Annotated in this window: 50 protein-coding genes, 2 pseudogenes and 1 riboswitch (2 of these 53 only partly in view); of the genes and pseudogenes, 36 read left to right on the top strand and 16 right to left on the bottom strand. The window is 71.7% G+C overall.

Annotated elements, in window-relative coordinates; translation table 11 throughout:
- Positions 1-278, top strand: partial view of a hypothetical protein gene (locus NYZ95_RS10655; RefSeq protein WP_262851250.1) — the end only. It extends 442 nt beyond the left edge of the window; only the last 278 of its 720 coding nucleotides appear in the window; its start codon lies off the left edge, out of view; its stop codon occupies positions 276-278.
- Between the two features lie 46 nt (positions 279-324).
- Here NYZ95_RS10655 and NYZ95_RS10650 read toward each other — a convergent pair whose 3' ends face one another.
- On the bottom strand, positions 325-2,394 hold the full coding sequence (locus tag NYZ95_RS10650; RefSeq protein ID WP_262851249.1) for a PhoX family protein: 2,070 nt from the start codon (positions 2,392-2,394) through the stop codon (positions 325-327).
- A gap of 259 nt (positions 2,395-2,653) precedes the next feature.
- On the opposite strand from NYZ95_RS10650, the gene NYZ95_RS10645 reads away from it, so the two are divergent.
- Entirely contained in the window at positions 2,654-4,342 is a 1,689-nt protein-coding gene (locus NYZ95_RS10645; protein WP_262851248.1) for an NAD(P)/FAD-dependent oxidoreductase, read from the top strand.
- Entirely contained in the window at positions 4,339-5,778 is a 1,440-nt protein-coding gene (locus NYZ95_RS10640) for an ATP-binding protein (RefSeq protein WP_262851247.1), read from the top strand. Before NYZ95_RS10645 ends, NYZ95_RS10640 begins: the two co-directional genes overlap by 4 nt.
- Positions 5,779-5,793: 15 nt before the next feature.
- Here NYZ95_RS10640 and NYZ95_RS10635 read toward each other — a convergent pair whose 3' ends face one another.
- Positions 5,794-6,828, bottom strand: coding sequence for a LacI family DNA-binding transcriptional regulator (locus NYZ95_RS10635; RefSeq protein ID WP_262851246.1), 1,035 nt, complete (start codon positions 6,826-6,828; stop codon positions 5,794-5,796).
- Positions 6,829-7,023: 195 nt separating this feature from the next.
- Here NYZ95_RS10635 and NYZ95_RS10630 point away from each other — a divergent pair, with 195 nt between their 5' ends.
- From NYZ95_RS10630 to NYZ95_RS10585, 10 genes are all read left to right on the top strand, one after another.
- Positions 7,024-8,541: a sugar ABC transporter ATP-binding protein gene (locus tag NYZ95_RS10630; protein ID WP_262851245.1), complete on the top strand. Its 1,518-nt coding sequence runs from the start codon at positions 7,024-7,026 to the stop codon at positions 8,539-8,541.
- The gene (locus NYZ95_RS10625) at positions 8,538-9,572 is read left to right on the top strand and encodes an ABC transporter permease (protein WP_262851244.1); all 1,035 of its coding nucleotides are present in this window, start codon (positions 8,538-8,540) and stop codon (positions 9,570-9,572) included. The genes NYZ95_RS10630 and NYZ95_RS10625 overlap by 4 nt, the downstream gene beginning before the upstream one ends.
- Positions 9,569-10,711 carry an ABC transporter permease gene (locus NYZ95_RS10620; protein WP_262851243.1) on the top strand — a complete coding sequence of 381 codons (1,143 nt, stop codon included), beginning with the start codon at positions 9,569-9,571 and terminating at the stop codon, positions 10,709-10,711. Before NYZ95_RS10625 ends, NYZ95_RS10620 begins: the two co-directional genes overlap by 4 nt.
- Positions 10,708-11,757, top strand: coding sequence for a rhamnose ABC transporter substrate-binding protein (gene rhaS, locus NYZ95_RS10615; RefSeq protein WP_262851242.1), 1,050 nt, complete (start codon positions 10,708-10,710; stop codon positions 11,755-11,757). Before NYZ95_RS10620 ends, rhaS begins: the two co-directional genes overlap by 4 nt.
- 123 nt (positions 11,758-11,880) lie before the next feature.
- Positions 11,881-12,252: an L-rhamnose mutarotase gene (locus NYZ95_RS10610; RefSeq protein ID WP_262851241.1), complete on the top strand. Its 372-nt coding sequence runs from the start codon at positions 11,881-11,883 to the stop codon at positions 12,250-12,252.
- A 1-nt stretch (position 12,253) separates the two neighbouring features.
- A complete protein-coding gene (rhaI, locus tag NYZ95_RS10605) occupies positions 12,254-13,417 on the top strand; it encodes an L-rhamnose isomerase (RefSeq protein WP_262851240.1) in 1,164 nt (387 codons plus the stop codon).
- Positions 13,417-15,486: a bifunctional aldolase/short-chain dehydrogenase gene (locus tag NYZ95_RS10600; RefSeq protein ID WP_262851239.1), complete on the top strand. Its 2,070-nt coding sequence runs from the start codon at positions 13,417-13,419 to the stop codon at positions 15,484-15,486. Before rhaI ends, NYZ95_RS10600 begins: the two co-directional genes overlap by 1 nt.
- Before the next feature lie 9 nt (positions 15,487-15,495).
- A complete protein-coding gene (locus NYZ95_RS10595; RefSeq protein WP_262851238.1) occupies positions 15,496-16,947 on the top strand; it encodes a rhamnulokinase in 1,452 nt (483 codons plus the stop codon).
- Complete coding sequence (locus NYZ95_RS10590; protein ID WP_308212233.1) at positions 16,947-18,176, top strand: alpha-hydroxy acid oxidase; 1,230 nt, start codon at positions 16,947-16,949, stop codon at positions 18,174-18,176. Before NYZ95_RS10595 ends, NYZ95_RS10590 begins: the two co-directional genes overlap by 1 nt.
- Before the next feature lie 63 nt (positions 18,177-18,239).
- A complete protein-coding gene (locus NYZ95_RS10585) occupies positions 18,240-18,437 on the top strand; it encodes a LuxR C-terminal-related transcriptional regulator (protein ID WP_262851236.1) in 198 nt (65 codons plus the stop codon).
- A 197-nt stretch (positions 18,438-18,634) separates the two neighbouring features.
- Here NYZ95_RS10585 and NYZ95_RS10580 read toward each other — a convergent pair whose 3' ends face one another.
- A complete protein-coding gene (locus tag NYZ95_RS10580) occupies positions 18,635-23,293 on the bottom strand; it encodes a family 78 glycoside hydrolase catalytic domain (protein WP_262851235.1) in 4,659 nt (1,552 codons plus the stop codon).
- Between the two features lie 208 nt (positions 23,294-23,501).
- On the opposite strand from NYZ95_RS10580, the pseudogene NYZ95_RS10575 reads away from it, so the two are divergent.
- The 3 genes and pseudogenes from NYZ95_RS10575 to sigJ all read left to right on the top strand — a co-directional run.
- Positions 23,502-24,479: pseudogene (locus tag NYZ95_RS10575) on the top strand (sigma-70 family RNA polymerase sigma factor); the annotation flags it as partial.
- Between the two features lie 68 nt (positions 24,480-24,547).
- Positions 24,548-25,297, top strand: coding sequence for an SDR family oxidoreductase (locus NYZ95_RS10570; RefSeq protein ID WP_262851234.1), 750 nt, complete (start codon positions 24,548-24,550; stop codon positions 25,295-25,297).
- Positions 25,294-26,160, top strand: a complete 867-nt coding sequence (sigJ, locus tag NYZ95_RS10565; RefSeq protein ID WP_262851233.1) for an RNA polymerase sigma factor SigJ — start codon at positions 25,294-25,296, stop codon at positions 26,158-26,160. Before NYZ95_RS10570 ends, sigJ begins: the two co-directional genes overlap by 4 nt.
- Before the next feature lie 8 nt (positions 26,161-26,168).
- Here the strand turns inward: sigJ and NYZ95_RS10560 are convergent, their stop codons facing one another.
- A complete protein-coding gene (locus NYZ95_RS10560; protein WP_262851232.1) occupies positions 26,169-26,651 on the bottom strand; it encodes a hypothetical protein in 483 nt (160 codons plus the stop codon).
- Between the two features lie 98 nt (positions 26,652-26,749).
- Here NYZ95_RS10560 and NYZ95_RS10555 point away from each other — a divergent pair, with 98 nt between their 5' ends.
- Positions 26,750-27,352: a TetR/AcrR family transcriptional regulator gene (locus NYZ95_RS10555; protein WP_262851231.1), complete on the top strand. Its 603-nt coding sequence runs from the start codon at positions 26,750-26,752 to the stop codon at positions 27,350-27,352.
- A gap of 21 nt (positions 27,353-27,373) precedes the next feature.
- Here NYZ95_RS10555 and NYZ95_RS10550 read toward each other — a convergent pair whose 3' ends face one another.
- Positions 27,374-28,297, bottom strand: a complete 924-nt coding sequence (locus tag NYZ95_RS10550; protein ID WP_262851230.1) for a DMT family transporter — start codon at positions 28,295-28,297, stop codon at positions 27,374-27,376.
- 106 nt (positions 28,298-28,403) lie between these two features.
- Here NYZ95_RS10550 and nhaA point away from each other — a divergent pair, with 106 nt between their 5' ends.
- Positions 28,404-29,804 (top strand): Na+/H+ antiporter NhaA, encoded by a 1,401-nt coding sequence (gene nhaA / locus NYZ95_RS10545; RefSeq protein ID WP_262851229.1) that lies wholly within the window; start codon positions 28,404-28,406, stop codon positions 29,802-29,804.
- Here the strand turns inward: nhaA and NYZ95_RS10540 are convergent.
- Positions 29,772-30,395, bottom strand: coding sequence for a DsbA family protein (locus tag NYZ95_RS10540; protein WP_262851228.1), 624 nt, complete (start codon positions 30,393-30,395; stop codon positions 29,772-29,774). The two genes, nhaA and NYZ95_RS10540, sit on opposite strands and share 33 nt — an antisense overlap.
- Positions 30,396-30,480: 85 nt before the next feature.
- Between NYZ95_RS10540 and NYZ95_RS10535 the strand changes: the two genes are divergently transcribed.
- The 4 genes from NYZ95_RS10535 to NYZ95_RS10520 are packed head-to-tail and all read left to right on the top strand — an operon-like array spanning position 30,481 to position 33,689.
- Positions 30,481-30,831: a UBP-type zinc finger domain-containing protein gene (locus tag NYZ95_RS10535; protein WP_262851227.1), complete on the top strand. Its 351-nt coding sequence runs from the start codon at positions 30,481-30,483 to the stop codon at positions 30,829-30,831.
- A gap of 48 nt (positions 30,832-30,879) precedes the next feature.
- The gene (locus NYZ95_RS10530; protein ID WP_262851226.1) at positions 30,880-31,431 is read left to right on the top strand and encodes a TIGR03086 family metal-binding protein; all 552 of its coding nucleotides are present in this window, start codon (positions 30,880-30,882) and stop codon (positions 31,429-31,431) included.
- Between the two features lie 30 nt (positions 31,432-31,461).
- Positions 31,462-32,298 carry a PhzF family phenazine biosynthesis protein gene (locus NYZ95_RS10525; protein ID WP_262851225.1) on the top strand — a complete coding sequence of 279 codons (837 nt, stop codon included), beginning with the start codon at positions 31,462-31,464 and terminating at the stop codon, positions 32,296-32,298.
- Entirely contained in the window at positions 32,295-33,689 is a 1,395-nt protein-coding gene (locus NYZ95_RS10520; protein ID WP_262851224.1) for an NAD(P)/FAD-dependent oxidoreductase, read from the top strand. Before NYZ95_RS10525 ends, NYZ95_RS10520 begins: the two co-directional genes overlap by 4 nt.
- Here the strand turns inward: NYZ95_RS10520 and NYZ95_RS10515 are convergent.
- Both NYZ95_RS10515 and NYZ95_RS10510 read right to left on the bottom strand, forming a co-directional pair.
- Positions 33,602-34,123, bottom strand: coding sequence for a hypothetical protein (locus NYZ95_RS10515; RefSeq protein WP_262851223.1), 522 nt, complete (start codon positions 34,121-34,123; stop codon positions 33,602-33,604). The genes NYZ95_RS10520 and NYZ95_RS10515 overlap by 88 nt on opposite strands.
- A gap of 50 nt (positions 34,124-34,173) precedes the next feature.
- Positions 34,174-35,103, bottom strand: a complete 930-nt coding sequence (locus NYZ95_RS10510) for a DNA-3-methyladenine glycosylase family protein (protein ID WP_262851222.1) — start codon at positions 35,101-35,103, stop codon at positions 34,174-34,176.
- A gap of 108 nt (positions 35,104-35,211) precedes the next feature.
- On the opposite strand from NYZ95_RS10510, the gene NYZ95_RS10505 reads away from it, so the two are divergent.
- The 7 genes and pseudogenes from NYZ95_RS10505 to gad all read left to right on the top strand — a co-directional run bounded on the left by NYZ95_RS10505 (position 35,212) and on the right by gad (position 42,560).
- Positions 35,212-36,036, top strand: a complete 825-nt coding sequence (locus NYZ95_RS10505; RefSeq protein WP_262851221.1) for an ABC transporter substrate-binding protein — start codon at positions 35,212-35,214, stop codon at positions 36,034-36,036.
- On the top strand, positions 36,033-36,935 hold the full coding sequence (gene gluQRS / locus NYZ95_RS10500) for a tRNA glutamyl-Q(34) synthetase GluQRS (protein WP_262851220.1): 903 nt from the start codon (positions 36,033-36,035) through the stop codon (positions 36,933-36,935). The genes NYZ95_RS10505 and gluQRS overlap by 4 nt, the downstream gene beginning before the upstream one ends.
- A 49-nt stretch (positions 36,936-36,984) precedes the next feature.
- Positions 36,985-38,451, top strand: a complete 1,467-nt coding sequence (locus NYZ95_RS10495; RefSeq protein ID WP_262851219.1) for an NAD-dependent succinate-semialdehyde dehydrogenase — start codon at positions 36,985-36,987, stop codon at positions 38,449-38,451.
- Between the two features lie 109 nt (positions 38,452-38,560).
- On the top strand, positions 38,561-39,268 hold the full coding sequence (locus NYZ95_RS10490; RefSeq protein WP_262851218.1) for a DUF998 domain-containing protein: 708 nt from the start codon (positions 38,561-38,563) through the stop codon (positions 39,266-39,268).
- A 44-nt stretch (positions 39,269-39,312) separates the two neighbouring features.
- Complete coding sequence (locus NYZ95_RS10485; RefSeq protein WP_262851217.1) at positions 39,313-39,684, top strand: YciI family protein; 372 nt, start codon at positions 39,313-39,315, stop codon at positions 39,682-39,684.
- Positions 39,685-39,803: 119 nt separating this feature from the next.
- Complete coding sequence (locus tag NYZ95_RS10480; RefSeq protein WP_262851216.1) at positions 39,804-41,081, top strand: RNA polymerase sigma factor; 1,278 nt, start codon at positions 39,804-39,806, stop codon at positions 41,079-41,081.
- A gap of 267 nt (positions 41,082-41,348) precedes the next feature.
- Positions 41,349-42,560 (top strand): annotated as a pseudogene (gene gad / locus NYZ95_RS10475) (glutamate decarboxylase).
- A 13-nt stretch (positions 42,561-42,573) separates the two neighbouring features.
- Here gad and NYZ95_RS10470 read toward each other — a convergent pair.
- Together NYZ95_RS10470 and NYZ95_RS10465 are read right to left on the bottom strand one after the other, a co-directional pair.
- The gene (locus NYZ95_RS10470) at positions 42,574-43,011 is read right to left on the bottom strand and encodes an SRPBCC family protein (RefSeq protein WP_262851215.1); all 438 of its coding nucleotides are present in this window, start codon (positions 43,009-43,011) and stop codon (positions 42,574-42,576) included.
- Positions 43,008-44,615 (bottom strand): phytoene desaturase family protein, encoded by a 1,608-nt coding sequence (locus NYZ95_RS10465; protein WP_262851214.1) that lies wholly within the window; start codon positions 44,613-44,615, stop codon positions 43,008-43,010. The genes NYZ95_RS10470 and NYZ95_RS10465 overlap by 4 nt, the downstream gene beginning before the upstream one ends.
- A 118-nt stretch (positions 44,616-44,733) precedes the next feature.
- Here NYZ95_RS10465 and NYZ95_RS10460 point away from each other — a divergent pair, with 118 nt between their 5' ends.
- Together NYZ95_RS10460 and NYZ95_RS10455 are read left to right on the top strand one after the other, a co-directional pair.
- Positions 44,734-46,179, top strand: coding sequence for an FAD-dependent oxidoreductase (locus NYZ95_RS10460; protein WP_262851213.1), 1,446 nt, complete (start codon positions 44,734-44,736; stop codon positions 46,177-46,179).
- Between the two features lie 64 nt (positions 46,180-46,243).
- Positions 46,244-46,621 carry a VOC family protein gene (locus NYZ95_RS10455; protein ID WP_262851212.1) on the top strand — a complete coding sequence of 126 codons (378 nt, stop codon included), beginning with the start codon at positions 46,244-46,246 and terminating at the stop codon, positions 46,619-46,621.
- A gap of 70 nt (positions 46,622-46,691) precedes the next feature.
- Here NYZ95_RS10455 and NYZ95_RS10450 read toward each other — a convergent pair whose 3' ends face one another.
- A complete protein-coding gene (locus NYZ95_RS10450; protein WP_262851211.1) occupies positions 46,692-48,677 on the bottom strand; it encodes an ABC transporter ATP-binding protein in 1,986 nt (661 codons plus the stop codon).
- A 102-nt stretch (positions 48,678-48,779) separates the two neighbouring features.
- Here NYZ95_RS10450 and NYZ95_RS10445 point away from each other — a divergent pair, with 102 nt between their 5' ends.
- Both NYZ95_RS10445 and NYZ95_RS10440 read left to right on the top strand, forming a co-directional pair.
- Positions 48,780-49,343, top strand: a complete 564-nt coding sequence (locus NYZ95_RS10445) for a type 1 glutamine amidotransferase domain-containing protein (RefSeq protein ID WP_262851210.1) — start codon at positions 48,780-48,782, stop codon at positions 49,341-49,343.
- A gap of 98 nt (positions 49,344-49,441) precedes the next feature.
- Positions 49,442-50,536, top strand: coding sequence for a dipeptidase (locus tag NYZ95_RS10440; protein ID WP_262851209.1), 1,095 nt, complete (start codon positions 49,442-49,444; stop codon positions 50,534-50,536).
- On the opposite strand, the gene NYZ95_RS10435 is transcribed toward NYZ95_RS10440, so the two are convergent.
- Positions 50,520-51,359 carry an SDR family oxidoreductase gene (locus tag NYZ95_RS10435; protein ID WP_262851208.1) on the bottom strand — a complete coding sequence of 280 codons (840 nt, stop codon included), beginning with the start codon at positions 51,357-51,359 and terminating at the stop codon, positions 50,520-50,522. The genes NYZ95_RS10440 and NYZ95_RS10435 overlap by 17 nt on opposite strands.
- Before the next feature lie 22 nt (positions 51,360-51,381).
- Positions 51,382-51,513, bottom strand: coding sequence for a hypothetical protein (locus NYZ95_RS10430; protein WP_262851207.1), 132 nt, complete (start codon positions 51,511-51,513; stop codon positions 51,382-51,384).
- Positions 51,514-51,599: 86 nt separating this feature from the next.
- Between NYZ95_RS10430 and NYZ95_RS10425 the strand changes: the two genes are divergently transcribed.
- Positions 51,600-52,565 carry a helix-turn-helix domain-containing protein gene (locus NYZ95_RS10425; RefSeq protein ID WP_262851206.1) on the top strand — a complete coding sequence of 322 codons (966 nt, stop codon included), beginning with the start codon at positions 51,600-51,602 and terminating at the stop codon, positions 52,563-52,565.
- Between the two features lie 50 nt (positions 52,566-52,615).
- On the opposite strand, the gene NYZ95_RS10420 is transcribed toward NYZ95_RS10425, so the two are convergent.
- The 3 genes from NYZ95_RS10420 to NYZ95_RS10410 all read right to left on the bottom strand — a co-directional run bounded on the left by NYZ95_RS10420 (position 52,616) and on the right by NYZ95_RS10410 (position 55,411).
- Positions 52,616-54,832 (bottom strand): heavy metal translocating P-type ATPase, encoded by a 2,217-nt coding sequence (locus NYZ95_RS10420; protein WP_443677477.1) that lies wholly within the window; start codon positions 54,830-54,832, stop codon positions 52,616-52,618.
- A complete protein-coding gene (locus NYZ95_RS10415; protein WP_262851205.1) occupies positions 54,829-55,044 on the bottom strand; it encodes a heavy-metal-associated domain-containing protein in 216 nt (71 codons plus the stop codon). Before NYZ95_RS10415 ends, NYZ95_RS10420 begins: the two co-directional genes overlap by 4 nt.
- Positions 55,045-55,120: 76 nt before the next feature.
- Entirely contained in the window at positions 55,121-55,411 is a 291-nt protein-coding gene (locus tag NYZ95_RS10410) for a metal-sensitive transcriptional regulator (RefSeq protein WP_262851204.1), read from the bottom strand.
- A gap of 61 nt (positions 55,412-55,472) precedes the next feature.
- On the opposite strand from NYZ95_RS10410, the gene NYZ95_RS10405 reads away from it, so the two are divergent.
- Both NYZ95_RS10405 and serA read left to right on the top strand, forming a co-directional pair.
- Positions 55,473-55,904: a PaaI family thioesterase gene (locus NYZ95_RS10405; protein ID WP_262851203.1), complete on the top strand. Its 432-nt coding sequence runs from the start codon at positions 55,473-55,475 to the stop codon at positions 55,902-55,904.
- A 61-nt stretch (positions 55,905-55,965) separates the two neighbouring features.
- A riboswitch (ZMP/ZTP riboswitch) is annotated at positions 55,966-56,056 on the top strand.
- 71 nt (positions 56,057-56,127) lie between these two features.
- Positions 56,128-56,640 carry the 5' portion of a phosphoglycerate dehydrogenase gene (gene serA, locus NYZ95_RS10400; protein WP_262851545.1) on the top strand. Its footprint extends 732 nt past the window's final position, so only the first 513 of its 1,245 coding nucleotides appear in the window; the start codon lies at positions 56,128-56,130; its stop codon lies off the right edge, out of view.

Genomic DNA, 56,640 nt, shown 5'->3' with positions numbered 1-56,640 from the left:
CGGTGCTGCGCGAGGAGGGCGTACGCCGGCGGCGGGTGATGCAGACCTGGACCGCGCTCATCGGGTACGGCGCGCTGGTGGCCGTGGTGGCTCACCTGATCGTGTCGTCGACGGCCGGCAACCTCGTCGCGGTCTTCCTGTCGCTGGCCGCCGGTGTCGTCCTCTCCGACATCGTCGCGCACCTCGTCCCGACCTCCTACGCGCGGCTGGGCGTGCTGTGCGCGCTGCCGGTGGTCGCCGGGTTCGCGTGGAGCGTCGCGCTCGTCGGGGTCGGCTGACCGAACCGCCGGTCAACCGACCCCGCCTCCGCAAACGGGAGGGTGCTCAGCGCCGCCTCGGCCAGACGGCCACGACGCCGGGGCGCGGCACCGAGCCGGGGCCGTCGGGCCACTGCGAGGCCGGCGCGTCGACGCTCGCGCCGTCCTTCTCACCCGGGTGCTGGACGCACACCATCACGCGGTCGGAGTCGATCCACGGCCCGCACGTCTCGGCGCCCGTCGGGACGGTGAGGAACTGCTTGACCTGGCCGCGGTTCCTGCCCTCCAGCGGCACTGCGAACAGGCCGTCGTGCGAGCCCAGCGCGTTGCCGTCGGTCGAGATCCACAGGTTGCCGTGCGGGTCGAACGCGACGTTGTCGGGGCACGAGATCGGCGAGACGCGCCGCGGGTCGAAGCCGCCCCAGTAGGTGTTCGGGTCCTTCGGGTCCCCGCAGACGAGGAGCAGGTTCCACGTGAACGCCGTCGACGCCCCGTCGTCGTCGAGCTCGGTCAGCTCCAGGACGTGCCCGTGCTTGTTGGCGTTGCGCGGGTTCGTCTCGTCGGCGGGGGTCTGCCCGGCCGCCCCGCGGTTGGAGTTGTTCGTCAGCGCGACGTAGACCTTGCCCGTCTGGGGGCTCGGCTCGACGTCCTCGGGACGGTCCATCTTGGTCGCGCCCACGATGTCGGCCGCCTGGCGGGTGAACAGCAGCACCTCCTCGGCGGTCATGCCCTTCACGTACGAGGTGGTGCCGCTGACGAGGGGCACCCACACGCCGGCGCCGTCGAACGCACCGTCGCTCGGCAACGCGCCCGTACCGTCGATCTCGGCCACCGAGGAGTTGCCGAGGAAGCGGGCGACGTACAGCGTGCCGCTGTCGAGCACGTCGCGGTTGCGGCGTCGCGCGGCGTCGTCCGCCCCGCGTGCCACCTTGCCGTCGGAGACGAACTTGTAGAGGTAGTCGAAGCGCTCGTCGTCGCCCATGTACATCGCGACGCGGCCGTCCTTGGTGAGCTGTGGCTCCGCGGCCTCGTGCTTGAAGCGACCGAGCGCGGTGCGCTTCTTCGGCGTCGACGTCGGGTCGTACGGGTCGACCTCGACGATCCATCCGAAGCGGTTGATCTCGTTCGGCTCCTTGGTGAGGTCGAAGCGGTCGTCGAAGCGTTCCCACTTGCGCTCGGTCGCGGAGCCGGCCGCGCCGTACCGCTTGAGCCGGGCGAGCACGGTGGCGTCGGTGACCGACGAGCCGTTGGCGAAGTACTGGTTGAAGTTCTCCTCCGCCGTCAGCCACGTGCCCCACGGGGTGAGCCCGCCGCCGCAGTTGTTGAGCGTGCCGAGCACGGTGCGGCCCCGCGGGTCGGCCTTCGTGCGCACGAGCGCGTGCCCGGCGACCGGGCCCGTCAGCTCGAAGGTGCTCTGGGTGTGCAGGCGTCGGTTCAGCCGGTGGCCGACGACGGGCTTGAGCGCGCCGGTTCCGCGCTCCTCCTCCACGACGACCACGCTCAGACCGTGCGCGGCCCAGCCGATCTCGACCTGTTCGCGCGTCGGGTGCGCGGCGTCGTACCCGCGGTGCATCAGCTGCTCGCTGGTGTACTCGTGGTTGACGACCATGAGGTACTGCCCGCGCCCCAGCGGCAGCAGGCCGAGGAAGTCGTTGTTGTAGCCGAACTGCTTCTTCTGCGCGGCCGCGCTCTGGCGGTCCACGTCGAACGCCGGCGTGCCGCGGAAGAGCGGGTCTCCCCACGCCATCACGACGGCCTGGGCGTACCCCGGCGGGACGGTGACCTGGTCCCGGGTGTTCGGCGCGACGGGGACGAAGTCGAGACCCTTGCCGGTCCCGGCGCCCGGGCCGCCCGGCCGGCCCTTCGCGGGTACGGCAGGGGCAGCCGCAGCAGGGGCGGCCGTCGCGAGCGCGAGGCCGGCAGCCGCGGCGCCGGCACCGACCACCGCTCCGGTGCGCAGCAGGCCGCGGCGCGACATCGCGGTGGCGACGTCACCGAAGTACGCGTTGTCGGAGGTGTTGGGCGCGTCGTGGGCGCAGGCGTCGCCGCAGCGCATGCGGCAGGTCAGGGCCGCGCGCCCGGACGCGCACGGCGATCCGGAGCGGCCGGGGCTGAGGAACGGAAGCAGTGAAGGCACGTGTGCTCCTGGCGTCGTCGATGTCGGACGGTGGCACGCTAGGAATCCGGAGCGACAGCGCCCCGACGGTGACACGAACACGCGGTGAACGCTCGATGGCCTCACCGGGGACCACCGTCGGCGCGCCGGAAGGGGGCCGCGCGCGACCCGGGCCCGACGCATCGGTACGTGGGTGGTCACCGAGCGGCTCGCCGTGACCACCCATGCACCAACGCCTGAACCCGCGCGCGCGTGACCAGCGGCGGCGTACTGTCGTCGCATGGTGCAGTCTCCGGCCGCGCGAGACCAGTCCGCCCGCGCCGCACTCCTGACCGTCGACGACGACCCTGCCGTCTCCCGTGCGCTCGCCCGCGACCTGCGGCGAAGGTACGGCGACGACTACCGCATCGTGCGTGCGGAGTCGGGTCCGGCCGCGCTCGACGCGCTCAAAGAGCTCCGGCTGCGCGGTGAGGAGGTCGCCGTGATCCTCGCCGACCACCGCATGCCCCTGATGACCGGCATCGAGTTCCTGGAGCAGGCGATAGACCTGTTCCCGGTCGCGCGGCGCGTGCTCGTCACCGCGTACGCCGACACCGACGCGGCCATCGACGCGATCAACCTCGTCGACCTCGACCACTACCTCCTCAAGCCGTGGGACCCGCCCGAGGAGAAGCTCTACCCGGTGATCGACGACCAGCTCGACGCCTGGTCGAGGGTCGAGCGCCACCCGGTCGCCGAGACCAAGCTGATCGGCCACCGCTGGTCCGCGCGCTCGTCGGCGGTGCGGGAGTTCCTGGCGCGCAACCAGGTGGCGTACCGGTGGTTCTCCACCGACTCGTCGGAGGCCCGGGCGCTGCTCAAGGCTGCCGAGCTCGACGAGCCGGAGCTGCCCGTCGTCGTCACCCCGGCCGGAGACGTCCTCGTCGCGCCGACCGACGCGGTCCTCGGCGAGCGGGTGGGACTCGTGACCCGGCCCAGCGAGGACTTCTACGACGTCGTCGTCGTGGGCGGGGGACCGGCGGGTCTCAGCGCCGCTCTGTACGGGGCGTCCGAGGGCCTGCGGACGGTGCTCGTCGAGCGGACGGCGACAGGCGGCCAGGCGGGCCAGAGCTCACGCATCGAGAACTACCTCGGGTTCCCCGACGGCGTCTCGGGCGCGCAGCTGACCGAGCGTGCGCGGCGCCAGGCGCTGAAGTTCGGCGCCGAGCTCGTCACCACGCGTGACGCGGTCGGACTGGAGGTCAACGGCGCGGCCCGCTCCGTACGCTTCGCCGACGGCAGCAGCATCGACGCGCAGACGGTGATCCTCGCCGGCGGGGTGTCGTACCGGCGCCTCGAAGGGCCGCGGCTCGACGCGATGTCGGGACGTGGCCTCTACTACGGGTCGGCGCTCACGAACGCCGCAGCGTGCGCGGACCAGGACGTGTACGTCGTGGGAGGCGCCAACTCTGCAGGTCAGGCCGCGCTCGCGCTCGCGCGCGAGGCGCGCAGCGTGACGATCCTCGTCCGGGGGACGTCGCTGACGCAGTCGATGTCGGCGTACCTCGTCGAGCAGGTCGAGGCGCACCCGCGGATCAGCGTGAGGACGTCGACCGTCGTCGCCGAGGCCTGCGGGGAGGGTCACCTCGAGGGCATCGTGCTGCGCGACGTCGCGACCGACGAGACCACCACCGTCCCCTGCGGCTGGCTGTTCGTCTTCATCGGCGCGGTACCGCGCACCGAGTGGCTCGACGGCGTCGTCGTCCGTGACCCGTACGGGTTCGTGACCACCGGTCCCGACCTGCTGCGCGACGGTGCGCCGCCGCCGGGCTGGCCGCTCGACCGCCCGCCGTACCACCTGGAGAGCAGCGTCCCCGGGATCTTCGCCGCCGGCGACGTCCGTGCCGAGTCGGCCAAGCGGGTGGCGTCCGCGGTCGGCGAGGGCGCGATGGCCGTGATGCTCGTGCACCGCTACCTGGAGCAGCTGTGAGCGCCCCCGAACGCCTCCCGTGCGAGGTGGCCGAGCTGCGCACGATGTTTCTCTTCGAGCACCTCGAGGACTGGCAGCTCGCCTGGCTGTGCGAGCACGGGTACGTCGAGCACGCCGAGCCCGGCTGGCTGACCCGCGAGGGCGACCCGGCTACGTGCTTCTACGTGATGCTGGAGGGTGAGATCGCCCTCTTCCGGACCGTCGGTGGCGACGACGTCGAGATCTCGCGGACCTCGCAGCCCGGCGTCTACACCGGCGCGTGGTCGGCGTACCTCGGCGACCGTGCCCCCGAGGGGTACGGCGGCTCGACGCGGGTCCTGCAGCCGTCGCGGTTCTTCGTGCTCGATGCGGCAGACTTCGCCAAGCTCATGAACGAGTGGTTCCCGATGGCGGTCCACCTTCTCGAGGGCCTCTTCTTCGGGCAGCGCAACACCCAGGCCGCGATCGGCCAGCGGGAGCGGCTCCAGGCCCTCGGCCAGCTCTCGGCCGGCCTCACCCACGAGCTCAACAACCCCGCGTCGGCCGCGGTGCGTGCGACGGCGACCCTGCGCGAGCGGGTCGCGGCCATGCGCCACAAGCTCGCCCTGATCGCCGAGGGGCCGTACGACCGCGCGACGATCGCGACCTTGATGCAGCTCCAGGAAGACGCACTGACCCGGCGGGGGCAGGCGGTCGCTGCCGACGCGCTGGGCGCGCTCGAGTCGTCCGACCTCGAGGACCGGATCACCGACTGGCTCGACGACCACGACGTCGAGCGGGGGTGGGAGGTCGCGGCGGTCCTCGTCTCCGCCGGGATCGACGAGACCTGGCTGGACCACGCCGCGTCCCAGGTCGATGCTGAGGTGCTTCCCGGCGCGGTGCGCTGGCTCGCGTACGCGCTCGAGACCGAGGAGCTGATGGCCGAGATCGAGGACGCGACGACCCGGGTGTCGACCCTGGTCGACGCTGCCAAGCAGTACTCGCAGCTCGACCGGGCGCCGTTCGTGCGCACCGACGTGCACGAGCTGATCGACGCGACCTTGGTGATGCTCCAGAAGAAGCTGGGTGGGATCGAGGTCGTCAAGCGCTACGACCGGACGATCGCCCCGGTGCCGATGTACGCCGCGGAGATGAACCAGGTCTGGACCAACCTGATCGTCAACGCGGTCCAGGCGATGAAAGGCTCGGGCACGCTCACGATCAGCACGCGCCGGGTCGAGGACTGGTGCGAGGTCGAGGTCGCCGACACCGGACCCGGCATCCCCGCCGACGTACGGGGGCGCATCTTCGAGCCGTTCTTCACCACGAAGCCGGTCGGCGAGGGGACCGGCCTGGGCCTCGACATCTCCTGGCGCATCGTCGTGAAGAAGCACCACGGCGACCTGCGTGTGGAGTCCGAGCCCGGTGACACCCGGTTCACCGTCCGCATCCCGTACGAGGTGCCGGCGCCGGCGTGATGCTCGGCCGGAGCGTCAGCCCAGCGTCGAGGCGCGGGCGACCAGCTCGGGCTCGAACACGATGTGCTGGTGCTCGGCGTTCCTGCTGCCGGCCTCGATCTCGGTCAGCAGCAGCTCGGCGGCGCGACGGCCCATCTCGCGCGAAGGCTGACGGATCGACGACAGCGGGATGGCCGCCGACGCCGCGTAGTCGATGTCGTCGTAGCCGATCAGAGCGACGTCGTCGGGGACGCGCAGCCCGCCCAGCGTGAACGCCTGGAGCATGCCCATGGCGATCAGGTCGTTGGCGGCGAACACGGCGTCCGGGCGCTCCCCAGGCGGCAGCGCGACGATGCGCTCGCCCTCAGCGAGTGCGGGGGCGACGTTCATCCCGGCGATCTCGCGGTGCTCGAGGGTGGCGTCGGGAACCTCGGCCACCGCTGCCTTCGCGCCGGCCAGCCGGTCACGCACCTGCTCGATGTCGGTCGATGCCCCGACGAAGGTGATCCGACGGCGCCCGAGGGAGAGCAGGTGCTCCGTGGCGATCCGCCCACCGCGCACGTCGTCGACGGACACCGAGCTGTACGACTCCGTCGACGCGAGCCGGTCGACGAGGATCACGGCCATGCCACGTGCGCGCAGCCGGTCGAGGCGCTCGAGCACGTCGCCGACGGGCGAGATCAGCAGGCCGTCGACCCGCTGCTCCTCGAAGAGGTCGAGGTACGCGCTCTCACGGGCGGCGTCCTCGGCGCAGTTGGCGAGGAGCACGCTGCGCGACCGCGCGGTGACCTCGTCCTCGACGCCTTGGGCGACGTCGGTGAAGAACGGGTTGCGGATGTCGAGGACGATCAGGCCGACCGAGCGGCTGTGGCCCTGGCGGAGCTGGCGGGCCGCCTCGTTTCGGACGAATCCGAGCTGCTGGATGGCGGCGAAGACACGCTCGGCGGTCTGCGCCGACACCTTGGTGGGATGATTGAGGACGTTTGAGACAGTTCCGACAGAGACCCCAGCGAGCGCCGCCACGTCACGAAGGCTGGACGCGGGCGTGGGCGCGGACGGGGTCTCGACCACGGCGGCTCCTCGGTCTCGCTGGGATGTGTGCGAGGCAGTCTGACGCACAGGGTGTGCAGTCTGCCACTGAATCGTTTCAAACTACCCCTTGACCGGGTCAAGGGCCTCCTATACCTTGTGAACGCCACGTTAATTGAAACGATTCAAACATGCACACCTGGTTAACGGCGTGTACGGAAGTCGGTGAGGAAGTCGATGGCCACAGCCGCCCCCGGGACGGTTGCGCTCGAACTGCGCGACGTCTCGAAGACCTTCGGGCAGGTGGTCGCCCTGCGCTCGGGCAGCCTGACCGTCACCACCGGGTCGATCCACGCGCTCGTCGGTGAGAACGGCGCCGGCAAGTCGACGATGGTCAAGATCATCGCGGGGCTGTACCGCGCGGACTCGGGCTCGTACGAGCTCTTCGGGGAGCCGGTCGACTTCCGCAGCACGGCCGAGGCGAAGGACGCCGGCATCGCCGTCATCTACCAGGAGCCGACGCTCTTCCCGGATCTCAGCGTCACCGAGAACCTCTTCATGGGCCGCCAGCCGCGCAACCGTTTCGGCCGGATCGACCGCAAGGCCATGGACACCGAGGCCCGCGCCCTCTTCGACCGGCTCGGCGTCGCCATCGACCCCGAGCGCCCCGCTGACGGCCTCTCGATCGCCGACCAGCAGATCATCGAGATCGCCAAGGCCATCTCCCTCGACGCCCGCGTCCTCATCATGGACGAGCCGACGGCCGCGCTGTCCGGCGTCGAGGTCGAGCGCCTGATGACGATCGCCCGTGCGCTGCGCGACGAAGGTCGCGCCCTCGTCTTCATCTCCCACCGCTTCGACGAGGTCTTCGCCCTCTGCGACACCATCACGGTGATGCGCGACGGCGCGTACATCTCGACCGACCGCATCGCGGACGTCACGGTCGACGACGTCGTGCGACGGCTCGTCGGCCGCGAGGTCGGTGAGCTCTACCCGAAGCAGCCTGCCGCGATCGGCGAGGTCGTCCTCGAGATCGAGGGGCTGAACCGCGCCGGCGTGTTCCACGACGTCGACCTCCAGGTCCGTCGCGGGGAGATCGTCGGCCTCGCCGGTCTCGTCGGCGCCGGGCGCAGCGAGATCATGCAGGCCGCCTTCGGCGTCGACCCGTACGACTCCGGCACCGTCAAGGTCTCGGGCAAGGTCGTGCCGCCGAACGACCCGGCCGCTGCGATCCGGCTCGGCATGGCCCTCGTCCCCGAGGACCGCCGCAAGCACGGGCTCGTCCTCGAGTCGACCATCACGCGCAACATCACCATGGCGATCCGTGGCCGCCTGAGCCGCGCGGGCCTGCTCTCGGCGCGCGCCGAGAACGCCACCGCCCGTGACTGGGCCTCGCGCCTGGAGGTCAAGACGAGCACGCTCGACACGCTCGCGGGCACCCTGAGCGGCGGCAACCAGCAGAAGGTCGTCCTCGCCAAGTGGCTCAGCACCAAGCCTGACGTCCTGATCGTCGACGAGCCCACCCGCGGCATCGACGTCGGCACGAAGGCCGAGGTCCACCGCCTGCTGTCCGCCCTCGCCGGCGAAGGCATGGCCGTCGTCATGATCTCGTCGGAGCTCCCCGAGGTCCTCGGGATGGCCGACCGGGTCGTCGTCGTCCACGAGGGTCGCATCACCGCCGAGCTCAGCCGCGACGAGGCCACCCCCGAGGCGGTCATGTTTGCGGCCACGAACACCCAGGGAGCGTCCGCATGAGCACCGCAGCCCCCGCCGCCCACGCGGCGCCGAAGCCGTCGACCGGCGACCGGCTCCGCAAGATCGTGCAGGCCCGCGAGACCGGCATCATCCTCGCGTTCCTGGTGGTCCTCGCGGTCACGACCGCCATCAACCCGTCGTTCCTCTTCAGCAAGGACGGGTGGCGCGACCTCTTCCTGACGCCGTCGATCCTGGTGGTCCTCGCGGTCGGCCAGGCGATCGTCATCATCACCCGCAACGTCGATCTCTCCGTAGGCTCGATCCTCGGGCTCGTGGCGTACGCGACCGGGCGTCTCTTCGTCGACACCGGCCTCCCGGTCCCGGTCGTGCTCCTGCTGGCGGTCCTGCTCGGCGTCGTCCTGGGCCTGGTCAACGGCGTGCTCGTCGCGTTCGCGAAGGTCCCGGCGCTCGTCATCACGCTCGGCACGCTCTACATCTACCGCGGCATCATGATGTCGTGGGCCGGCTCGGACCGGATCAACGCTTCCGACATCCCGCGCGACCTGCTCTCCTTCGGCACGTCGTCGATCCTCGGGATCCCGTCGCTGGCCTGGATCTCCTTCCTCGTCCTCGGCATCGGCGCGTACGTCATGGGACGCACGCGCGGGGGCCGCGAGATGTACGCGATCGGGTCCGACCCAGACGCGGCGACCCTCTACGGCCTGAAGAAGACCAAGCGCACCCTGCTGGCGTTCGCCGCCTCCGGTGGCCTCGCCGGTCTCGCAGGCGTCCTGTACGTCGCGCGCTACGGCACCATCAGCTCCGGCGCCGGGCTCGGCATCGAGTTCGAGGCGGTCGGTGCGGCGGTCATCGGCGGCGTCGCGATCTTCGGCGGCAGCGGCACCCTCTTCGGTGCCGCAGTCGGCGCCTACCTCCTCATGACGATCAACCGCGGCCTCCCGATCCTCGGCATCCAGGACTTCTGGCAGCGCGCCGTGGTCGGCATCCTCATCATCGCCGCGATCGTCCTCGACAAGGTGCTGCGCGAGCGTCAGCACAAGAAGCTGCTGGCAGAGAGGGACGCCGCATGACCAGCCTCATCCACCCCTCCGACAGCGAGACGAAGCAGGTCGCTCGCACCTACCGCGACCACCAGCGGCCGCTGTGGCAGCGGATCCTCTTCAGCCGTGACGTCGCGGTCTGGGCAGCGCTGGTCGTCGTCTACCTGTACGCGTCGGCGACGGTGCCGTTCTTCGACCGGCCGATCACGATCACGTACCTGCTCCTCGACGTCGCGCCGATCCTCCTGATCGCGCTGCCGATGACGCTGGTGATCATCACCGGTGAGATCGACCTGTCGGTCGCGAGCACGGTCGCGCTCGCGAGCGTCTCGTTCGGTGTCCTGTACGACAAGGGCACCCCGATCCTCGTCGCGGCCCTGGCCGCGCTGCTGGTCGGCGTCGTGTGCGGCGCGTTCAACGGGTTCCTCGTGACGACGGTCGGCCTCCCGTCGCTCGCCGTCACGATCGGCACGCTCGCCCTCTACCGCGGCATCGCCGTGGGTCTGCTCGGGACCACGGCCGTCACGGACTTCCCGGACACGTGGACCGACTGGGCGCGCGGGCGCATCGGCGAGTCGGACATTCCGTCGATCATGATCCCGTTCGCGGTGCTCGCGATCCTCTTCATCGTCCTGCTCCACTTCACCGCGTTCGGTCGAGGCGTGTACGCGATCGGCCTCAACGAGGGCGCCGCGCGCTTCTCCGGCATCCGCGTGGAGCGGACCAAGCTGCTCCTGTTCGTGCTCACGGGCGTGGTCTCCGCGCTCGCAGGCATCTACTACACGCTGCGGTACGGAAGTGCCCGCGGCGACAACGCCAACGGGATGGAGCTGCAGGTCATCGCCGCAGTCCTCCTCGGCGGCGTCTCGATCTTCGGCGGACGAGGGGCACTTCCCGGCGTGATCGCCGGTGTGCTCCTCATCGGGGCGATCGGCAGCGCGTTGCGCCTTGCCGACCAGACCGCCGACGTCATCAACATCGTCACCGGCCTTCTGCTGGTCGTCTCCGTCGTGGGCTCGAGCGTCCTCGGCTGGGTCAGCAGCAAGCGACGACGGCGAGGCGGCCCCGGAGCGCAGTCAAGCGCTACATCGCCAGGCACCTCCGCGCCCGGCGTACCCCAGTCCGACACGGACACCCCGGTCGGCGAGCGAGAGAGAGAAGACCGATGACCACAGCAACGACGAGGCGTCGCGGCCTTGGCCGGTTCGTCCCGGCCGTCGCCGCTGCGCTCGGCCTGAGCCTGGTGCTCACCGCCTGCGGCGGAAGCGATGACGAGGGCGGTTCCGGCGACGGCGGCAGCGGCGACCTGTCGGTGACGTTCCTCCCGAAGAACCTCGGCAACCCGTACTTCGACGCCTCCTCGACCGGCGGCAAGGCGGCCGTCGAGGAGTTCGGTGGCACCTTCAAGGAGGTCGGCCCGTCCGAGGCGACGCCCGACTCGCAGGTCAGCTACATCAACACGCTGACCCAGCAGGGCACCGGCGCGATCGCCATCTCGGCGAACGACCCGAAGGCCATCGGCGACGCCCTCCAGGAGGCGCGTGACGCCGGCACCAAGGTCGTGACCTTCGACTCCGACACCGATCCGGAGTACCGCGACCTCTTCGTGAGCCAGGCCGACGCCAAGGGCATCGCCTCCAAGCAGGTCGAGCTCATCGCCAAGGCCATCGGCGACCAGGGCAAGATCGCCATCCTCTCGGCGTCGGCGAACGCGACGAACCAGAACGAGTGGATCAAGCTCATGGAGGAGGAGCTCAAGGCGAACCACCCGAACATCGAGCTCGTCGAGACGGTCTACGGCGACGACGACGACCAGACGTCGTTCGACAAGACCGCCGCGCTCCTGCAGAAGCACTCCGACCTCAAGGGCATCGTCTCTCCGACCACCGTCGGCATCGCCGCGGCGGCCCGCTACCTGTCGGACTCGCAGTACAAGGGCAAGGTCGCGCTGACCGGTCTGGGCACCCCGGACCAGATGCGTGAGTACGTCAAGAACGGCACCGTCGGCTCGTTCGCGCTGTGGAGCCCCGAGGACCTCGGCTACCTGACCGCCTTCGCCGCGAAGGCGCTCATCGAGGGCGAGATCGAGGGCAAGGAAGGCGACAAGTTCGAGGCCGGCAAGCTCGGTGAGTACACCGTCGGCGAGAACGGCGTCGTGGTCCTCGGCGAGCCGCTGGAGTTCAACAAGGACAACATCGACGACTTCAACTTCTGATCTCACGGTCGAAGTGAAGTCCGCCAGGTCGTTCGCGCCTGGCACCTGAGACGTGGTTCCCGGCCTCCCCGGCGGCCTGGGGAGGCCGGGACCCACCACCCACCATCGAATCTCGGAGGAACGATGCGTCGCGTCTGCTTCCAGCTGCAGGTCCGGCCCGACCGGATCGACGAGTACAAGCGTCGCCACGCCGCGGTCTGGCCCGAGATGCTCGAGGCCCTGCACGCCGCCGGCTGGCACAACTACTCGCTGTTCCTCCGGCCCGACGGGCTCCTGATCGGCTACCTCGAGACCGAGTCGCTCGAGGAAGCCCGACGACAGATGGCTGCCACCGACGTGAACCGTCGCTGGCAGTCCGAGATGGCCGAGCTCTTCGAGGACCTCGACGGAGCACCGGACGAAGGCTTCCTCGAGCTCGAGGAGATCTTCCACCTCGAAGACCAGCTGGCACAGACGAGCGCGTACGAGACCCGTGCGCATGGAGAGAGCAACTGACATGACGACTTTCGCTGACATCGCGTCGCGACTCGCGGAGCAGGAGATCGAGGTCCCCTCGTGGGCCTACGGCAACTCCGGTACGCGGTTCAAGGTCTTCGGCTCGCCCGGCACGCCTCGGACGGTCGAGGAGAAGATCGCCGACGCCGCTGCCGTGCACCGCTTCACCGGGCTCGCGCCGCGCGTCGCGCTGCACATCCCGTGGGACGAGGTCGACGACTACGCGGCGCTGCGCCGCTTCGCCGAGGACCAGGGCATCGGCCTCGGGACGATCAACAGCAACACGTTCCAGGACGACGACTACAAGCTCGGCGCCCTGACGCACACCGACCCCAAGATCCGCCAGAAGGCGATCGACCACCACTTCGCGTGCATCGACGTGATGAACGCGACCGGGTCGCGCGACCTCAAGATCTGGCTCGCCGAGGGAAGCAACTACCCCGGCCAGAACGACATGCACGGCCGCCAGGACCGGCTCGCCGAGTCGCTGGCCACGATCTACGAGCGGCTGTCGGCTGACCAGCGTCTCGTGCTCGAGTACAAGTTCTTCGAGCCGTCCTTCTACCACACCGACGTCCCCGACTGGGGTACGGCGTACACGCACGTCGCCGCGCTCGGTGACAACGCCGTCGTCTGCCTCGACACCGGCCACCACGCGCCCGGCACCAACATCGAGTTCATCGTCGCGCAGCTGCTGCGGCTCGGGAAGCTCGGCTCGTTCGACTTCAACTCGCGCTTCTACGCCGACGACGACCTGATCGTGGGTGCGGCCGACCCGTACCAGCTGTTCCGGATCCTCTACGAGGTCGTCCGCGGTGGCGGGTACGGCAAGGACGGCGACACCGCGTTCATGCTCGACCAGTGCCACAACATCGAGAAGAAGATCCCGGGCCAGATCCGCTCGGTGCTCAACGTCCAGGAGATGACGGCGCGCGCGCTGCTCGTGGACACCGACGCCCTGACGGCGGCACAGGAGGACGGCGACGTCCTGCGGGCGAACGAGATCTTCATGGACGCCTTCTACACCGACGTGCGCGCGGACCTCGCCGCGTGGCGTGAGACGCAGGGCCTCCCGGCGAACCCGATGGAGGCCTACCTCGCCAGCGGCTACCAGGAACAGATCGAGGCCGAGCGGGTCGGCGGGACCCAGGCTGGATGGAGCTGATGACCACGATGTCCGACACCACTTCCGCGAACGGCACGAACCCCACGGCCAAGGCGCTGATCGAGCGCTCGAACCGCCTGGGTGCCGATCCGCGCAACACCAACTACGCCGGCGGCAACACCTCCGCGAAGGGCACCGAGACCGACCCGGTGACCGGCGAGGACGTCGAGCTCCTGTGGGTCAAGGGCTCCGGCGGAGACCTCGGCACGCTCAAGGAGTCGGGTCTGGCCGTCCTGCGACTGGACCGCATGCGCGCGCTCGTCGACGTCTACCCGGGCGTCGAGCGTGAGGACGAGATGGTCGCCGCGTTCGACTACTGCCTCCACGGCAAGGGCGGTGCGGCGCCGTCGATCGACACGGCGATGCACGGTCTCGTGGACGCCGCCCACGTCGACCACCTCCACCCCGACTCCGGCATCGCGATCGCGACCGCCGCCGACGGCGAGAAGCTGACCGAGACGATCTTCGGCGACAAGGTCGTGTGGGTCCCGTGGCGTCGTCCCGGCTTCCAGCTCGGCCTCGACATCGCCGACATCAAGGCGAAGAACCCGCAGGCGGTCGGCTGCATCCTCGGTGGTCATGGCATCACCGCGTGGGGTGACACGTCCGAAGAGGCCGAGCTGAACTCGCTGTGGATCATTCGCACGGCCGCGGCGTACATCGAGGAGCACAGCAAGGCCGAGCCGTTCGGGCCGGCGCTCGACGGTTACGCCGCGCTGCCGGAGGCCGAGCGTCGCGCCAAGGCGGCCGCGCTGGCCCCGACGATCCGTGGCATCGCCTCGCAGGACCGGCCGATGGTCGGCCACTTCACGGACTCCGACGTCGTGCTGGACTTCCTCGCGCACGCCGAGCACCCGCGGCTCGCCGAGCTCGGCACGTCCTGCCCTGACCACTTCCTCCGTACGAAGGTCAAGCCGCTGGTGCTCGACCTCCCCGCGGACGCGTCGGTCGAGGACTCGATCGCCCGGCTCAAGGAGCTCGCGGTGTCCTACCGCGAGGACTACCAGGCCTACTACGACCGGCACGCGACCGCGGACAGCCCCGCCATCCGTGGTGCCGACCCGCTGATCGTGCTCGTGCCCGGCGTCGGCATGTTCAGCTTCGGCAAGGACAAGCAGACCGCCCGTGTCGCCGGCGAGTTCTACGTCAACGCGATCAACGTCATGCGCGGCGCCGAGGGCCTGTCCACGTACGCCCCGATCGACGAGTCGGAGAAGTTCCGGATCGAGTACTGGGCGCTGGAGGAGGCCAAGCTCCAGCGGATGCCCAAGCCCAAGCCGCTGGCCACCCGCGTCGCGCTCGTGACCGGTGCCGCCTCCGGCATCGGCAAGGCGACCGCGCAGAAGCTCGCGGCCGAGGGCGCCTGCGTCGTCATCGCCGACCTCTCGCTGGAGAAGGCCCAGGAGGCCGCGGCCGAGATCGGCAGCACCGACGTCGCCGTCGGCGTCCAGGTCGACGTCTCCAGCGCCGAGGCCGTCCAGGCGGCCGTCGACGCGGCGGTGCTCGCCTTCGGTGGCGTGGACCTCGTCGTCAACAACGCCGGGCTCTCGCTGTCGCGCTCGCTGCTGGAGACCACCGAGAAGGACTGGGACCTCCAGCACGACGTCATGGCCAAGGGCTCGTTCCTCGTCTCGCAGGCGACGGCGAAGGTGATGATCGAGCAGGGGATGGGCGGCGACATCGTCTACATCTCCTCGAAGAACTCGATCTTCGCCGGCCCGAACAACGTCGCGTACGGCGCGGCGAAGGCCGACCAGGCCCACCAGGTGCGGCTGCTGGCCGCCGAGCTCGGCGAGCACGGCATCAAGGTCAACGGCGTGAACCCCGACGGTGTCGTCCAGGGCTCGGGCATCTTCGCCAGCGGCTGGGGCGCCAACCGTGCCGCGGTCTACGGCGTGGAGGAGAAGGACCTCGGCAAGTTCTACGCGCAGCGCACGATCCTCAAGCGCGAGGTGCTGCCGTCGCACATCGCCAACGCGGTCTTCGTCCTGTGCAGCGACGAGCTCAGCCACACGACCGGGCTCCACATCCCCGTCGACGCGGGCGTCGCCGCCGCGTTCCTGCGCTGAGGGCGGGGCATGGCTGAACCCGTGCACGTCGCAGCGGTCGACCTCGGTGCCACCAGCGGACGCGTGGTGGTGGCCGAGGTCGGCCCCGCCGGCGTGCGGCTCGACGTCGTGCACCGGTTCGCCAACACCCCGGTGCGGTTGCCCGACGGGCTCCACTGGGACGTGGTCGGTCTGTTCCGAGAGATCGTCACCGGACTGCGTACGGCCGTCCGTGCGACGCCCGCGCTGGCGGGGCTCGCCGTCGACAGCTGGGCGGTCGACTACGCGTTGATGCGCGACGGCCGGATGGTCTCGACGCCGTTCCACTACCGCGACGCCCGCAACGTGGCGGCGGTGGAGCAGGTCCACGCGGCCGTCGACCCGGCCGCGCTCTACGCCCGCAACGGCCTGCAGCACCTGCCGTTCAACACGGTCTTCCAGCTGGCCGCCGACGGGGCGCACCTCGAGCACGCCGACTCGCTGCTGCTCGTCCCCGATCTGATCAGCCACTGGCTGAACGGCGCGGTCGGCGCCGAGGTCACCAACGCGTCGACGACCGGCCTGCTCGACGTGTCCACCGGCGTGTGGGACGCCGAGCTCGCGTCCACCCTCGGCATCCCGGCGGGGATCCTGCCGACGCTCACGCCACCCGGCACCGTGCTCGGCGGTCTCCTCCCGCACGTGCGCGAGGAGCTCGGCGGTCACGACCTCACGGTGACGACGGTCGGGTCGCACGACACCGCGTCGGCCGTCGCCGGCACGGTCCTCGGCCCGGACGACGCGTACGTCTCCTGCGGGACGTGGGGTCTGGCCGGCCTCGAGCTCGAGACGCCCGTCCTCACCGAGGACGCGCGCCTGGCCGGCTTCACCAACGAGGGCGGCGTCGACGGGCGCATCCGGTTCCTGCACAACGTCATGGGTCTGTGGCTGCTGAGCGAGTCGATCCGCACGTGGGAGCGCGAGGACGGTCACGCCCTCGACCTCACGACGCTGCTGGCGGCCGCCGCCGACGCCGAGGCGCCGCTGCTCTTCGACGTCGACGACCCGCGGTTCCTTGCGCCCGGCGACATCCCGGCACGGATCCATGCGTACGCCGCCGAGCACGGCCTGCCTGCGCCCGAGGGACGCGCGCAGATCACGCGCACCATCCTCGAGAGCCTGGCCGAGGCGTTCGCGACGACGCTCCACCGCGCAGCCGACCTCGCGGGCCGGCACATCCGCCGCATCCAGATCGTCGGAGGCGGCGCGCTCAACACGCTGCTGTGCCAGCTCACCGCAGACCGCTCCGGTCTCGAGGTGCTGGCCGGCCCGGTCGAGGCGACGGCGCTCGGCAACGCCCTCGTCCAGGCACGCACGCTCGGGGCCGTGACAGGCGACCTCGAGGTGCTGCGGGCGCTCGTCGGCGCGACGCTCGACCAGCAGCACTACACCCCCCGCCCACTCCGGAGCACCGCTCCGCTCGCTCCGCGAAAGGTCTCATGATGGAACGTCGCGCACCTCGCCCTCGCGATCTTCGGCCGCTGCTGAAGTTCAAGAAGCCGACTCTCTCGCCGAAGGAGCGCCGTCTCGCCGCGGCGCTGACCATCGAGGACCTGCGGGCGATCGCGAAGCGTCGTACGCCGAAGGCCGCCTTCGACTACACCGACGGCGCCGCCGAGCAGGAGCTGTCGCTCGCCCGCGCCCGGCAGGCGTTCCGGGACGTGACGTTCCACCCCCGCATCCTGCGTGACGTCTCCGCGGTCGACACCTCTCGTACGGTGCTGGGCGCGACGTCGGCGCTGCCCTTCGGCATCGCGCCGACCGGGTTCACACGCATGATGCAGACCGAGGGCGAGTACGCCGGGGCGTCGGCGGCAGGTGCGGCGGGCATCCCGTACACCCTCTCGACGATGGGCACCGCCTCGATCGAGGACGTCCGCGACGTCAACCCGAACGGGCGCAACTGGTTCCAGCTGTACATGTGGAAGGACCGCGACCGGTCGATGGCGCTCGTCGACCGCGCGGCGGCCGCGGGCTACGAGGCGCTCGTCGTGACCGTCGACGTGCCGGTGGCGGGCGCGCGGCTGCGCGACACCCGCAACGGCATGACGATCCCGCCCACCCTGACGCCGCGCACGGTCGTCAACGCGATCCCGCGCCCGGCGTGGTGGATCAACTTCCTCACGACGGAGCCGCTGGCCTTCGCCTCGCTCGACCGCTGGTCCGGCACCGTTGCCGAGCTGCTCGACACGATGTTCGACCCGACGGTCGACTACGCCGACCTCGCCTGGATCAAGGACCAGTGGAAGGGGAAGCTCGTCGTCAAGGGCGTCCAGAGCGTCGAGGACGCCTCGCGGCTCGCCGAGCTCGGCGTCGACGCCATCGTCTTGTCGAACCACGGCGGCCGCCAGCTCGACCGTGCGCCGATCCCGTTCCACCTGCTGCCCGAGGTGGTCCGCGAGGTCGGTGACTCCACCGAGGTCCACCTGGACACCGGCATCATGTCTGGCGCCGACATCGTCGCCGCCGTCGCGCAGGGCGCGCGCTTCACGCTGATCGGCCGCGCGTACCTGTACGGCCTCATGGCCGGCGGTCGCGAAGGCGTCGACAAGGCGATCGACATCCTGCGGACCGAGATCGAGCGCACCATGCGGCTGCTGGGCGTCAGCACCCTCGACGAGCTGCACCCGGAGCACGTCACCCAGCTCGAGCGGCTGGTGCCCAGGAGGTAGGACGCACACATGAGGGGGATGGGGGGAACGATGACGCGCGGCATCCAACGGCGAAGGTCGGACGTGTCAGGACCGCTGGAGCAGGACGACCTCGCGCTCCTCGCGCTCGTCGCGCAAGGTCTGACCGTGGAGGCGGTCGGCCGGCGGATGCTCCTCTCGGAACGGACGGTGCGGCGGCGGCTCCGTACCGTCTGCTCCGCCCTCGAGGTCTCCACGCCCATCGAGGCCGTCGTCTGGGCCGTCCGCCGCGACCTCATCTAGCCCGCGAGTCACCCCGCGCGCGCCCGCGAGACACCCCGGTTGGCGCGGCCGGCTCACACGGTGAAGGGGGCTGTCCGCATCCGGCCACCGCGCGAGGGTTTGCCACGCTGGCGCGGCAAACCCTGGTTGGCGCGGCAAGTACGCCGCGCCAACCAGAGGCGCCCACGCTGGCGTGGCAAACCCAAGCCGCCCGGCGGTCAGGACACGGGCAGCGACCAGACGTCGGCGATCGACGGGTCGTAGTCGGCGCCGGTGTCCTGGAACCGCACGCGGACGACACCGTCGGCGGTTAGGTCGGGCCGGTCGACGAGCACCTGGTACGTCTGCGTGCCCGCGCCGCCCTCCGTACGCCGCGCGTCGTGGGAGTGCACGACCTCGCCGTCGACGACGATGTCGTACGTCTTGCGACGCGCGCCGTCGTACGTCTCGATCGCCCGGAGCACGAACGCCTCCCCGGCCGGGACGGCGATGTCCATCTCGAACCAGCCGCCCGGGTACGACGAGTGCGTGTAGCGCCGCGTGAGCCCCGCCTCGACGTTCGTGCCGGAGTGCTGCGACGCCGTCAGCCGGTGCGCCTGCTCCGACGAGCCGAGCCCGACGTCGACGTGGTCGACGGCACCCTGCGGCGGCGTCGCGAGCGTGACGGCGAGCGTCGTCGACGCCTTCTCCGCCTCAGTCGCGCCCGTCGACGCCGTGAGCGCGAACGGCCCCGCGACGACGGTGGTCGGCACGACGACGCTCACCGGCACTTCAGCGGTGCCACCGGCAGGCACCGAGTACGCCACCGGCGCGGACGCCGGCAACCCCGGGCCGGAGACCGTCAGCGCACCCGACGCCGTCCGCGTGCTGTGGTTGCGCACCACCGCCGTGACCGTCACCTCGTCACCCGCCGTCGCCGACCCCGGCGCCACGGCGGCCGAGTCGAGCGTGAGCGTCGGCGAGACGACCACGTCCGCCGCGACCGGCAGCGTCGCGGTGCCCCAGCTCTGGCGGTACGAGACCGTGCCGCTGAGCGTCTCGGTCCCGACCGGGGTGCCGTCCGGGACCGTCACGTCGTACAGGTGCGTGACCGTCTTGCCCGCGCCGACCGAGCCGGGCCGTGCGCCGACCGACTTCACCGACCAGCCCGACGCCGACGTGAGCGTGCTGCGCACGTCCGGCAAGGTCTTGGAGCCGCTGTTCTCCAGCGTCACCGCGACCCGTACGGACTCGCCGGCGAGATGGACGGTGCCCTGCGGCTCGGCCTTCGCGACGGCGCCGACGATGACGCCCGACGCCACCGACAGGTGACGGTCGATCTTCGCCAGCGTCGCCTTCAGCGCCTCGGCCGTCGGCTTGTCGACGAGTCGCAGCACGCGCTGGAGGTCCACCCACCGCTCGAGCGCGGACACCGTCGCCAGCGCCTGGTGCGTACGGGCGGCGGCGCCGTCACGGTCACCGGCGGCCCGCGCCGCCCGCGCCTGCTCCACCTGACGGTCCAGCGTGGCGACCTCGTTCTGCAGGTGGCGCTTGAGCAGCGTCGTCAGGATGCCCTTCGTGGCCAGCGCGTCGATCTGACCGGCGAGGACGTCGACGTCCGCAGCGGCCTCGCCCAGCTCGCCGAGCGCACGGTCGATGCCGAAGGCGTAGTCGCCCGACCCGACCTCGTACACGGCGACGCCGTCCTTGTACGACACGAACCGCACGCCGTCGGCCGCCTCGGCGGCAGCATCGCCCTCGGTGACCGCCCACCGGCTGGGCGCCGGGACGCGGACCTCGGCGGTGGCGTTCGCCGGGACGGACACCTCGAGGTCGAGGCCGCCCGAGACCTTCTTCCACGCGCTGCGGACCTTGCCGTAGCGCGTCTCCACCCCGAACGTGACGTGGTCGATCCCGTCACCAGGCTCCGGCGCGACGAGCACCTTGCGGTAGCCCGGCTCGAGCGCGGAGACGCCGGCCATCGTGCGGTACATCCACTCGCCCACCGCGCCGTACGCGTAGTGGTTGAACGAGTTCATGCCGACGTCGTTGAAGGACCCGTCGGGGTTGATCGAGTTCCACCGCTCCCAGATGGTGGTGGCGCCCCAGCCGATCTCGTACCCCCAGGACGGATAGTCCTCGCTCTGGAGCAGGCGGTACGCGATGTCGGAGCGGCCGGCCTTCGTGAGCGCGGGCAGCAGCCCGTCGACACCGAGGAACCCGGTGGAGAGGTGGTAGTCACGGCGTTCGAGCGTCTCCACGAACTGGTCCACGACCTTGTCGCGCAGCGCCGCGGGCGCGAGGTCGTTGGTGAGCGTGAGGATGTACGAGGTCTGGCTGTCTCCCTTCACCGAGCCGTCTGCGCCGATGAACGCGTCCTCGTACGCGGCGCGGATCGCCTCGTACCGCTCCTGCAGCTCCGCGGCGTCGGCGTCCTTGCCGATCGCCGCGGCCATCTGCGCCAGCTCGCGGGTGCTCTTGGCGACGAACGCCGTGTCCAGCACGTCGGCCGGGGTCGGGTCGTCGAGGTTGAGCCAGTCGAGGTAGCCGCCGGCGGAGCGGATGTGGTTCGTCGAGTCCGCCGCGAGGAAGTCGACGTACTTGCGCATCATCGTCCAGTTCTCGCGGATGACGTCGGTGTCCCCGTACGCCTGCCAGAGGGTCCACGGCACGTGCACGCCGGCGTCCATCCAGCCTGCGGACTCGTACCCGCCGTCGAAGCGGCCGGGCACGACCGGCGCGATCCCCGGCAGGGCGCCGTTCGGACGCTGCGTGTCGCGCAGGTCCTGGAGCCACTTGTCGAGGAACGTCTGCGCGTCCATGTCGTAGACGGCGGTGCGGGCGAACACGTTGATGTCGCCGGTCCATCCGAGCCGCTCGTCACGGGCCGGGGTGTCCGTCGGCACCGACAGGAAGTTGCCCCGCATGCCCCACACGATGTTGCTGTGGAGCTGGTCCACGAGGTCGGACGACGTGTCGAGCTCGGAGGTGAGCTCGCCGTCGGTGCCCACGACGACTCCCACGAGATCCTCGGCGTCGGGTGCCTCCTCGACGCCGCTGATCTCGACGTAGCGGAACCCGTGGAACGTGAAGGCCGGCTCGTACGTCTCGGGCTCGTCCGAGCCGAGGGTGTAGTAGTCGGTGGCCTTCGCACTGCGGAGGTTCGCGGTGTAGAGCGTGCCGTCGGGGTTGAGGACCTCGCCGTGGCGGATCTTGACCGTGTCGCCCTTGTCCCCGTCGAGCGTCACACGGACGTGGCCGACCATGTTCTGTCCGAGGTCGTACAGGTAGACACCTTCGGTCGGCGAGTCGATCTGCTTCGCGTCGGTGAGCTCTTGGGTGACGCGGACCGGGACGGTCGTCTGCGGCTCGAGCGTGGTCTTCGGCTCGTTGCGCACGACCACCGGGTCCCAGCCGTCGGCCTCGTACGAGGCCTTCTGCCAGTCGCCGACCGCGTTCGCGCGGCGCTGGTCGTACGTCTCGCCGTGCAGCAGGTCGGCCTCGCGGACGGGGCCGTCGGTGGTGCGCCACGTGCCGTCCGTGCCGATCACCTCGGAGGTGCCGTCGGTGTAGTCGACCCGCAGCTGGGCGATCAGGGAGGTCTCGGTGCCGTACGTGTCGGGTCCGAACATCGCGATGCTGCCGGTGTACCAGCCGTTGGCGAGCTCGGCACCGAAGGCGTTGGCGCCGCCGCTGCGAACGAGGTCGGTGACGTCGTACGTCTGCGCGTCGATGCGCTTGTCGTACGCGGTCCAGCCGGGCGCGAGCTCGTCGTCGCCGACGCGCTCGCCGTTGAGGTGGAGCCGGTAGATGCCTCGCGCGGAGGAGTAGACGCGGGCGCGCTCCACCTCCTTGTCGGCGAGGTCGAACTCCTTGCGCAGGAGCGGGACCGGGTCGTCGCGGCGCAGCCACGCCTCGGGTCCGGCGGCGTCGACGGTGAGTGCGCCTCCGGCGACGGTGCCCGCGGCGAACGTACGGTCGCCGGTCGGGAACGTGGTGTCGACCAGCGTCTCGCCGCCCTTGGAGGTCACGACGACGTCGTGGACGCGGCCGGTCTCGGGGCCGCTGGTGCGAAATCCCATCAGGCCGGGCCCGGCGAACGTCGCGTCGGTCCGCTCGTCGAGCAGCGTGCCGTCGACCGAGGTGCGGATCGTGGTGCCGTCGACCTCGATCCGGTAGCGGTGCTCGGCGGCGAAGTCGAACCCGGCGGGGAACGCCTTCGCCGGGAGGACGCGGTACCCGCCGTCCTTGACGTGGGGGCGCAGGGACCGCTCTGCCTGGCTGAGCTGCCACATGTAGGCGTGCTCGGTGTCGCGCCCGCGGAAGTACACGCCGAGCGCGCCGGAGATCCGCGACGCGGTGAACTCGATCGCGTAGTCGGTCCACTCCGCCCCGAGCCGCTCGACCGGGGCGCCGACCCAGTCGGCCGCCCACTCGTCGGAGTCGAGCACGCCGGTCTCGAAGGTGGCTGGCTCGCTCCATCCCGAGGCGGCGCCGGTGTCGTCCCAGACGCGCACCGACCACACGTAGCGAGTCTGCGAGGTCAGGGCCGGCCCGCCGTACGCGACCTCCACGGAGTCGCGCGAGGTGACCTTGCCGCTGTCCCAGACGTCGGGGTCGTCGAGGCGCGACTCGCTGCTCGCGACGCGGACCTGGTAGGCGGACTGGGTGACCCCCCGGCGGTCGGCGGCGATCTGCCAGCCGAGGCGCGGAGCGTCACCGTCGATGCCGAGCGGGTTCTCGGTGCTGTTGACCCGCAGCTTCGCGACCGTCGGCGGATCGGAGGCGGCGGTGGAGACGGTGGCGGGGACGGGCGCGGCGACGGCGGCGGGGGCTTGGAGGCCGACCACCATCGCCGCGGCGGCGATGAGGACGAGGGGGCGAGAGCGAACGGGCACGACGGCTCCTTCGGCACAGGCAGGCGTTTGGAACGTTTCAAACCCGACGGTAGAGTGATGCGCATCACACCGCTACGCCCGTGACCGCTTTCGGTCACGCCGCGCGGGAGGGGAGAGCGCACGTGAAGTCCGTTGTCGAGAGAACTGTCGGATGCGTACGGTTTCCTGAGGGTCTGCAGCGAGATCCGCTGCTGCCACGTGCCGAGGGGGCGCCATGACGGCCGTCGCGACGACCGAGCTCGATCTCGAAGGACACCGACGCGAGCTCACGGGCTACTGCTACCGGATGCTCGGATCCGCGTTCGACGCCGAGGACGCGGTGCAGGAGACGATGGTCCGCGCGTGGCGCAGCCTCGACAAGTTCGAGGGGCGCTCCTCCTTGCGGTCGTGGCTCTACCGGATCGCCACGAACGTCTGCATGGACGCGCTGGGCGCGGGGCAGCGTCGGGCACGCCCGATGGATCTCTCCGCGACCGCGTGGCAGCCGGTCGTCGACTCCCTCGCCGCGCAGCGCGCCAACGAGGCGTGGATGGAGCCGATGACCGACGAGCGCATCCTCCCCGACACCGCCGACCCTGCCGAGATCGCCGCCGGACGGGAGTCGATCCGCCTCGCCTTCGTCGCCGCGCTCCAGCACCTGCCCCCGCGCCAGCGCGCCGTGCTGGTGCTCCGCGAGGTGCTCCGCTGGCGCGCCGCTGAGGTCGCCGAGCTCCTCGACACCACCGTCGCCTCGGTCAACAGCGCCCTGCAGCGTGCCCGTGCGACCCTCTCTGAGACGCAGGGCGAGTCCGGCGAGCTGTACGACCCGCTGGACGCCGGCCAGCAAGAGCTCCTCGACAAGTACGTCGAGGCGTTCGAGGCGTACGACATCGACACGCTCGTCACGCTGCTGCGCGAGGACGCGACCCAGAGCATGCCCCCGTACGAGATGTGGATCCAGGGACGCGACGACATCCGGTCCTGGATGCTCGGCCCCGGCTCGGAGTGCCGGGGTTCTCGGCTCGTGCCCCTCACGATCAACGGGTCGCCGGGCTTCGCTCAGTGGCGGCCGACCCCCGAGGGCGGCTTCGTCCCGTGGGCGCTCTTCGCGCTGGACATCAAGAACCACCAGGTCACCAACATCTCGGTCTTCCTCGACACCGCGCTCTTCACGCTGCTCGGACTGCCTGACGCACCTCCGCAGTGAGCCGATGTCACGTTTGCGTGGCCTGCGTCGTCCGGGGGGAGACGACGTAGACCACGGAAGGACCTGTCATGAGAGTCGCTGTCATCGGAGGGACCGGGATGCTGGGTGTCCCGCTGTGCGAGGTGCTCGCGGCGCGGGGGCACGAGGTGCGGGCGCTCAGCCGCTCGAGCACCACCTTCCCGGTCGACCTGAGCACGGGGGCGGGTCTCCGCGACGCCCTCGCAGGGTGCGACGCGGTCGTGGACGCGAGCAACGGCCGAGGCCGGGCCGCGCAGACCGTGCTGGTCGACGGCTCGCGCCGGCTGGTGGAGGCGGAGGCCGCTGAAGGCATCCGCCACCACGTCGTGGTCTCGATCGTCGGCTGCGACCAGGTGCCGTCCTTCAGCTACTACCGCGCCAAGGTGGCGCAGGAAGGGACCGTCCGTACGGGGGAGGTCCCGTGGACGGTCGTGCGGGCGACGCAGTTCCACGGGTTCGTCGACATGGTGTTCGGTGCGGTGGCCAAGGCCGGCCTCCGTCTCTCGTCCGGCGTCGCGTTGGCACCGGTCGACGTGCGCGAGGTCTGCGACGCCCTCGCCGAGGTGACGGAGGGCCCTGGCGAGGGGCGGACCCTCGACATCGCCGGGCCGGACGCGGTGCCGATCCGCGACCTGGCGCGCGCGTGGCACCGCGCGACGGGTCGGGGGCGGGTGCCGCTGCGAGTCCCCACCTGGGGCCCGACGGGACGGGCGCTGCGTGAAGGGGCCCTGGTCTCGGCGGCGCCGTACGCCCGGGGCAAGGTGGACTTCGGCTCCTGGCTCGAGCGGACCTACGCGTGAGGCTCGACGCGCTCGCCGAGGAGTTCGAGGAGCACCGCGCGCACCTCCAGCACGTGGCGTACGCGGTGACCGGCTCGTGGGCCGCGGCGGAGGACTGCGTGCAGGAGGCGTGGCTGCGGCTCCAGCGCGCGGACGCCGACGCGGTCCTCGACCTCCGCGCGTGGGCGACGACCGCCGTGGCCCACCTGGCTCTGGACCACCTCGGCAGCGCGCGCGTACGCCGCGAGCGGTACGTGGGGACCTGGCTGCCCGAGCCGGTGGTGCAGCCGCTCGGCACGGACCCGGCAGACCGGGTGACGCTCGACGAGTCGCTGAGCATGGCGCTGCTCGTCGTCCTCGAACGCCTCTCGCCGGCGCAGCGGGTCGCCTACCTGCTGCACGACGTGTTCGGCATGCCCTTCGAGGAGGTGGCCGAGGTCGTAGGGCGGACACCTGTCGCCGTACGCCAGCTCGCCGCGCGTGCCCGCAAGGACGTACGCGCGCACGCGCCGCGCTCGACACCGTCTCTCGCGCAGCAGCGCGAGGTGGTCGAAGCGTTCGTGGCCGCGTGCGCGGGCGGCGACCTCGCAGCGCTGGTCGCGCTGCTCGACCCGGAGGTGGTGATGCGTTCGGACGGGGGAGGCAAGGTCCCGGCGGTGCGGGACGTCCAGGTCGGCGCGGAGCAGGTCGCGCGCATCCTGCTGGGGTTCCTGCGAAGGCCGCCCCTGGAGGTGCGGCCCGCACTCGTCAACGGGTCCTACGGCATCGTGATGCGCGACGCGTTGGGCGCGTGGTCGGTGACGTCGTTCGTCGTCGACGGCTCAGGCCGGATCGCGGCCGTCGACATCGTCCGCAACCCCGACAAGCTGCGCGACGTCACCTGAGCCTCGGGTCAGTGGGGCAGCAGGGCCAGCGCGCGCCGGCGCCACCGGCCCGGCTCGTTCGTGCGGTGGCGCGGCAGGGACACGGTCGTCCACCGCGACGGGAGCTCGGTCGCCATCGAGTGGCGGGTGCGCTGCGCGTGCTGGGCGTGAGCCAGCACCAGCGCTGGGTGGTCGGCGTACGCGTCGAGCAGGCGTGCTGTGCCCGGCAGCGCCTGCGACGTCTCCGTCCACAGGGCGTCGACGGCCTCCTGATCGCCGTACGCACCGTTCTCCATGAGGGCGTCGAGGCGGGCGTCGAAGGTTCGCACCCACTGCGCGTGCGCCTCGCGCAGGAGCATGTCGAGCGTGCCGAAGGTCTCGGTGCGGGCGCGGCGGACGGCCTCGTGCAGCGAGGTCGGGTCCTGCTCGACGGCCGAGGTCAGGTCGCGCAGCGCGCGTTGGGTCCGGGTGGTCCGCTCCCAGGCGGAGCGGGTGGTCGTGGAGCTCGTCATCTGGGTCTCCTCCCGTGAAAGCTCGGGTCCGACCGACGCAGTGCTTGTGACGTGCGCCATGTCGGTCACATACACAGTGTATGTCTTATGCTGGAAGTATGTCACGCCCCCGCAGCAGACGCGAGCAGTACTCCGAGGAGACCCGTGAGGCCTTGCTCACAACCGCTGCCGCGATGTTCGCCGAGCGTGGTTACGCCAAGACGGCCCTCTCGGAGGTGGCGTCCGCCGCGCAGCTGACGCGCGGTGCGGTCTACCACCACTTCAAGGACAAGCAGGACCTTTTCCGTGCCGTCCTGGAGCGCACCGAGACCGAGTCGATGGCGGCGATCCAGGAGGCCTACCTCGTGCACGAGGACCCGGTCGCGGGCGCGCTCGCGGCCATGAACGCCTACCTCGACCGTGTGGTCGACTCCCACTACGCGGAGATCGTGCTACGCCAGGGGCCCATCGCGCTCGGATGGGAGGACTGGAAGGCGTGCGAGGAGCAGTTCGCGGCCGGCCTGATCGAGCAGATCATCACCGCGCTGGTCTCGGCCGGACGGCTGCCTCCGCTCCCGATCGCGACGACCGCCAGCATCACGTTCTCGATGCTCGGGGGCTGCGGGATGGCGATCGCCGCCGCCTCGCCGCAGGACCGCGCCCGCGTCAGGGACGAGTCCTCCGAGGTGCTCGTCCGGCTGATCGGCGGGCTGCTGGTCTGACGCCCCGTCAGCGCGGTGCCGTCAGCGCGGTGCCCGCCGCCGCATGCGCGTGAGCGCGACGCCGACGAGGCAGAGCACGCCTCCGACGAGACCGAGGGCGGTCGGGACCTCCGCGAGGAGGATCCACGAGAGGACGATCGCGATCGCGGGGACCAGGTAGGTCGTGGCGCTCGCAGGCCCGGCGCCGACGCGGCGCAACGCGTACGCCCAGGTCGTGAACGCCAGCGCGGTCGGGAAGACACCGAGGTAGACGACGCCCAGGATCGCGCCGGCGGAGGCGTCGCGGACCTCGCTCACGAGCTGGCCGGCGAACGGCAGGCAGGCCACCACGCCGATCACGCAGCCGAGCCAGGTCACTTGCAGCGGGGAGACCGACCCCATCACGGGCTTCTGGAGCAGCACCCCGGCGGCGTACAGGACGGCGGCGAGGACGCACAGCAGCACGCCCTTGAGGTCGTTGTCGGAGCCGTCCCCGCCGAGCGCGATGAGCGTGACGCCTGTGAAGGCCACGGCGAGGCCGGCGACGAGCGTCGCCGGGAACCCCTCGCCGAGGAACAGCCCGGCGATCACCGCGATGAGGATCGGGCCGAGCTGCACGAGCATCGCGGCGGTGCCGGCGTCGACGTGGAGCTCGCCGGCGTTCAGCGCGACGTTGTAGGCGCCGAACCACAGCACGCCGTACGCGAGGATCAGCGCGGCCGTCCTCCCGCGGGGCAGCGGCTCGCGTCGCGCGCCGAGCTGGCGCGGGACGTACAGGAGCGACAGCGCGAGAGCCGCGACCAGCAGACGTCCGAGCGAGAGCGCGCCTGGGGAGAACGTCTCGCCGACCGCGCGGATCCCGACGAACGCGGACGCCCACAGCAGGACCGTCACCCCGAGTGCGGCGAGCGAGAGGTCGCGGACGACGGGGGTCTGGGTCGACGTCTGGTCGGTCGAGGTGGTCACGGGATGACGTTACGGAGCGCATCTGACACTTCGCCACGCGATAACGGCCACTCACGGACAGAGATCGCGCCACCCGTCGACCCGTCCGCTCTGCCACGCTTGTCACGTGACCGATCCGATCCCCACCGGAGTCCCCACCAGGCCAGGACCCAAGCCTCGCGTCGTCGTCCCGTACCCCCGTCTGTCGGCCGGTCTGCGGCGCTACCTCTCGACGGAGTCTGGCGGCGCGACGCTGCTGCTCCTGATGTCTGCGACGGCTCTCGTCTGGGCGAACCTCGCCGGCCACTCGTACGAGGAGTTCTGGTCGACCCCGGCCAGCATCGCGGTCGGCGACGGCAGCATCGACCTCACGCTCCACCACTGGATCAACGACGCCGCGATGGCGATCTTCTTCCTCGTCGTCGGCCTCGAGGTGAACCGCGAGCTCACCGTCGGCGAGCTGCGCAGCTTCCGGGCGGCGTCCGTGCCGCTGTTCGGCGCGATCGGCGGGCTTGCGGTCCCGATCGGCCTGTACCTCCTCGTCAACCCGTCCGGTCCGGACCTCGACGGCTGGGGAGTGCCGATGTCGACCGACACGGCGTTCGTCGTCGGCGTGCTGGCGCTGGTCGGGCCGCGGTGCCCCGACCAGCTGCGCGTCTTCCTGCTGACGCTCGCGATCTTCGACGACATCGGCGCCATCGCGCTGCTCGGCCTCTTCTACTCCGAGGACGTGTCGTTCACGGCGTTAGCGACCAGTGGCGCGCTGATCGCCGTGCTCGTCGCGATGCGGTGGGTGGGTATCTGGCAGGTCGCTCCGTACCTCTTCGTCGGCGTCGCGCTGTGGGTCTCGGTCCTCGAGTCGGGACTGCATCCGACGCTGGCCGGGGTCGCGGTGGGCCTGTGCGTCCCCGTACGCCACACGTCACGCACCGAGGAGGTGCGGCTGCGGCTGCTGTTCTACGGGCGCGCACTCATCGAGGACCGCGACGCGACGCGTTCGCGGCTCGCGGTCAGTGCCGTCCGGTCGGCGGTGCCGACCGCCGACCGGCTCCAGGACGCGCTGCACCCGATCAGCTCCAAACACGTCGTCCCGGCGGTAGGGCTCGCCCACGCCGGCGGCGTGCTCAGCGGTGAGGCGCTCGGCGACGCCCTCGGGAGCCCGGTGACGCTCGGTGTGGTGCTCGGCCTGCTCGTGGGCAAGGCGCTGGGCGTGGTCGCGGGCGCGGCGCTCGCCCTGCAGACGGGGCTGGGCACCCTGCCGGGCCGCGTCAGGTACGGGCACCTGCTCGGAGGGGCGTTCCTGTGCGGCATCGGCTTCACGATCGCGCTCTTCGTCAGCGAGCTCGCCTTCGCCGACGAGGCCCTGCGCAACGAGGCCAAGATCGGGATCCTCGTCGGTTCGCTCACGTCCGCCCTCGTGGGTGCGCTGATCCTGCGGTTCTTCGGCGAGCGGATGTCCTTGTGCTCGCCGGACGAGGAGGAGGGCCCGCCGCCGCTACCGGAAGGTCCGTGGCGTGCCCCGGCGTGACAGGCCGAGGGCCTTGCGCAGGTCGGGGACGCTGACCCCGTCCAGGTACGGCTCGCCGTCGACGAAGAGCGTCGGCGTGCCGTGCACCCCCATCGCGATGCCGTCGGCGTAGTCCCGCCGGACCGCGTCGGCGAACTGCTGGGCGGGTTCACCGACCAGCGTGCTGGTGTCGAGGTCGAGCGCGTCTCCGTACGCGATGATCGAGGCGTCGTCGAGCCGGTCCTGGTGCTTGAACAGCTGCCCCGCCATCGGCCAGAACGCCCCCTGCTGGCCGGCCGCCTCGGCGGCCAGCGCCGCCGTGAGCGCGAACGGGTGCACGGTGTAGAGCGGGAAGTGGCGCCACACCAGGCGTACCTGGCCGTCCGACGACGAGACGAGCTCGTGGAGGACGGGCTTGGCCGCCCCGCAGTACGGGCACTCGAAGTCACCGAACTCCACGATCGTGTGCGGGGCCTCCGGGTTGCCGTACGACCAGCGCTCGGCGAACTCCTCGCTCGCCGTGCCGTCGGCCTCGGTCCCCAGCGGGTGGCCGTCCTCAGGCTGCTCGTGGACGTGCGGCTCGTGGGCGTCGCGCGGCTGCTCCGGTGCCATGCTCTCCATGGTGGCACGGCTTCGGCGGGCCCGGCAGCGTCGACCGGCGTAGCCTGGCGAGACCGCTGCGACGGGAGGGGACGTGATGACCGAGGGGATCGACGTGGACGTGCCGCCGAGCGGTCCGGGATGCGTCGAGTGCGACTCCGCGGAGCCGGCGGGATGGTGGTTCCACCTGCGGCGCTGCGCGCAGTGCGGGCACGTCGGGTGCTGCGACTCCTCGCCCGGCCGCCACGCGACCGCGCACTGGAAGGCGACCGGGCACCGCTACGTGCAGTCGTTCGAGCCGGGGGAGGACTGGTACTACGACTACCAGGACGAGACGTTGGCGACGGGCCCTGATCTCGCGCCGCCCACCGCCCACCCCGCGGACCAGCCGGCGCCCGGCCCCGCCGGACGGGTGCCGCCCGACTGGATGGCGCACGTGCCGCGTTGACCGTGGTGCGTTGACAGAGCGTCAGGGTGGTGCCCTACGGTCGCTGCCATGACTGACGAGACTCCGGCGGAGCGCTACGCGCGCCTGCGCGAGCGGTTCCTCACCACGCTGAGTGCCGTGCCCGAGGACGGCTGGGACGGCACGACGCCGTGCGAGGACTGGACCGTACGCGATCTCGTCCAGCACGTGGTCGACACCCAGGGCCAGTTCGTGTCGATGGTCGGCCGGGAGATGCCCGCTGCGCCTGCGGACGACCCGGCCTCCGCGTTCGACCACGCCACCGGGGTCGTCCTCGGCCACCTGCGCGACCCCGAGGCGGCGACCGCGCCGTACGAGAGCCCGATCTTCGGGCCGACGACGTTCGAGGCGATGGTGGACGGCTTCTTGAGCTTCGACCTCGTCGTCCACGGGTGGGACCTGGCGCACGCCGTCGGCGTCGACGACACGATCTCCGACACCGACATCGCCTGGATCCGCACGCGGACCGACCAGCTCGGCGACCTCATGCGCACGAGCGGCCAGATCGGGGCCGAGGTCGAGGTGGGGCCGGACGCCACGCCGACCGAGCAGCTCGTCGCGTTCCTCGGGCGGCGTCCTTAGCCTGCCCTCGGGCCGACTAGCGTGGGTCTCATGCCCGAGATCCTCCGCTACACCGCGTTCTCCGACGACCCCGACGGCGGCAACCCTGCAGGTGTGGTGCTCGATGCCAGCGGCATGAGCGCCGACGCCATGCTGCAGACAGCGGCAGACGTGGGCTACTCCGAGACGGCCTTCCTCGTGGCGCGCGACAGCGACCGGACGTACGACGTGCGCTACTTCGCGCCCGAGGCCGAGGTCGCCTTCTGCGGGCACGCCACGGTCGCGAGCGGCGTGGCGCTCGCCGAGCGCGTCGGTGCCGGGCCGCTGACGTTCCACACCCCGGCGGGTGAGATCGCGGTCGACACCACCGAGCGCGACGGGCAGCTGTGGGCCACGCTGACGAGCGTCGAGCCGCAGGTCGTCCCGGCACCGGCCGACCTCGTCGACGCCGTCCTCGCCACCCTCGGCTGGGAGCGCGACGACCTCGATCCCGGCTATCCGCTCTCGCTGGCCAACGCAGGCGTCTGGCACCTCGTGCTGGTCACGCGCACCCGCGAGCGCCTCGCCCGGCTGGCGTACGACCAGCCTGCGCTGGCGGACCTGATGCGCGAGGCCGACCTGACCACGCTCCAGCTCGTCTGGCCCGACCACTACGGGACGTTCCAGTCGCGCAACCCCTTCCCGGTCGGCGGCGTCTTCGAGGACCCGGCGACCGGTGCTGCGGCGGCCGCGCTCGGGGCCTACCTCGCCCACCACGGTCTGGTCGCCCCGGACGCGGCCTTCTCGATCGAGCAGGGAGTCGACATGGGGCGTCCGAGCCTGATCCAGGTGAGCCTGAGCGCCGACTCCCCGCGCGTGCGGGTCAGCGGCAAGGCGGTCGCGCTGTGAACCCAGACGCCTCGGGGCCACGCGTCAACGGCCGCGTCTCGTTCTGGATGGACAGCCTGGGGCGCACCACCCCCACGCGTCGCTCGCTCACCGGGGAGCACCGCGTCGACGTCGCGATCGTCGGCGGTGGCCTCACCGGTCTGTGGACGGCGTACTACCTCGCCAAAGCCGACCCGAGCCTGCGGATCGCGGTGCTCGAGAAGGAGATGTGCGGCTACGGGGCCTCCGGCCGCAACGGCGGGTGGCTGACGGCGGCGATGGCCGGGTCGCCCGAGAGGTACGCGCGCAGCCGCGGCCGGGACGCCGTCGTCGCGCTCGCCGACGCGATGAAGGCCTCGGTCGACGAGGTGATCGCCGTCGCGCAGGCGGAGGGGATCGACGCCGACCTCGTCAAGGGCGGGGAGCTGACGGTCGCGTGCAGCCCCGCGCAGGACGAGCGGCTGCGGGCCGAGCACGCGTACGCGCAGTCGTGGGGGGACCACGACCACCAGCTGCTGGACGCCACCCAGCTCTCCGAGCGGATCCGGGTCGCCGACGCCGTGAGCGCGCTCTGGACCCCGCACTGCGCGCGCCTCCACCCGGCCAAGCTCGTCACCGGTCTCGCCGACGTGGTCGAGGCGCTCGGCGTGGAAATCTACGAAGAGACGGAGGTCGTGGCGATCGAGCCCCGGCGCGCCGTCCTGCGCGACGGCCGCGTCGACGCCACCTGGGTGGTCCGGGCGACCGAGGGGTTCACTCCGCGCCTGCCGGGCCTGCGCCGTACGTGGCTCCCGATGAACTCGGCGATGGTCGTCACCGAGCCGCTCAGCGACGCGGTGTGGGACGCGATCGGGTGGGACGGGTACGAGACCGTGGGCGACATGGCGCACGCGTACATGTACGCGCAGCGGACCGCCGACGGCCGGATCGCGATCGGCGGACGCGGCGTCCCGTACCGCTACGGCTCGCGCACCGACCACGACGGCGCCACCCAGCAGGCCACCATCGACAGCCTCCGGGCCATCCTCGCCCAGCGGTTCCCGCAGGCGGCCGGAGCGCGGCTCGACCACGCCTGGGCGGGAGTGCTCGGCGTCCCCCGCGACTGGTGCGCGACGGTGACGCTCGACCGTACGACCGGGCTGGCCGCAGCAGGCGGCTACACCGGGCACGGGGTGACGACCACCAACCTCGCCGGGCGGACGCTGCGCGACCTCGTCCTCGGCGAGACGACCGCGCTCACGGCGCTGCCGTGGGTCGGCCACCGGACGCGCAAGTGGGAGCCGGAGCCGCTGCGGTGGCTGGGGGTGCAGGCGATGTACGCGGCCTATCGTGCAGCCGACCGCCGCGAGGACACGCGCGGCGGGAGGACGTCCTGGATCGCGCGCGTCGCCGACGTCGTCAGCGGGCGCTGAGCTGCCGGGACGGGCGCGGCAGCCCGTTCCCGTACGGCGGCGTCGTGCCGCCCGAGCGCCAGGCCCGCTGCGGCGCACGCCCACACGCCGACCGCGAGGCCGGGGGCGAGGAGCGGCAGCTCGTCGCGCAGCACGACGAGGTCCGCGGCGCCCTCGCTGAGCGAGCGGGCCGCCCACTGCCAGACCACGCACACGAGCGAGGCGAGGAGACCGACGAGCGCCCACACCGGGTAGGGGTGAGCGAGCGCGTGGCGGCGCCCGTCTCGGAGCGCGACGACGCCCGCCGTCGCGTACCACAGCGCCGTGGTCACGACTGCGGTTGCGATCGTCGCGTCGGGGGTGTCGCCGGCCAGCAGCCCGACCGCCCGTCCGAGGACGACCCAGACCGCCACGAGGACGACTACCCTCCACGCGACGTCCCCCAGGCGTCGCATGGCGCCATCATCCCCCGTACGAGCGAAGTCGGCAGGTCGGCCGACTCGCCTCAGCGTGCGCGGTGGTCCATGCGAGTGATCCGCGGCCCGCGACGCGGTCGCGCGAGCGCGCCGTCGGCGTACAGCAGGTGCACCACGCGGCCCCGATGACCGCGCCACGGCTCCAGGATCTCGAGCATCCTGTCGTCGTCGACCGGGACACCGTCGAAGGCGGTGCCGACGTCCTTGGCGAGGTTGTAGTCGCCGACCGACACCGCGTCGGGGTCGCCGAGGCGTACCGTCACCTCGGCGGCCGTCCACACGCCGACGCCGGGGAGGGTGCGCAGGGCGAGGGCGACCTCCTCGTACGGGCGGTCGACGAGGCGCTCGAGCGCGGCGGCGCGCTCGGCGACCCGGACGACGGTCCGTGAGCGGGCGGGGTCGACGCCCGCACGGTGCCACGCCCACGAGGGCAGCATCCGCCACTGCTCTGCCGGCAGCGGGACGGACATGGGGCGCGGGGTCGGCCCGGGCGCGGGCTCCCCGTACGCGCGCAGCAAGCGCCGCCACGCGGCGAACGCGTCGACACCCGGCACCCGCTGCTCGAGGATCGCCGGCACGAGCACCTCGAGGATGCGCCGCTGGCGGGGGAACCGCAGACCCGGGTGCCGCTGGCGGGCCCGGGCGACGAGGGGGATCCGCGGGTCGAAGCCCGTCCAGTCGTCACCGGCGCCGAGGAGCGTCGGGGCGTCTGCGACCAGCGTCTCGGCACCCGGACCCCAGGCTTCGACGAGAACCTCGCCGTCGACCGAGGTCACGCGGTACGTGACCGCGCCGTCGGTCATCCTGCTCGCCCGCCACACCGCGCCGTCGGGGGACACGTGGTGCGCAGGGTCGTACGGGCCCTTGGCGAGCATCGCCAGGGTGCGGCGCACGTCGACCGGCGCGTCCGGACGCCAGGTGCGGACGGCGTCGGGGGGTGTCGGACCGGACGTGCTCACCCTTCGATCGTGGCACGCGATCCTGACAGCGCGGCCGGTTGTGGGATGGGTCACGCGGCCCCTTCGTGGCTGTCTGCGTCGGAGGCGACGTGCGTAGGATGCCGCCACATGAGCGGAATCGTGTCCCTCCTGCCGGCCGCCACCGACATCGTGCTCGCGCTCGACCTGGACGACGACCTCGTCGCGGTCACCGACGCCTGCGACGCGCAGGCGCGGGCCGGCCGCCAGGTCGTCGTCCGCTCGGGCCCTGAGGGCTCGGCGCTCGACGTGGACGCGCTGGCCACGCTCGCGCCGGAGCTGATCCTCACCCAGGACCTGTGCGCGGTGTGCGCGGTCCCCGCGGGGGAGGTCGAGCGCGCACGGGAGCGCCTGGGCGGCGACCCCGACGTGGTGACGCTCGACCCGCACTCGCTCGCCGACGTCCTCGTCGGCATCGCCGAGGTCGCCGAGCGCGCCGGTGTCCCGGAGCGTGGCGAGTCCCTCGTCGCACGTCTGCGCAGCCGGCTGGCCGACGTCTGCCTGGCGGTGGAGGGGCGCACCCGTCCGCGGGTCGCGGTCGTGGAGTGGACCGATCCGCTCTACCTCGGCGGCCACTGGATCCCCGACCTCGTCAGCCTCGCCGGCGGGACGAGCGCCGGCGGACATCCCGGACAGCGCTCACACCCGACCGGCTGGGAGACGCTGCGGACGGCGCGGCCCGACGTGGTCGTCGTGGCGCCGTGCGGCTACGACCTCGACGGTGCGGCGAAGCAGGCCGAGGAGGTCGCCGCCCGCGTCTCGGAGCTCGTCGGCCCGGAGCCGGTGTGGGCGGTCGACGCGGACGCCCTCGTCGTACGCCCGGGGCCGGGGCTCGTCGACGGTGTGGAGGCGCTGGCGTCCGTGCTGCACGGCGACGTGGTCGGCACGCACGCCGGAGTGCGGCGGGTGGCGTGAGCAGCGGTCGGTACGCTCCGAGCCCCTCGGGAGACCTGCACGTCGGAAACCTCCGTACGGCCCTGCTGGCCTGGATGTTCGCCCGCGCGAGCAACCGCGGCTTCCTGATGCGGGTGGAGGACCTCGACCGGGTGCGCGAGGGCGCCGAAGAGCGTCAGCTCGCCGACCTCGCCGCGCTCGGCATCGACTGGGACCCTCCGGTCGTACGGCAGTCGGAGCGCCGGGCCGTCTACAAGGAGGCGGTGGCCGGGCTGGTCGCGCGCGGCCTGACGTACGAGTGCTTCTGCACGCGTCGCGAGATCGCGGAAGCGGCCTCGGCTCCCCACGGCACCCCGGGGCTGTACCCGGGGACGTGCCGAAGGCTCAGTGACGCCGAGCGCGCGCAGCGGCGTGCCGAGCGGCCAGCCGCCCTGCGGCTCGCAGCAGGGGTCGCGCAGTACACCGTGCGCGACCTCCTCCACGGTGCGTACACCGGCCCGGTCGACGACCTCGTCCTCGTCCGCAACGACGGCGTCCCCGCGTACAACCTCGCGGTGGTCGTCGACGACGGCGCCATGGGCGTCGACCAGGTCGTCCGGGGCGACGACCTGCTCGCGTCGGCTCCGCGGCAGGCGTATCTCGCCACGCTCCTGGGCCTCGCGCCGCCGGTCTACGCCCACGTGCCGCTGGCGCTGAACGCCGACGGCAAACGCCTCGCCAAGCGCGACGGCGCTGTCACGCTCGCCGACCTGCACGCGCGGGGCTGGAGCACCGCCGACGTCGTCGCGACGATCGCGGACTCGCTCGGCATGGCTGCGCGCGACGCCGCCGGGATGCTCGCGGAGTTCGACCCGGCGTCCCTGCCTCGTACGCCCTGGGTCTTCCACCCCCCGGACGAGACGGGGCGGCCTGGCATCTGAGGGCGTCGCGGGGGAGGATCGCAGGGAACGCCACAACGAGGAGGTCGTCATGCCGTTGCAGGGTCGCGAAGCCGAGGTCGTCGCCGGGGTGCCCACCCAGCTGTTCGTCGGAGGGAAGTGGAGCGACGCCGAGGGAGGCCGGACGTTCGCCGTCGAGGACCCCTCGACCGGCGAGACGATCGCCGAGGTCGCGAACGCCTCCGTGGCCGACGGCAAGGCTGCGCTCGACGCCGCCGTCGCCGCGCAGGACGACTGGGCCAAGACGCCGCCGCGCGACCGCGGTGAGATCCTCCGCAAGGCTTTCGAGCTCATCACCGAACGCGCCGACGACCTCGCGCTGCTCATGACGCTGGAGATGGGCAAGCCGCTGTCGGAGTCCAAGGCCGAGATCGCGTACGGGGCGGAGTTCTTCCGCTGGTTCTCCGAGGAGGCCGTGCGGATCAACGGCCGTTACGCGGTCGCGCCCAACGGGGCCACGCGTCTGCTCACGCTCAAGCAGCCGGTCGGCCCGTGCCTGATGATCACGCCCTGGAACTTCCCGCTGGCCATGGGCACCCGCAAGATCGGCCCGGCGATCGCCGCGGGCTGCACGATGGTCGTCAAGCCCGCCGCGCTGACCCCGCTCACGATGCTCGCGCTCGCCGACCTTCTCGTGGAGGCGGGGCTGCCCGAGGGCGTGCTCAACGTCGTCACGACGAAGTCGACCGGCGAGGTGATGGAGCCGCTGATCCGCGACCCGCGGCTGCGCAAGCTCACCTTCACCGGCTCCACCGAGGTCGGGCGCCGGCTCATCGAGCAGAGCGCCGAGGGCGTCCTGCGCGTCTCGATGGAGCTGGGAGGCAACGCGCCCTTCCTCGTCTTCGAGGACGCCGACCTCGACAAGGCGGTCGACGGGGCGATGCTGGCGAAGATGCGCAACATCGGCGAGGCGTGCACGGCTGCCAACCGCTTCCTGGTCCACGAGTCGGTGGCCGACGAGTTCTCGCGCCGGCTCGCGGAGCGGATGGGCGCGATGTCGGTGGGGCGCGGCTCCGAGGAAGGGATCGAGGTCGGCCCGCTGGTCGAGGAGAAGGCACGCGACAAGGTCGCCGAGCTCGTCGCCGACGCCGTCGGCTCCGGTGCGGACGTGCTCACCGGCGGCGAGGTGCCCGAAGGTCCCGGCTGGTTCTACCCGCCGACGGTGCTCGCCGGGGTCTCCCGCGACGCGCAGGTGTTCCGGGAGGAGATCTTCGGGCCGGTCGCGCCGGTGTTCACGTTCTCCTCGGACGAGGAGGCGCTGCGGATGGCCAACGACACCGAGTACGGCCTGGTCGCGTACGCCTTCACCGAGAGCCTCGAGCGGGCGGTGCGGGTCTACGAAGGGCTGCAGACCGGGATGGTCGGCATCAACCAGGGCGTGGTGTCCAACCCGGCCGCGCCGTTCGGCGGTGTGAAGGCCTCGGGCTTCGGGCGCGAAGGCGGCGCGGAGGGCATCGACGAGTACCTCGAGGTGAAGTACGTGGGCCTCGCGCTCTGACGCGCAGAAAAAACTCTTGGCGGTCGTGTAGAAACCGGTCGCCGTCGTTCGTGGAGGTCGTGAGAGGCCGACGCGAGGGGCGGCGGCCGACGACCGCCAGGAGCACCTCATGAGCACGATCGACACCACCCGCACCACCGCCCGTACCGGCCGTCCGCACACCGCCTGCGACCCGGCGTCCCGCGTGACGAAGTCCCTGCTCGGGTACGGCGTCCTCGCCGGCCCGTTCTACGTGGGCGTGGCGCTCGCCCAGGCGTTCACCCGTGACGGCTTCGACCCCACCGTCCACGCGTGGAGCATGCTCGCGCTCGGCGAGCACGGCTGGATCCAGGTCGCGAACCTCGCCCTCACCGGGCTCATGCTCGTCGCCTTCGCGGTGGGTATGCGCCGGGCGTTCGCACCGGGGCGCGGCGCGCGCTGGGCCCCGCGGCTCGTCGCGGCGCACGGGCTCTCGATGGTGGCCGCAGCCGCGTTCCCCGCCGACGCGGCGTACGGGTTCCCGCTCGGCACCCCCGAAGGCCCGGGGACGGTCTCGTGGCACGGGATGCTGCACCTGGCTGCGGGGGCGGTCGGCTTCACCTGTCTGGCCGTCGCCTGCTTCGTGATCGCGCGCCGCTATGCCGGTGAGGGGCGTCGGTCGTGGGTCGTGGTCTCTCGCCTCGTGGGCGTCGTCTTCCTCGCCGGGTTCGGCGCTGTCGCTGTCGGCGCGGGCGCACCCGCCGCTAACCTCGCGTTCATCGCTGCCGTGGTCGTCGTCTTCGGCTGGATCACCGCCGTTGCGGCGGACCGCTACCGCAGCGTCGGCCTGCCGTCCTGACCCGATCCCGCCCCGATCCCCGGCCTGAAGCGAAGGAGAACCTCATGCGCTACCTCGTCATCCTCGAGGGCACCCCGCCCGAAGGCGCCCCGCCGCCCGAGCTCATGGACGCGATCATGGCCCTCGGCGCCGAGGCGACCAGCTCGGGCGCGATGCTCGACAACGCCGGCCTCGCCCCGAGCGCGTTCGGTGCTCGCGTCGACCTGAGCGGCGGCGAGCTCAGCGTCTCGGACGGCCCGTTCGCCGAGTCGAAGGAGCTCATCAGCTACGCGCTGTACGAGGTCCGGACGAAGGAGGAGGCCGTCGAGTGGGCCCGCCGCTTCCTCGCCCTCCACCAGGAGCACTGGCCCGCATGGGAGGGGAGCGCTCGCGTCGTGAAGCTCTTCGACCCCGCGGACTTCGCTGCCGCACCCTGACCGCTCCGCCCGCGCGCCCCGTCCCCGATGTGGGCACTTAGCCACCGTTCTTCCCTCGGAAACGGTGGACCAGTGCCCACATCGGGGACGGGGCCCGCGCGTGTGCTTGGATCGGCGAGATGACGGAGGCGCGCGCGGCGGTCGAGGCGGTGTGGCGGATCGAGGCGGGTCGGCTCGTCGCCGGGCTCGCACGCGTCACCGGGGACGTCGGTCTCGCCGAGGAGCTCGCTCAGGACGCCCTGGTCGTCGCGCTCGAGCAGTGGCCGAGCACCGGCATCCCGCCGAACCCGGCCGGCTGGCTGATGACGACGGCGAAGAACCGCGCGATCGACGGCGCCCGGCGCCGCGCGACGTACCAGCGCAAGCTCGAGCAGATCGGGCGCGACACCGAGACCGAGACGCGACCGAGCGACGAGATCGAGGACGCGCTCGACGACGACATCGGCGACGACCTGCTCCGCCTCGTCTTCACGGCGTGCCACCCCCTGCTCTCGGTGGAGTCGCGGGTGGCACTCACCCTGCGCTGCGTGGGGGGCCTCAGCACGACGGAGATCGCGCGCGGCTTCCTGATCCCGGAGAAGACCGCGGGCCAGCGGATCTCGCGGGCGAAGAAGACGCTGGCCGACCGCGGAGTCGTCTTCGCCATGCCCGACGCGAGTGAGCGTGCGGCGCGGCTGCGCTCGGTGATGGAGGTCGTCTACCTCATCTTCAACGAGGGGTACGCCGCGCAGGCGGGCGAGGACTGGACGCGTCCGGCGCTGTGCCAGGAGGCGCTGCGCCTCGCACGACTGCTGGCGACCCTCGTGCCGGAGGACCCGGAGGTGCACGGATTCGTGGCGCTGCTCGAGCTCCAGGCGTCGCGCATCCCCGCCCGGACCACCGCCGACGGACAGCCTGTGCTCCTGCTCGACCAGGACCGTCGACGGTGGGACCGGACGCTGCTGCGGCGCGGGCTCGAGGCGCTCGCTCGGGCCGAGGAGATCGCCAGCGCTCCAGGACCGGAGGGACGCGGACCGGCCCTCGGCCCGTACGCGATCCAGGCCGAGATCGCCGCCTGCCACGTGCGGGCAGCCACGCCGGGCGACACCGACTGGGGCCGGATCGCGGCACTTTACGTCCTGCTGCGCCACGCGTGGCCGTCGCCGGTGGTCGAGCTGAACCGCGCGGTGGCCGTGGGATTCGCCGAAGGTCCCGAACACGGCCTTGCGGTCGTGGACGCGGTCAGCGCCGCGCCGGCGCTGGCCTCGTACCCGCAGCTGCCCGCCGTGCGGGCCGACCTGCTCGCCCGCCTGGGCCGGACGAGCGAGGCCCGCGAGGCGTACGAACGGGCGGCTGCGCTGTCGGCCAACGCCAGGGAGCGCGCCGTCTACGTTGCCAAGGCGGCGGAGCTCGGCTGAGCGTCGCCGCTCCCGCTTGCGCTTGCCACGTTCCGCGGTGCATCGGACGCTAGAAGGCGTGCGCGATCGGTGATCGCCACCGAACGAAGGAGGATCCCGTGCCAGCATCGGCCCGCGGTCCAGACAAGGCGTCGGAGCAGCGCGACGTCGTCGAGCTCAACCCGCTCTTCGCGCGCCCGGGGGGAGTCGTCGGAGCTCCCGCGCCACTCGATCCCGCCCGACGAGTCGCTGCCGGAGACGGCGTACCAGATCGTCCACGACGAGGCGATGTTCGACGGGAACGCCCGGCTCAACCTCGCCACGTTCGTGGGGACGTGGATGGACGGGTTCGCCCAGAAGCTGTACGCCGAGTCGACCGACAAGAACATGATCGACAAGGACGAGTACCCAGCGACCGCGGCGATCGAGACGCGTTGCTGGACGATGCTCGGCAAGCTGTGGAACGCGCCGGATCCGGCCACCACCATCGGGACCTCGACGATCGGATCGTCCGAGGCCGCGATGCTCGGCGGCCTCGCGCTCAAGCGCCGCTGGCAGCAGGCGCGCCGTGCCGCCGGCGAGTCGACCGAGAAGCCGAACCTCGTGATGTCCAGCGCCGTCCAGGTCTGCTGGGAGAAGTTCTGCAACTACTGGGACGTCGCGCCCCGTTACGTCCCGATCTCCATGGAGCACAAGGTCCTCGACGGCGACGGCCTCGATCAGTACGTCGACGAGAACACCATCGGGGTGGTGGCGATCCTCGGCGTCACCTACACCGGGATGTACGAGCCGGTCGACAAGATCGCCGCGGCGCTGGACACGATCCCGGAGTCGACGGGGCCTCGGGCGCGATGATCGCCCCCCTTCCTGCAGCCCGACCTCCCGTGGGACTTCCGGAACCCGCGCGTCGCCTCGATCAACACCTCGGGCCACAAGTACGGCCTGGTCTACCCCGGGCTCGGGTGGGTGGTCTGGCGTGACACCTCCGCGCTGCCCGGCGACCTCATCTTCTACGTGAGCTATCTCGGCGGCCAGATGCCGACGTTCGCGCTCAACTTCTCGCGTCCCGGCGCCCAGGTGCTCCTGCAGTACTACCAGTTCCTGCGGCTGGGCTGGGCAGGCTACCGCCGGGTGCAGCAGGCGGCCCAGGACGTCGCGCTCTACCTGTCGGGGGAGATCGCGAAGATGCCCGCCTTCGACCTGTGGAACGACGGCAGCGACATCCCGGTCTTCGCCTGGAGCCTGAAGAAGGGCCACACCGAGAACTGGAACCTCTACCACCTCTCGGACCGCCTGCGGGTCAAGGGCTGGCTCGTCCCGGCGTACCCGATGCCCGCCGACCTCACGGACCTCACGGTCCAGCGTGTCGTCGTCCGCAACGGGCTGAGCATGGACCTTGCCTACGCCCTGATCGCCGACCTCCGTGCCGAGGTGGACTACCTCGACGCGTTGTCGGCCCCGATGCCGACCGAGGGGCAGCACCCGGGGTTCCACCACTGACGGCAGTCAGGCGTCAGCGGCTGCGCCCTTCGGCGAGGTACGCCAGCCGGCGCAACGCCTCGTCGTTGCGTGCCCGCAGGCTCAGCGCCTCCACCGGTCCGGGAAGCAGCTTGGCCGGACCGCTGAGCGTGTGCTCCTCCATCTCGACGGTGGTCGTCCCGTCCTGCTCGTGCAGCGTGAGACCGACGTAGCCCTCGCCGAACGGCCATGCGCGTACTTTCAGCTCCAGCTTCTTGCCGGGCTCGCACGCGAGGACCGACGTCGTGTCGTCGATGAGCAGCGGCCACGTACCGACCGAGTGGTGGATCCGGGCTCCGGGCGCGGGGAAGTCGGCGTCGACCTCACGGATCCGCGAGGCGCCGACCACCCAGGAGGCGTACGTCCACCCGTCGGCGAGGACGGCGAACACCTGGTCCGCCGTGGCGTGGATGTCGCGGGAGACGAGGGTCATCGTGTGCTCCTTCTCGAGGACCGCCAACGCCGAAGCGGCGCCGGCTCGGCGAGGACGGCGCGGGCTGCGTTCGCCCCGGGCGCGCCGTGGACCCCGCCACCGGGGTGCGCCGACGCCGAGGCGAGGAACAGCCCCGGCACCGGTGTGCTCGCCCGGCCGTTGCCCGGGACCGGGCGGAAGACCAGCTGCTGGTGGATCGCGGAGGTGCCGCCGTTGAGGGCGCCGCCGACCAGGTTCGCGTCGCGGGCCTGCATCTCGTGCGGGCCGAGGACGCGGCGGGCGACCACACGGGTGGCGAGGTCGGGCGCGTACGCCTCGAGGCGGCGCTGAGCCCGGTCGGCGAACCGCTCGCACTCGTCGCGGTCCCACCGGCCCTTGAGGCCTTCGCCGCCGGCGTCCTGACGGACCTCCTGGGGGACGTGGGTGTACGCCCACAGCGCTTCGGTGCCGGGCGCGGAGCGGGTCGGGTCGGACGTGGTCATCTGGCCGACGACGAGGAACGGCTCCGCCGGGATCGCCGAGGCCGAGATCTGCGCATGCGCCTGCGCGATCGCGGCCACCGAGTCGGCGACGTGCACCGTCCCGGGAGCGGTCGGGGGGGGCGAGGACCACGGGACCGGGCCGTCCAGCGCCCAGTCGATCTTGACCGTTCCCGGGTCGAGCGTGAAGTGACGCATCCGCTGGCGCAACCGCTCGGGGAGCTCGTCGTCCGGGATCAGCTCTCCGTACAACGACGACGCGACCACGTCGGCGACGACCGCCCGCTCGGCGCGGACGACCTCCCCGTCGGCGAGCCGGACGCCGACGGCCTGGCCGTCCTCCTGCAGCACCCGGTCCACGCCTGCCGAGGTGCGGATCTCGCCGCCGAGCGACGCGAACCGTGAGGCGAGCGCGGACGCGAGCATCCCGGCACCGCCGCGCGGGACGGGGAAACCGACGGTCTGGCCGAGCATGGTCATCAGCAGGCCCATCAACCCTGACCCCGCGGCGTCGGTGGGGATGTCGGCGTGGCCCGCGTTGCCGGCGATCAGCAGCGCGGCCCCTGGGCCTCGGAAGCCGTCGCGGCCGAGCGTGCTCGCGGGCTCCAGCAGACGTCGTACGTAGTCGAGGCCGCCGACCGAGCGCAGCGCCCACAGCGTCCGCAACCCCGCCCGTACCGGGGGGAACGGGGACGTCAGCGCGTCCACCACGGCGTTGCCGACGTGCTCCCAGTCGTCGACCCACGCTCGCCAGAGGTCGCCGTCACCGGCGCCGAGCGCCTCGAGCGAGCGCGCCGTGTGGTCGACGTCGCGGTGCAGCATCGCCCACGACCCGTCGGGCAGCGGGTGCCCGAGCACCGCCGGGGCGTGGCTCCACTCGAGCCCGTGACGTTCGAGGTCCAGCCCCCGCATCGTCCGTGACGCCGCGGCCAGCGGGTAGAAGGAGCTGAACGTGTCGTGCACGAAGTCGGGATGGACGTCGCGTGCGCTGCGCACCGCGCCTCCCACCTCCGCCTGCGCCTCGAGCAGGACCACGTCGAGGCCCGCGTCGGCGAGCAGGTTCGCCGCGACCAGGCCGTTGGGACCGGCGCCGACGACCACGACGTCGTACGTGGACGTGGGCACATCGACTCCTCGTGCGCTCGTAGGGAACGGTGCCAGGGCGGTACCCGCGGCCGTACGCCCCGAAACGGCGACTGTCCGCCGCGTCGCTGGGTACCGGAGGTGCGACGGAAGGAGCCCGATGCAGTCCTGGTGGTACGACCAGAATCCCGCCCGACCCGTGTATCCCTTTCTCGCCGAGGACCTCTCCTGCGACGTGGTCGTCGTCGGAGCCGGCCTGGTGGGAGCGACCACCGCGCTGATGCTCGCGCGCGCCGGCAAGTCGGTGGTGGTCCTCGAGGGGCGCTCCGTCGCGGCCGGGACCACCGGCGGGACGACGGGCAAGGTCAGTCTGCTGCAGGGGTCGCGGCTGTCGACGATCCGACGGCACCACTCCGAGCACCTGCGCGGGTACGTCGACGCGAACCGCGCCGGGCAGGACTGGATCCGCGCCTACTGCGAGGCCAGCGGCGTGACGTACGACGTCCGCGACGCGGTCACGTACGCGACGACCGCGCAGGGCGAGAAGAAGCTGCGCCAGGAGCAGGAAGCGTGCCAGGAGGCGGGGCTTCCCGTCGTGTGGGACACCGACCCCGGCCTGCCGTACGCGGTGCGCGGCGCGCTCCGGCTGGCAGGGCAGGGTCAGATCGACGCCGTCGCCCTGACGGACCGCATCGCGGCGGACGCCGTCGCGGCCGGGGCGCGCATCTTCCAGGACACCCGGGTGCTCAAGGTCGACGGTGGGTCACGTCCGCGCGTGCGCACGGAGCAGGCGACCGTCGACGCGCAGGACGTCGTCCTCGCGACCGGGACGCCGATCCTCGACCGCGGGGGTTTCTTCGCCCGGCTCACCCCCGAGCGCTCGTACGCGGTCGCGTTCCGTACCGACGGCCCGGCGGTCGACGCGATGCACCTCTCCGTCGACTCGCCGACCCGCTCGCTGCGGACCTCTACTCCGGACACCTCGGTGCTCCTCGTCGGTGGCAACGGGCACACGACCGGCCGCGCCCGCTCGGAGCGGGAGAAGGTCGAGGACCTCGTCGCCTGGGCACGCCAGACCTTCCACGTCGGGGAGCCGCTCGCCGCCTGGTCGGCGCAGGACTACGGCCCGACGCGCGGGCTGCCGTACGTCGGGCGGGTGCTCCCGATGGAGCAGCACCTGCACGTCGCGACCGGGTTCAACAAGTGGGGCATGGCGATGGGCGCGGCGGCCGGGCTCGCGCTCGCCGACGACCTCCTCGGCGAGGAGGCCACGTGGCGCGAGGCCGTCCAGGCATGGAGTCGGCCCGCGCTGCGCGACGCCGGGGCCGCGGCGGCCGTCAACGCCACCGTCGGTGTCGAGATGGGCAAGGGCTGGGTCTCGGCTGCCCTCTCGCGCGACGACGAGCCGCCGGCCGTACGGGGGTTCCCGCCGTGCGCGGAGTCCGGTGACGGGACGAAGGTGAGCGGCGTCTGCACCCACCTGGGCGGTGTCGTCGAGTGGAACGACGCCGAGCGGACGTGGGACTGCCCCCTGCACGGGTCGCGGTTCGCCGAGGACGGTGCGGTGATCGAGGGGCCGGCGACCCGCCCGCTGCGTCGGCGCTGAGTTCGAGCCGCGCGAGCGGTCCACCTGAGAGGGGCCCGCCGTGGGCCCTGACAAGGAGGGACCCATGCTCGCCGAATCACCTGCCTTCCAGGGCTTCTCGGTCGACGACACCAAGGCCGCGCGCGACTTCTACGTCGACGTGCTCGGCCTCGACGTCGACGAGGAGAACGGGATGCTGCGGATGCACCTCGCCGGTGGCCGCGACGTCCTCGTCTACCCCAAGGGCGACCAGCACCAGCCCGCCTCGTACACGATCCTCAACTTCCCGGTGCCCGACGTCGAGGCCGCCGTCGACGCGCTCACCGAGCGCGGCGTCGTCTTCGAGCGGTACGAGGGCACGCCGACGGCGACCGACGACAAGGGCGTATTCCGCGGCGGCGGGCCGCTGATCGCGTGGTTCACCGACCCTGCCGGCAACGTCATGTCCGTGATCCAGCAATAGCTCGCGAGTCACGCTCCGCCCGCTCGCGAGTCACGCTCCGCGCTCGGGTGCGCGCACGGTCGCTCGCGGGCTAGAGGGGGACGTCGGCGCGGACGTGGTCGTCGTAGTCGCGGATGCAGGTCCCGTCGCGGAACAGCACGCCGTCGCGGAAGCGCCCCTCCACCTCGCCGCCGCCGAACTGCTCGATGTAGAGCCGCGAGTACAGCCCGCCCTCGGCGAGCAGCTCCGCGTGCGTGCCCTGCTCCACCAGCCGCCCGTCCTCGAGACCGAAGATGACGTCGGCGTTCTGGATCGTCGACAGCCGGTGCGCGATGGCGATGGTGGTCCGGCCGACGGTCGCCCGCTCGAGGGCGTCCTGCACCAGCCGTTCCGTCTCGGTGTCCAGCGCCGAGGTGGCCTCGTCGAGGATGAGCACCCGCGGGTTCATGAGAAACACCCGGGCGATCGCGATGCGCTGCTTCTCGCCACCCGACAGGCGGTAGCCCCGCTCGCCGGTGATCGTCTCGTACCCTTCCGCGAAGCTCATGATCCTGTCGTGGATGTTGGCGTCACGGGCCGCTTGCTCGACCTCCTCCGGCGTCGCGCCCTCCTTCGCGTACGCGATGTTGGCGAAGATCGTCCCGTGGAAGAGGTACGGCTCCTGGGTGACCATGCCGACGGTCGACGCGAGCGAGTGGCCGGTGGCCTCGCGGACGTCCACGCCGTCGATCAGCACGGCACCTTCGATGACGTCGTAGAAGCGCGGGACGAGGTACGTCATCGTCGTCTTGCCTGAGCCCGAGGGCCCGACGATGGCCGCGAGCTGACCGGGCTCGACGGTGAGCGAGACGTCCCGCAGGGTCCAGCGCTCCTCGGTGACCGGGTCGCTCTCGTCGGTGTCGCGCGGTGCGACGCCGAGGAGCCGCGGGGGCGGGTAGCGGAACGACACCCCGCGGAACTCGACCCGCCCGCCCACACCGGTGTCGGGGAGCGGGCGCGCGTCGGGCCGCTCGACGATCGCGGGCTCGAGGTCGAGGTACTCGAAGATCCGGCGGAACAGCGCCAGCGAGGTCTGGACGTCGAGCGTGACCCGCATGAGCTGGATCAGCGGCATCTGCAACCGCGCCTGCAGCGTCGTGAAGGCGACGAGGGTCCCTGCGGTGAGGGCGCCGCCCCCGGAGAAGTCCAGCTTGCCGGTGAGCATGAAGCCCGCGACGAGGTAGATGATCGCCGGGGTGATGGCGAAGAACGTCTGCACCATCGCGAAGAACGTGCGGCCGGTCATCGCTGCCGTGACCTGCAGGTGCGTCTGACGCTGGTTCTCCTCGCGGTAGCGCAGGGTCTCGCTCTCGGCGCGGTTGAACACCTTCGCCAGCAGGATGCCCGAGACCGACAGCGCCTCCTCGGTGATCGCGGTCATCTCCGACAGCGACTCCTGGGTCTTGCGGGCCAGGCGCTGCCGGCGCCGACCCACGCGGACCTGGATCACCACGAACAACGGCATCAGGACCAGCGTGATGAGCGTCAGCTGCCAGGACAGGATGAGCATCGCGACGAGCGCCGAGCTCACGGTGACCACGTTCTGGAGGATCGTCGTGGCGGTGTCGGTGAGCACCGTACGGACGCCGCTGACGTCGTTGGCCAGACGGGACTGGATCGCCCCGGTCTTCGTGGCGGTGAAGAACCCCAGCTCCATCGTCTGGAGGTGGGCGAACAGCCGGCCCCGCAGGTCGGCCATCGCCGAGTTGCCGATCGTCGAGGTGAGGTAGTTCTGCCCGATCCCGATCAGCGCGGTGAGGATCGGGATGAGGCACAAGCCGGCGACCAGCCAGCCGAGCAGCCCGAGGTCCTGGCCGCCGCCGTCGACGGGGAAGAGCGCGTCGTCGAAGACGGCCTTGGTGAGGAACGGAGCGAGCGAGCTGAGGACCGCTCCCGTCACGACCGCGAGCGCGACGAGGAGCATCTGGGACTTGTACGGGGAGAGCACCTGGGCGATCCGGGGCAGGACCCGGGACGCATCCGCGCGGGCCTCGGCCCGGCGTACTGCCCGGGTGGTTTCCTCCATCTCTGACGTCATGGGTCGAGCCTAGGTCTCGCCGCCCCCGGATGCGGGGTGTGAAACCGGTCAGTCGGGGTACCGGTGGGACAGATTGGTCACATGGTTCGTGAGGAGGCGCACATGTCCGAATCGGATCTGAGCGGTTGCCGTGTCCTGGTGATCGCCACGAACTACGGCGTCGAGCAGGATGAGATCGTCGTTCCCGTCGAGCATCTGCGGGAAAAGGGGGCACGGGTCGATATCGCGGCCGTCTCCGACGCACCGATCGAGACGCTCGTGGGTGACAAGGACCCGGGCAAGTCGGTGGCTCCGACCACGACGCTCGGGGACGTGGACGCGGGAGAGTACGACCTCCTGCTCATCCCCGGCGGCACGATCAACGCCGACTCGCTGCGCCTGGAGGACGATGCGCTCGGCATCGTCAGCGCGTTCACGTCCAGCGGGCGTCCGGTCGCGGCGATCTGCCACGGCCCGTGGGTCCTCGTCGAGGCCGGTGTCGTCGAGGGGCGACGCCTCACCTCGTACGCGTCGGTGTCGACCGACATCCTCAACGCCGGTGGGGCGTGGGTCGACGAGGCAGTCGTCAGCGACACCTCGCGGGCACCCTTGTTCATCACCTCCCGGACCCCGAAGGACCTCGACGCCTTCCTCGGCGAGATCGACCGCGTTCTCGCCGTCATCTGACCCTCGCGCGGGCCCCGTGTGCGACACGCTCACGCACGAGGCCCGCGCGTGGCACCTTCTCCCGCTCCCGCGCTCCCCGCGTGCGAGAGGGTAGGCACGTGACGTCCTCCCTCCCCGCAGCCGACCTCGCCGACACGACGGACGAGACCGTGCGCGACGCCCTCCGCGCCGCCCTCGTCTTCGACGGGCACAACGACCTCGCGTGGGAGTCGCGCACCTCGGCCGCGTACGCGACCGACGGGCTTGGCGCGGACGCTCCGCACGGCCGCTTCCACACCGACGTGCCGCGGCTGCGGCGCGGCGGTGTGGGGGCGCAGTTCTGGTCGGTGTTCGTCCCGACCGACCTGGAGGGCGCGGACGCGGTTGCGGCCACGCTCGAGCAGATCGACTTCGTGCACCGCCTGGTCGCGGCGTACCCCGACGACCTGGCGCTCGCCCGCACCGGGGCCGACGTCCGGGCGGCCTGGGCGGGGGGCAAGATCGCGTCCCTCCTCGGAGCCGAGGGCGGCCACAGCATCGACGGTTCGCTCGCTGTCCTGCGGACCTTCGCGCGCCTGGGCGTGGCCTACATGACCTTGACCCACAACGACAACACCCCGTGGGCGGACTCGGCTACCGACGAGCCGACCCACGGCGGGCTTACCGACGAAGGGCGAGAGGTCGTCCGCGAGATGAACCGTCTCGGGATGCTCGTCGACCTCTCGCACGTGGCGACGTCGACGATGCACGACGCCTTGGACGTGTCGACGGCCCCGGTCGTCTTCAGCCACTCGGGGTGCCGTGCCGTCACGGAGCACCCGCGCAACGTGCCCGACGACGTCCTCGTCCGGCTCCGCGAGAACGGCGGCGTGCTCATGGTCGCGTTCGTGCCGAGCTTCCTCAGCGAGGAGTGGGCGCAGTGGCGTCACGCCGGAGAGGTGGGGCCGGAGCCGGAGGTCGGCGTCGACGCCGTCGTGGCGCACCTCGAGCACGGACGCGAGGTGATGGGCGTGGAGCACCTCGGGCTCGGCGGCGACTACGACGGGTTCGCGGTGTTCCCCCGCGGGATCGAGGATGTCTCGGGCTATCCCCGGATCCTCGAGGCGCTCGCCGCCCGTGGCTGGAGCTCCGAGGAGATCGCCGCGGTGGCCGGCGGCAACGCGCTGCGCATCCTGGACGCCGTCAGCACGCAGGCCGTCAGCGCCTCCCGGTGAACACCTCGGTGACGCTCAGGGCGGGACGCCCCAGCAGGTCGGGGACGTCTGAGGTGACCTGCTCGAGCTCGCCGTCGCGGATCGCGGTGTAGGTGCTGATCCACGCCTCGACCATCCAGCGCGGCGCCCCGTAGTGAGCCCGCGAGGCGAACGCCTCCTCGACCGTCTCGTCCACGTACGAGACCGGGGTGCCGATCGCGGCGCCGAGCCGTGCGGCGACCTCGCGGAGCGTGAGCGCCTCCGGGCCGGTCAGCGTGTACGCGTGGCCGGCGTGGGCGGTCGGGTCCTCGAGGACGTGAGCCGCGACGGCCGCGACGTCGACGAGGCTCACCGCTGCGACACGCCCTTCGCCGGCAGGCCCGCGGATCACCCCGTCCGTCGCGAACTCGCGCAGCGCCTCGGCGTAGAGGTTGTCCCGTAGGAAGGTCCAGGTCATGGGGCTGCTCTGCAGGTGGGCCTCGGTGGCGCCGTGGTCGCGCGCCAGCAGGAACGTCGCGTCAGCCCCGGCACCGGCGAACGAGAGGTAGACGACTTGCCGGACGCCGGCGTCCGTGGCGGCGTCGATCGCCGTCCGGTGCTGCTGCACCCGGTCGGCCGACTCGGCCGCGGACACGAGGAACAGCGTGTCCACGCCGTCGAAGGCCCGGCGGCACGCGTCCCGGGCGTCGTACGTGGCGACCGCGACCTCTGCGCCCGGGAGGGTCGGCGCCCGGCTCGCGTCGCGGACGACGAGCCGGGTCGGCAGACCGGCGTCGGCGAGGTGGCGCGCGGTCATCGCGCCGATCCGACCGCTCGCGCCGGTGATCGCCCGCAAGGTCGTCATGGGGCGATCGTGCCACGCGGAGTCAGCGCGCGCTGTGGGCGCGCATCGCGTCGAGCTCGGCGCCGACACGCTGGCGATCCCGGTTGCTGTTGCCGGTCCGGAAGGCGGGGAAACGGGTGTGGGGGCTGCTGGTGTGCTTCTTCATGAACCTCATGGCATTCATTTTGCGACGGGCGTGATCCTGCCACGAGTGGCGGAAAAGCCATTGACCGTGAAGATCCTGCCACTTACGGTGGGGGGATGATCCGGACAGTGGCTGCCCTTCTCCTCGACGACGTCGCGACGTTCGAGCTCGGGGTCGCGTGCGAGGTCTTCGGGATCGACCGGACGGAGGAGGGTGTCCCTGCCTTCGACTTCCGCATCTGCGGTCCCGAGGCCGGGGTCCCGCTGCGGCTCTCCGTCGGCTCGTCGGTCATCCCCGAGTACGGCCTCGAGGGCCTGCGCGGAGCAGACCTCGTGATCGTCGTCCCGTCGTGGCGCCGGACCGGGGAAGAGCTCACCGAGATGGCTCCCGACATCCTGGAGGCGCTGCGCGGCGTGCACGCCGACGGCGCGATCATGCTCAGCATGTGCAGCGGCGCGTTCATCCTGGCCGCCGCCGGCCTGCTCGACGGCCGCCCCTGCACCACCCACTGGCGGCACGCGGCGCAGCTGCGCGAGATGTACCCCGTGGCCAAGGTCGACGAGGACGTCCTCTTCGTCGACGACGGTGACGTGGTGACCAGTGCGGGCACCGCGGCCGGCATCGACGCCGCGCTCCACCTCGTACGCCGCGAGATCGGCAGCGACGCGGCCAACACGATCGCGCGACGGATGGTCGTGCCCCCGCAGCGCGACGGAGGCCAGCGCCAGTTCATCCAGCGGCCCGTGCCGACCTGCAGCGACGACATGTTCGCCGAGGTCCTCGACTGGATGGTGGAGCACCTCGAGGAGCAGCAGTCCGTGGCGCGGCTGGCCGAGCTGGCGGGGATGTCGACGCGCACCTTCGCCCGTCGCTTCTCCGCGGAGACCGGGACGACGCCCGTCCAGTGGCTCGTCCAGCAGCGGATCTTCGCGGCGCGCACCCTGCTCGAGTCGACCGACCTCGACGTCGACCATGTCGCGCACCGGTGCGGCTTCTCCTCGGCGACGCTGCTGCGTCACCACTTCCGGCGCCTCGTCGGCGTCACCCCGGGGGAGTACCGCAAGACCTTCGCGACCGTCTGACGCGCGCCCCGCCCGCCGACAGGCGCTTCGCTCGGCGGGCGGGGAGGTCGTCAGAGGCGGCGCAGGCGTAGCGAGTTGGTGACGACCAGGACGGAGCTGGCCGCCATCGCCGCGCCGGCGATCAGCGGGTTGAGGAGCCCCGCCGCCGCGAGCGGGATCGCCGCGACGTTGTAGCCGAACGCCCACACGAGGTTCTGCTTGATCGTGCGCAGCGTCGCGCGGGACAGCTCGATCGCTTGAGGAGCCAGCCGCAGGTCACCGCGTACGAGGGTCAGGTCGGACGCCTCGATCGCCACGTCGGTTCCCGTGCCCATCGCGATGCCGAGGTCGGCCGTGGCGAGCGCCGGGGCGTCGTTGATGCCGTCGCCGACCATCGCGACCGTACGGCCCCGCGCCTGCAGGTCCGCGACCACGCGCACCTTGTCTTCGGGCATCACCTCGGCGACGACCTCGGTGATGCCGACCTCCGCGGCCACCGCGTCGGCCACCGAACGACGGTCTCCGGTGAGCAGCACGGGGTCGAGTCCCAGCGCCCGGAGCTCCGCGACGGCCTGTGCCGACGTGGGCTTGACCCGGTCCGCGACCGCGACCACCCCGCGTACGGTCCCGTCGACCCCCACGTGGACGGGCGTGGTCGCGGGGTCGACCTCGGGAAGGTCGTCCGGGACCTGCGCACCCTGCTCGACCAGCCAGGGCAGACGACCGACGAGCACCTTGTGGTCCTCGACCACCCCGGCGACCCCGAGGCCGGTGGTGGTGACGAAGTCGTGCACCTCCGGCAGGTCACCCTTGTCGCGCCCCGCCGCGGTGACGGCGCGGGCGAGCGGGTGCTCGGACGCGGCCTCGACCGCTGCGGCCAGGCGCAGCACTTCCGCCTCCTCCGTGCCGGGGACGGCGGCGACCGCGACGACGTGCATCGCGCCCTCGGTGACCGTCCCGGTCTTGTCGAGCACGATCGTGTCGACCTTGCGGGTCGATTCGAGGATCTCCGGCCCCTTGACCAGGATGCCGCGCTGCGCCCCTCGGCCGGTGCCGGCGAGCAGGGCGGTCGGCGTGGCGAGGCCCAGCGCGCACGGGCAGGCGATGATGAGGACCGCGACCGCGGCGGTGAACGCCTCGTTGACGGTCCCGCCTGCCAGCAGCCAGCCCACCCAGGTACCGAGAGCCAGCACGATGACGATCGGCACGAACACCGCGGAGACGCGGTCGGCGAGCCGCTGGACCGGCGCCTTGCCGCTCTGCGCGCTCTCGACGAGGCGCGCCATCTGCGCGAGCTGGGTGCCCTCGCCGACAGCGGTGGCGCGGACGACGAGCCGCCCGCCGGCGGCGACCGTGCCGCCGACGACCCGGTCGCCGGGTCCGGTCTCGACCGGCACGCTCTCGCCGGTCAGCATCGACGCGTCGATCGTCGCGGCCCCGGAGACGACCTCGCCGTCCGTGGCGACCTTCTCACCGGGACGGACGACGAAGGTGTCTCCGACGACGAGCTCGCCGATCGGGACGTCGACCTCTCGGCCGCCGCGCAGCACCGTCACGTTCTTCGCGCCGAGCGACAGGAGCGCGCGCAGAGCCGCGCCGGAGTCGCGCTTGGCGCGGTGCTCGAGGTAGCGCCCGAGCAGGAGGAAGACGGTGACCACGCTGGCCACCTCGAGATAGAGCTCGTCACCCGAGCCCTGGGCGAACCAGCTGATCTCCATGCGCATGCCGGTCATCCCGGCGTCGCCGAAGAACAGCGCGTAGAGCGACCACAGGAACGCCGCGCTCACTCCGAGCGAGATCAGCGTGTCCATGGTCGCCGCCCCGTGGCGGGCGTTGACGAAGGCGGCCCGGTGGAAGGGCCAGGCGCCCCAGACCGCGACGGGCGCGGCGAGCGTGAGCACCAGCCACTGCCAGTTGTCGAACTGCCAGGCGGGGATCATCGACAGCACGAGCACCGGGGCGGACAGCAGCGCGGAGACGACCAGTCGCTGCCGCAGGGCGCCGAGGTCGGGGTCGTCGTCTCGCGCAGCGCTGTCGTCGCTGCTGGGCTCGGGATCCGCGCGCACGGGCTCCGCGGTGTAGCCGGTCTTCTCGACCGTCGCGATCAGGTCGGCGACGTCGAGGAAGGCGGGCGCGGACACGTACGCCTTCTCGGTCGCGAAGTTGACCGTCGCCTCGACGCCGTCGAGCTTGTTGAGCTTCTTCTCGACGCGAGCGGCGCACGACGCGCAGGTCATGCCGCCGATCTCGAGCTCGTACGGGACGAGCTCGGTCGCGCCGCCGCTCACGAGACGACCTGGTAGTTCCCTGCCTCGTCGACCGCGGCCGCGACGGCGGCGTCGTCCAACGGAGCAGAGCTGGTCACGTGCACGGCGGACGTCCCGCCCGCGACGAGATCGACCTCGACGGACTCGACGCCGTCGAGCGCGCCGATCTCCTCGCTGACGGCGCCGGCGCAGTGGCCGCAGGTCATCCCGGTGACGGAGTAGGTCTTCTTCATGGTCTTCTCCTTCGGAGCGGTTACCAGTACGGGGTAGGGGTATGCGGACGCGCCGCGACCACGCGGTCGGGCGCGGTCAGGAACGGACGAGCCGAGCGATGGCGGCCGACGCCTCGGCGATCTTGGCCTCGGCGCCCTCGCCAGTGGCGATCGCGTCCTGGACGCAGTGGCTCAGGTGCTCATCGAGCAGGCTGAGCGCGACCGACTCCAGCGCCTTGGTCGCCGCGGAGACCTGGGTGAGGACGTCGATGCAGTAGGTGTCCTCCTCGACCATGCGCTGCAGGCCGCGGACCTGGCCCTCGATGCGGCGCAGCCGCTTGAGGACGGCGTCCTTGTCGGCGCTGTAACCGGGTGCGTGCGTGCTCATGAGACGAACCATACCCCTAGGGGGTATCAGGTTCAACCCTGGACCAGAGCACAATCGGCGGATGACTGATGCATCCACCGTAGAGCCCGGCCTCGGCGGCGTCCTCGGCTTCACGTACGACGAGGTCAGCGGCGACCGCGTGGTGATGTCCTGGACCGTGGGCCCCCAGCACCTCCAGCCCTTCGGCATCGTCCACGGCGGCGTCTACTGCGCCGTCCACGAGAGTGCCGCGAGCACGGCCGGTCAGGCCTGGCTGCAGGACAAGGGCATCGTCGTCGGCGTCAACAACAACACCGACTTCCTCCGCCAGAGCAAGGTCGGCGACGTGCTGCGCACCGTCGCCACGCCGATCCACCGGGGCCGCACCTCGCAGCTGTGGGAGATCACGACGACCAACGCGGAGGACAAGCTCGTCTCGCGCGGCCAGGTCCGTCTCGCGCACCTGGACGGCACGCCTCCGGCCGAGTTCCTCGCCGCGTTCGGCGGGTCCTGACCGACGACACGCGGTCCGTCCCGCGGAACCGGGTCTGACGCGTTGCGGGTTCGGCCTACACTGGGCAGGTCGCGACTGGCGTTCAGGTGGGTCGACCACCAGGGAGCGACACGACAGCGAAGACCGCGGGACCGTTCGCCTGGGCCCTGGGTCGACCGCCACCAGCCGGTGGGACGACCTGACCAGGAGGACGTTGCCCGTGACGACACAGACGCTCTACACGATGACTGCTGACCTTCCCGTGACCACGCCGCGGCTTGACGACGGCGACATCCGCGTCCTGCTCCTGGAGAACATCCACTCCGACGGCGCCGACTTCCTGCGCGCCCAGGGCTACCAGGTCGAGACGCGCCCCGGCGCGCTCGGCGAGGACGAGCTCATCGAGGCCGTCCAGGGCGTGCACCTGCTCGGCATCCGTTCGACCACGTACGTCACCGAGCGCGTGCTCGCCCACGCGCCCGACCTGCTCTCGATCGGTGCGTTCTGCATCGGCACGAACCAGATCGACCTCAAGGCCGCAGCCCAGCGCGGCGTCGCGGTCTTCAACGCGCCGTACTCCAACACCCGCTCGGTCGTGGAGCTCGCGATCGGCGAGATCATCTCGCTGGCCCGCCGGCTCAACGAGAAGACGAACGACATGCACGCGGGCATCTGGAACAAGTCCGCCCAGGGCAGCCACGAGATCCGCGGACGCAAGCTCGGCATCGTCGGCTACGGCAACATCGGCAGCCAGCTC

This window comes from Mumia quercus (assembly GCF_025506335.1).
Lineage (GTDB): Bacteria > Actinomycetota > Actinomycetes > Propionibacteriales > Nocardioidaceae > Mumia > Mumia quercus.
Note: the sequence above shows the minus strand (reverse complement) of the source record. Positions and strands in the feature narration are given on the sequence as shown.

What these genes read in the sequence shown, in the direction of transcription:
- NYZ95_RS10645 (WP_262851248.1), top strand. Translation starts at nt 2,654, where the DNA reads ATGGTGCAGTCTCCGGCCGCGCGAGACCAGTCCGCCCGCGCCGCACTC.
- NYZ95_RS10630 (WP_262851245.1), top strand. Translation starts at nt 7,024, where the DNA reads ATGGCCACAGCCGCCCCCGGGACGGTTGCGCTCGAACTGCGCGACGTC.
- NYZ95_RS10625 (WP_262851244.1), top strand. Translation starts at nt 8,538, where the DNA reads ATGAGCACCGCAGCCCCCGCCGCCCACGCGGCGCCGAAGCCGTCGACC.
- NYZ95_RS10620 (WP_262851243.1), top strand. Translation starts at nt 9,569, where the DNA reads ATGACCAGCCTCATCCACCCCTCCGACAGCGAGACGAAGCAGGTCGCT.
- rhaS (WP_262851242.1), top strand. Translation starts at nt 10,708, where the DNA reads ATGACCACAGCAACGACGAGGCGTCGCGGCCTTGGCCGGTTCGTCCCG.
- NYZ95_RS10610 (WP_262851241.1), top strand. Translation starts at nt 11,881, where the DNA reads ATGCGTCGCGTCTGCTTCCAGCTGCAGGTCCGGCCCGACCGGATCGAC.
- rhaI (WP_262851240.1), top strand. Translation starts at nt 12,254, where the DNA reads ATGACGACTTTCGCTGACATCGCGTCGCGACTCGCGGAGCAGGAGATC.
- NYZ95_RS10600 (WP_262851239.1), top strand. Translation starts at nt 13,417, where the DNA reads ATGACCACGATGTCCGACACCACTTCCGCGAACGGCACGAACCCCACG.
- NYZ95_RS10595 (WP_262851238.1), top strand. Translation starts at nt 15,496, where the DNA reads ATGGCTGAACCCGTGCACGTCGCAGCGGTCGACCTCGGTGCCACCAGC.
- NYZ95_RS10590 (WP_308212233.1), top strand. Translation starts at nt 16,947, where the DNA reads ATGGAACGTCGCGCACCTCGCCCTCGCGATCTTCGGCCGCTGCTGAAG.
- NYZ95_RS10570 (WP_262851234.1), top strand. Translation starts at nt 24,548, where the DNA reads ATGAGAGTCGCTGTCATCGGAGGGACCGGGATGCTGGGTGTCCCGCTG.
- NYZ95_RS10560 (WP_262851232.1), bottom strand. Translation starts at nt 26,651, where the DNA reads ATGACGAGCTCCACGACCACCCGCTCCGCCTGGGAGCGGACCACCCGG.
- NYZ95_RS10555 (WP_262851231.1), top strand. Translation starts at nt 26,750, where the DNA reads ATGTCACGCCCCCGCAGCAGACGCGAGCAGTACTCCGAGGAGACCCGT.
- NYZ95_RS10540 (WP_262851228.1), bottom strand. Translation starts at nt 30,395, where the DNA reads ATGGCACCGGAGCAGCCGCGCGACGCCCACGAGCCGCACGTCCACGAG.
- NYZ95_RS10535 (WP_262851227.1), top strand. Translation starts at nt 30,481, where the DNA reads ATGACCGAGGGGATCGACGTGGACGTGCCGCCGAGCGGTCCGGGATGC.
- NYZ95_RS10530 (WP_262851226.1), top strand. Translation starts at nt 30,880, where the DNA reads ATGACTGACGAGACTCCGGCGGAGCGCTACGCGCGCCTGCGCGAGCGG.
- NYZ95_RS10525 (WP_262851225.1), top strand. Translation starts at nt 31,462, where the DNA reads ATGCCCGAGATCCTCCGCTACACCGCGTTCTCCGACGACCCCGACGGC.
- NYZ95_RS10515 (WP_262851223.1), bottom strand. Translation starts at nt 34,123, where the DNA reads ATGCGACGCCTGGGGGACGTCGCGTGGAGGGTAGTCGTCCTCGTGGCG.
- NYZ95_RS10505 (WP_262851221.1), top strand. Translation starts at nt 35,212, where the DNA reads ATGAGCGGAATCGTGTCCCTCCTGCCGGCCGCCACCGACATCGTGCTC.
- NYZ95_RS10495 (WP_262851219.1), top strand. Translation starts at nt 36,985, where the DNA reads ATGCCGTTGCAGGGTCGCGAAGCCGAGGTCGTCGCCGGGGTGCCCACC.
- NYZ95_RS10490 (WP_262851218.1), top strand. Translation starts at nt 38,561, where the DNA reads ATGAGCACGATCGACACCACCCGCACCACCGCCCGTACCGGCCGTCCG.
- NYZ95_RS10485 (WP_262851217.1), top strand. Translation starts at nt 39,313, where the DNA reads ATGCGCTACCTCGTCATCCTCGAGGGCACCCCGCCCGAAGGCGCCCCG.
- NYZ95_RS10480 (WP_262851216.1), top strand. Translation starts at nt 39,804, where the DNA reads ATGACGGAGGCGCGCGCGGCGGTCGAGGCGGTGTGGCGGATCGAGGCG.
- NYZ95_RS10470 (WP_262851215.1), bottom strand. Translation starts at nt 43,011, where the DNA reads ATGACCCTCGTCTCCCGCGACATCCACGCCACGGCGGACCAGGTGTTC.
- NYZ95_RS10460 (WP_262851213.1), top strand. Translation starts at nt 44,734, where the DNA reads ATGCAGTCCTGGTGGTACGACCAGAATCCCGCCCGACCCGTGTATCCC.
- NYZ95_RS10455 (WP_262851212.1), top strand. Translation starts at nt 46,244, where the DNA reads ATGCTCGCCGAATCACCTGCCTTCCAGGGCTTCTCGGTCGACGACACC.
- NYZ95_RS10450 (WP_262851211.1), bottom strand. Translation starts at nt 48,677, where the DNA reads ATGACGTCAGAGATGGAGGAAACCACCCGGGCAGTACGCCGGGCCGAG.
- NYZ95_RS10445 (WP_262851210.1), top strand. Translation starts at nt 48,780, where the DNA reads ATGTCCGAATCGGATCTGAGCGGTTGCCGTGTCCTGGTGATCGCCACG.
- NYZ95_RS10435 (WP_262851208.1), bottom strand. Translation starts at nt 51,359, where the DNA reads ATGACGACCTTGCGGGCGATCACCGGCGCGAGCGGTCGGATCGGCGCG.
- NYZ95_RS10430 (WP_262851207.1), bottom strand. Translation starts at nt 51,513, where the DNA reads ATGAGGTTCATGAAGAAGCACACCAGCAGCCCCCACACCCGTTTCCCC.
- NYZ95_RS10425 (WP_262851206.1), top strand. Translation starts at nt 51,600, where the DNA reads ATGATCCGGACAGTGGCTGCCCTTCTCCTCGACGACGTCGCGACGTTC.
- NYZ95_RS10415 (WP_262851205.1), bottom strand. Translation starts at nt 55,044, where the DNA reads ATGAAGAAGACCTACTCCGTCACCGGGATGACCTGCGGCCACTGCGCC.
- NYZ95_RS10410 (WP_262851204.1), bottom strand. Translation starts at nt 55,411, where the DNA reads ATGAGCACGCACGCACCCGGTTACAGCGCCGACAAGGACGCCGTCCTC.
- NYZ95_RS10405 (WP_262851203.1), top strand. Translation starts at nt 55,473, where the DNA reads ATGACTGATGCATCCACCGTAGAGCCCGGCCTCGGCGGCGTCCTCGGC.